The organism is Bryocella sp., assembly GCF_058498515.1.
The window spans coordinates 1-42650 of sequence record NZ_JBMHYI010000035.1; the positions used below are offsets into that span (position 1 = coordinate 1).

The 42650-nt window shown below is 61.7% G+C and carries 29 protein-coding genes; 18 read left to right on the plus strand and 11 right to left on the minus strand.

Annotated elements, in window-relative coordinates; all coding sequences use genetic code 11:
* Positions 1-763: 763 nt before the first annotated feature.
* The gene (locus AC5E6W_RS10140; protein WP_491752175.1) at positions 764-2929 is read left to right on the plus strand and encodes a COG1470 family protein; all 2166 of its coding nucleotides are present in this window, start codon (positions 764-766) and stop codon (positions 2927-2929) included.
* Positions 2930-2993: 64 nt separating this feature from the next.
* Here AC5E6W_RS10140 and efp read toward each other — a convergent pair whose 3' ends face one another.
* Entirely contained in the window at positions 2994-3569 is a 576-nt protein-coding gene (efp, locus tag AC5E6W_RS10145; protein WP_491752176.1) for an elongation factor P, read from the minus strand.
* Between the two features lie 129 nt (positions 3570-3698).
* Here efp and AC5E6W_RS10150 point away from each other — a divergent pair, with 129 nt between their 5' ends.
* On the plus strand, positions 3699-4214 hold the full coding sequence (locus AC5E6W_RS10150) for a DinB family protein (RefSeq protein WP_491752177.1): 516 nt from the start codon (positions 3699-3701) through the stop codon (positions 4212-4214).
* A 69-nt stretch (positions 4215-4283) separates the two neighbouring features.
* Here AC5E6W_RS10150 and AC5E6W_RS10155 read toward each other — a convergent pair whose 3' ends face one another.
* From AC5E6W_RS10155 to hemC, 4 genes are all read right to left on the minus strand, one after another.
* Positions 4284-5177 carry a hypothetical protein gene (locus AC5E6W_RS10155; protein ID WP_491752178.1) on the minus strand — a complete coding sequence of 298 codons (894 nt, stop codon included), beginning with the start codon at positions 5175-5177 and terminating at the stop codon, positions 4284-4286.
* 394 nt (positions 5178-5571) lie between these two features.
* On the minus strand, positions 5572-5772 hold the full coding sequence (locus AC5E6W_RS10160; RefSeq protein WP_491752179.1) for a cold-shock protein: 201 nt from the start codon (positions 5770-5772) through the stop codon (positions 5572-5574).
* Between the two features lie 202 nt (positions 5773-5974).
* Complete coding sequence (locus AC5E6W_RS10165; RefSeq protein WP_491752180.1) at positions 5975-6865, minus strand: LysR family transcriptional regulator; 891 nt, start codon at positions 6863-6865, stop codon at positions 5975-5977.
* Between the two features lie 131 nt (positions 6866-6996).
* Positions 6997-7977, minus strand: coding sequence for a hydroxymethylbilane synthase (hemC, locus tag AC5E6W_RS10170; protein ID WP_491752181.1), 981 nt, complete (start codon positions 7975-7977; stop codon positions 6997-6999).
* A gap of 87 nt (positions 7978-8064) precedes the next feature.
* On the opposite strand from hemC, the gene AC5E6W_RS10175 reads away from it, so the two are divergent.
* Complete coding sequence (locus AC5E6W_RS10175) at positions 8065-8922, plus strand: SCO family protein (RefSeq protein ID WP_491752182.1); 858 nt, start codon at positions 8065-8067, stop codon at positions 8920-8922.
* A gap of 47 nt (positions 8923-8969) precedes the next feature.
* Positions 8970-9680 carry a Rossmann-fold NAD(P)-binding domain-containing protein gene (locus AC5E6W_RS10180; RefSeq protein WP_491752183.1) on the plus strand — a complete coding sequence of 237 codons (711 nt, stop codon included), beginning with the start codon at positions 8970-8972 and terminating at the stop codon, positions 9678-9680.
* A gap of 261 nt (positions 9681-9941) precedes the next feature.
* On the opposite strand, the gene AC5E6W_RS10185 is transcribed toward AC5E6W_RS10180, so the two are convergent.
* The 4 genes from AC5E6W_RS10185 to AC5E6W_RS10200 form a co-directional block, all read right to left on the minus strand.
* The gene (locus AC5E6W_RS10185) at positions 9942-10220 is read right to left on the minus strand and encodes a hypothetical protein (RefSeq protein WP_491752184.1); all 279 of its coding nucleotides are present in this window, start codon (positions 10218-10220) and stop codon (positions 9942-9944) included.
* Between the two features lie 47 nt (positions 10221-10267).
* Positions 10268-11668 carry a glutamyl-tRNA reductase gene (gene hemA, locus AC5E6W_RS10190; RefSeq protein WP_491752185.1) on the minus strand — a complete coding sequence of 467 codons (1401 nt, stop codon included), beginning with the start codon at positions 11666-11668 and terminating at the stop codon, positions 10268-10270.
* 6 nt (positions 11669-11674) lie between these two features.
* Entirely contained in the window at positions 11675-12493 is an 819-nt protein-coding gene (gene ccsA, locus AC5E6W_RS10195; protein ID WP_491752186.1) for a cytochrome c biogenesis protein CcsA, read from the minus strand.
* A 275-nt stretch (positions 12494-12768) separates the two neighbouring features.
* Positions 12769-12993: a hypothetical protein gene (locus tag AC5E6W_RS10200; protein WP_491752187.1), complete on the minus strand. Its 225-nt coding sequence runs from the start codon at positions 12991-12993 to the stop codon at positions 12769-12771.
* Positions 12994-13106: 113 nt separating this feature from the next.
* Here AC5E6W_RS10200 and mutS point away from each other — a divergent pair, with 113 nt between their 5' ends.
* From mutS to AC5E6W_RS10235, 7 genes are all read left to right on the plus strand, one after another.
* Positions 13107-15875 (plus strand): DNA mismatch repair protein MutS, encoded by a 2769-nt coding sequence (mutS, locus tag AC5E6W_RS10205; RefSeq protein ID WP_491752188.1) that lies wholly within the window; start codon positions 13107-13109, stop codon positions 15873-15875.
* Positions 15872-17095: an anhydro-N-acetylmuramic acid kinase gene (locus AC5E6W_RS10210; RefSeq protein ID WP_491752189.1), complete on the plus strand. Its 1224-nt coding sequence runs from the start codon at positions 15872-15874 to the stop codon at positions 17093-17095. Before mutS ends, AC5E6W_RS10210 begins: the two co-directional genes overlap by 4 nt.
* The gene (locus AC5E6W_RS10215) at positions 17092-18627 is read left to right on the plus strand and encodes an ABC transporter substrate-binding protein (protein ID WP_491752190.1); all 1536 of its coding nucleotides are present in this window, start codon (positions 17092-17094) and stop codon (positions 18625-18627) included. Before AC5E6W_RS10210 ends, AC5E6W_RS10215 begins: the two co-directional genes overlap by 4 nt.
* Before the next feature lie 238 nt (positions 18628-18865).
* On the plus strand, positions 18866-22603 hold the full coding sequence (locus tag AC5E6W_RS10220) for an outer membrane beta-barrel protein (protein ID WP_491752191.1): 3738 nt from the start codon (positions 18866-18868) through the stop codon (positions 22601-22603).
* A 421-nt stretch (positions 22604-23024) separates the two neighbouring features.
* A complete protein-coding gene (locus tag AC5E6W_RS10225) occupies positions 23025-24086 on the plus strand; it encodes a type III polyketide synthase (RefSeq protein ID WP_491752192.1) in 1062 nt (353 codons plus the stop codon).
* Positions 24076-24801 carry a methyltransferase domain-containing protein gene (locus AC5E6W_RS10230; protein ID WP_491752193.1) on the plus strand — a complete coding sequence of 242 codons (726 nt, stop codon included), beginning with the start codon at positions 24076-24078 and terminating at the stop codon, positions 24799-24801. Before AC5E6W_RS10225 ends, AC5E6W_RS10230 begins: the two co-directional genes overlap by 11 nt.
* 105 nt (positions 24802-24906) lie before the next feature.
* Positions 24907-25542 (plus strand): DUF2306 domain-containing protein, encoded by a 636-nt coding sequence (locus AC5E6W_RS10235; protein ID WP_491752194.1) that lies wholly within the window; start codon positions 24907-24909, stop codon positions 25540-25542.
* Between the two features lie 60 nt (positions 25543-25602).
* Here the strand turns inward: AC5E6W_RS10235 and AC5E6W_RS10240 are convergent, their stop codons facing one another.
* Positions 25603-26382 carry a hypothetical protein gene (locus AC5E6W_RS10240; protein WP_491752195.1) on the minus strand — a complete coding sequence of 260 codons (780 nt, stop codon included), beginning with the start codon at positions 26380-26382 and terminating at the stop codon, positions 25603-25605.
* Positions 26383-26560: 178 nt separating this feature from the next.
* On the opposite strand from AC5E6W_RS10240, the gene AC5E6W_RS10245 reads away from it, so the two are divergent.
* The 7 genes from AC5E6W_RS10245 (at position 26561) to AC5E6W_RS10275 (ending at position 41492) form a co-directional block, all read left to right on the plus strand.
* Positions 26561-27763 carry an NAD(P)/FAD-dependent oxidoreductase gene (locus tag AC5E6W_RS10245; protein WP_491752196.1) on the plus strand — a complete coding sequence of 401 codons (1203 nt, stop codon included), beginning with the start codon at positions 26561-26563 and terminating at the stop codon, positions 27761-27763.
* 203 nt (positions 27764-27966) lie between these two features.
* Positions 27967-28629 (plus strand): response regulator transcription factor, encoded by a 663-nt coding sequence (locus AC5E6W_RS10250; protein ID WP_491752197.1) that lies wholly within the window; start codon positions 27967-27969, stop codon positions 28627-28629.
* A gap of 41 nt (positions 28630-28670) precedes the next feature.
* Positions 28671-30071, plus strand: coding sequence for an ATP-binding protein (locus tag AC5E6W_RS10255; protein ID WP_491752198.1), 1401 nt, complete (start codon positions 28671-28673; stop codon positions 30069-30071).
* Between the two features lie 321 nt (positions 30072-30392).
* The gene (locus AC5E6W_RS10260; protein WP_491752199.1) at positions 30393-32888 is read left to right on the plus strand and encodes a TonB-dependent receptor; all 2496 of its coding nucleotides are present in this window, start codon (positions 30393-30395) and stop codon (positions 32886-32888) included.
* Positions 32889-32966: 78 nt separating this feature from the next.
* Positions 32967-33716 (plus strand): phosphatase PAP2 family protein, encoded by a 750-nt coding sequence (locus tag AC5E6W_RS10265; protein WP_491752200.1) that lies wholly within the window; start codon positions 32967-32969, stop codon positions 33714-33716.
* A gap of 458 nt (positions 33717-34174) precedes the next feature.
* A complete protein-coding gene (locus tag AC5E6W_RS10270) occupies positions 34175-37855 on the plus strand; it encodes an outer membrane beta-barrel protein (RefSeq protein ID WP_491752201.1) in 3681 nt (1226 codons plus the stop codon).
* 100 nt (positions 37856-37955) lie between these two features.
* Positions 37956-41492: a DUF4450 domain-containing protein gene (locus AC5E6W_RS10275; protein WP_491752202.1), complete on the plus strand. Its 3537-nt coding sequence runs from the start codon at positions 37956-37958 to the stop codon at positions 41490-41492.
* 360 nt (positions 41493-41852) lie between these two features.
* On the opposite strand, the gene AC5E6W_RS10280 is transcribed toward AC5E6W_RS10275, so the two are convergent.
* Entirely contained in the window at positions 41853-42101 is a 249-nt protein-coding gene (locus AC5E6W_RS10280) for a hypothetical protein (RefSeq protein ID WP_491752203.1), read from the minus strand.
* Positions 42102-42650: the final 549 nt, after the last annotated feature.

The window sequence follows — 42650 nt, forward strand, 5'->3', positions numbered from 1 at the left end:
CCTGGGCTTGATTATATCGGGCGTGTCAAGGGCGGCGACGCCGATCAGCTTCAGTGTGGCGATCCTGCGTGGACGGATGAGTCGGGCCTTCAGCTCTCTGGTCTTTGCCGACCTTAACCCAGGGCTTCTCCACCCCAGCGAGCAAAAGCGCTCGCCGGGGACCCCGGTTCGCCCTGGGCTAGTATGGAACGGGCCTTTGGCCCTGAGTTACGTGTGACCGTCGGAAGCTTCGGCCCCCAGCAACCTCTGGCCATCAAGTGCCCATGGCCTTTGAGAACGCGGAAATTCTGACTTAGGTCCCCTAGACGCCCTACACGAAGATCGTTGTAGAACTCGATATGTCGAGGGACAGAAACTTCACTAAGAAGTGCCCGCGGTTTGTTGTCACCCTCCAGAAGGATCCCGGGCCGCTCGCGCTTCTGCCCTTCGTGCCATCGTGCGCTTTTTGAAGTCCAGCTTCCTGCAAAGCTACTGTGTCAACAAACGCCGGATACTGAGCAGAAATGACAACACAATGACATCTACGAGGCGTTTCGAGAACGTGGCGAGGCATCCCAAGGGTTGAGCAGGGCTTGGCGACGGAGTTGAACTCTCCAAGGCGCCTTCTTATTGGAGACGGGGAGCCATCATGTACGCCAAGCGGATAACAGCGCAGAGTAGCTTAACCAGGGAGATTGGATACGACTCAATCGCCGTCGCTTTTCTTGGCAGTCTATGTGTTCTGGCGTCCCTTCTGACCGGATGCAACTCTGGATCAGGCGCGATGGCGACGGGGCCGACGCCCGATTTTTCGCTTGCGGCCTCGCCGGGGACCGCAAGTGTGACAGCGGGGGCAACGACCGGGGCCGTGATCACCGTTGCCGCAACGGCGAGCAATGGTTTCGCCCAGCCGGTGAGTGTAATGGTCACGGGCCTGCCTGCGGGGGTAACGGCGATGCCAGCGACCCTGACGCTCCAGCCCGGCACACCGCAGACGGTCACGCTGACGGCCGCAGCGAGCTCCGCGGCGGGCTCGGCTACCGTGATGCTTACGGGAACCTCGGGAAGCCTGAGTCATAGCGCGACCGTGGCGCTGACGGTAACAGCCGCACCGCCTGCGGATTTCTCCCTGAGCCTGAATCCTGCCACGCTTACGCTGACCACGGGCGCCCTCGGTCAGCAGGTCGCGATCAACGCGACGCCGACCAACGGATTCAGTGGTCCCGTGAGCGTTTCTTTGTCGGGCCTGCCAACCGGGGTTTCGGCGACTCCGTCGACGCTTAGCCTGACGCCCGGAACGCCGCAGTCCATCATGCTGGCGGCTGCGGCGAATACCGTCGTCGGGATGACCAGTGTGACGTTCACCGGCCAGTCGGGTTCGCTCTCGCATACGACCACCCTGGCGCTGAGTGTCATGGCCCCAACGTCCAACGATGCGACAACATATCACTACGACAACTCGCGCAGCGGCTTGAATGCCAGTGAGTTCACACTCGCGCTCAGTAACGTGAAGTCGACGACATTCGGCAAGCTCGCCATGCTGCCCACGGATGGACGGGTAGATGGCGAGCCGCTCTACCTTTCGGCCGTGAACATCGCCGGACAGACTCACAATGTGCTGTATGTGGTGACGGAGCACGGGACTGCCTATGGGTTCGACGCGGACAGCGGAACCGTTCTGTGGTCGACCTCGACGCTGGGAGCGGGCGAGACGCCGAGCGATGATCACGGCTGCAGCCAGATCACGCCGGAGATCGGCATCACGAACACGCCGGTGATCGATCGCAGCAGTGGCCCGAACGGAACGCTGTTCGCCGTGGCGATGTCCAAGGACGGAACGGGCGCTTATCACCAGAGACTCCACGCTCTGGATCTCACGACGGGGAAAGAGATCGCGGGAAGTCCGACGGAAATCACTGGAACCTACCCGGGAACAGGCGAAAACAGCACGAACGGCAATGTCATTTTCGATCCAGGTAAGTATGCGGAGCGGGTCGGGCTGCTCATGTTGAACAAGACGATCTACCTGGGATGGACGTCGCACTGCGACTCCCAACCGTATACCGGGTGGGTGATGGGGTACAGCGAGGTTACGCTGAAGCAGACGCAGATCCTGAACCTGACGCCCAACGGAAGCGAGGGCGCGATCTGGATGTCTGGCGCGGGAATGGCTGCAGATACGGGTGGCAATATCTACCTGCTGGACGCGAACGGAACGCTCGACACGTCACTGGATGCGAACGGCTTTCCCGTCAATCATGACTACGGCAACGCGATCGTGAAGCTCTCGACGACAGGCGGGACGCTGGCCGTGGCAGACTACTTCGAGCCGTATAACACAGTGGCGGAGTCGAATGCGGACATCGATCTTGGGTCAGGAGGAGCGCTTCTGCTGCCCGATCTCACCGACTCCACAGGAACGGTGCGGCACCTTCTGGTGGGAACCGGCAAAGACGGAAATATCTATGTTGGGGATCGCGATTCGCTGGGTAAGTTCGATCCTACCGGTAACACGAAGTTGTACCAGGAGATCCCGGGCGCGCTTCCCAACGGGGCCTGGTCGATGCCAGCGTACTTCAACAACACCGTCTACTACGGCGGGGTTGGAGATGTGCTGAAGGCGTTCACGATCACCAGCGGCAAACTGGGCACCGCACCGTCGAGTACCTCGGCGACGACCTTTGCGTATCCCGGAGCGACGCCGAGCGTGAGTTCGAACGGCACGAAGGGTGGGATCGTATGGGCGTTGGAGAGTGCGACAACTGCGCCCGCAGTGCTGCACGCCTACGATGCCACCAACCTGGCCAACGAACTCTACAACAGCAAACAGGCCCCCAACGGTCGAGACAGCTTCGGGAATGGCAACAAGTTTCTGACACCGATGGTGATCAATGGAAAGGTGTTCGTGGGTACGCCAACTGGAGTCGCCGTCTTCGGCCCGCTGCCATAGAAAGCGAAGACGGCAAAACGGGGCTGCCCCGCTTCGAGTCTCGGAGCGGGGCAGTCTTTTCCCCCTAGACGCGGCCGGCGAACTCTCGGGTCTCGGTGGTGATCTTGATCTTCTCGCCTTCTTTGACAAAGAGCGGAACGCGGATGGTGGCGCCGGTCTCGAGCTTGGCTTCCTTGGTCACGGAGCCCGAGGAGGTATCGCCACGAACGGCAGGTTCGGTGTAGTCGATGACGAGTTCGACGAACTGGGGCAAATCGAGGCCGATGGGGTTGCCGTTGTACTTGTTGATCTGGACGATGGTGCCTTCGAGGAGCATTTCGAGAGCATCGCCCATCATTGCTTCGCTGAGGTTCAAGGTCTCGAAGGTGGACTGGTCGAGGAAGTAGGAGCCATCGCTATCCGAGTAGAGGTAGGAGGCGTCGACGGACTCGAGGTCCGGTTCGTTGAACTTCTCTTCGGCCTTGAAGGTCTTGTCCAGGACAGCGCCGGAGACCATATTGCGCATCTTCACGCGCACGAGGGTCTGTCCGCCGCGCGCGGTGGGGGTGGAGATGTCTTTGTCGAGGCACCGCCAGGGTGCGTTTTCGAACTCGAAGAAGCCCTTCCGCTTCAGGTTAATTGCGTCGATCAGTGCAGCCATGCCAACAGTGTACGCAATCGGTGAGGTGGATGGCCTGCTCGACTTTGATCTCCCGCTGAGGGTACATTCTCTGCGTCGCCAGCATGTCCGAGGGCATCGATAGCCTTGACCCATCTGGCAGGAGGCACAATGAGCGGTATCCCCCCTTGGTTTGAGCGCAGGTTTGAGTTCACCTTTCCCGTGGAGCTGGCTCCAAACCTGTTTGCGCGATTGCGGGGCACTCCTGCGCGGCTCGAAGAGGCGCTACGTGGGGCAACCTCCGAGACGCTCACACGCAAGACTGGCAGCAAGTGGTCGCCGCAGGAGCATGCGGGACATTTGCTGGTGATGGAGCCGTTGTGGCTGGCGCGGGTCGAGGACTATGTGGAGGGTAGCGAGGGGCTGACAGTTGCGGACCTGGCGAATCGGGCGACGCATGAAGGTCAGTTCAACGATCGACGGCTGGAGGATATCCTCAGGGACTTTCGAGCCGCTCGACGCCAGCTACTGGCGCGCGCCGAGCCGCTCGATTCCACGTTTTATGGCAAGGCAATCCCGCACCCGAGATTGAAGACGCCTATGCGGCTTGTGGACCATCTCTACTTCGTCGCGGAGCATGACGATCATCACCTGGCGGAGATTCATGCGCAGCTGACTTCGATCTAACACTGAGTCCGTGGTCAGCCGAAGGCCCTCCGCGCGGAGTATCGCGCGGAGGGCATCCGGATGCAGGTACTACGAGCCAGACAGGTGAGCGACGTTCAGGTTGTCGTTGTTGTCGCCTTTCCAGGCAATGAAGACCTTGGCGTCGTGCGAGCAGAGGCCAAGCGGCTGGGTTGTGGCTTCGTTGGTGATGGTCTGCTTCCCTCCGAAGCTGGTTCCGTTGGTTGAGCTTTCCAGGTTGAGGTAGGGGTTGCCGTCGCCCTTCCAGCCGAGGTACAGCCGGTTGTTGTTGACGGTGAGCGATGGCGACAGCTGGGTAGTGTCTGGCAGGATGGACTTGTCAATGAGGCCGACGATGTCGTTGCCGGTCATCGCCACTCTCGCGACGTTGAGGTTGTCGTTGCCGTCGCCTTTCCAGGAGATGTAAAGCGCATTGTTCATCGTCCCAAGCGATGGAGCCTGCACGCTGGTCTCGGTGGAGATGCACTTGTGGCCGAAGGTCGCGCCGTTGTCAGAGGAGTACATCACGTTGAGATCGGGATTGCCCGCTCCTCTCCAGGCGATGAAGAGGCGGCCGTTGCAGGACGCGATGGCGGGAGTGAACGGACTGGTGTCGGTGAGGGTGACCTTGTTGGTGAGGCCGGTGACGTGATCGCCCGCGACCGAGACCCGTGCGACGTTGAGGTATTCGTTGCCGCCATCGCCTCGCCAGGCGATGAAGAGGGTCTGGTTGTGAACGCAGAGCGATGGCGCGGCGGGACTGGTCTCGGGCGAGATGAGCTTGCCGCCGAAGGTATGGCCATCGTCGAAGGAACACATGACGTTGAGGTTGTCGTTGCCATCGCCCTTCCAGGCGAGGTAGATGATGCCATTGAGCGAGGCAAGCGCCGGCCCGAGTGGGCTGGTGTCTCCGAGGGTGACTTTGCCTTCCAGCGTGGTTTGCGCGGCAGTAGAGATGTTTGGCATGTGCATTCCTTTCCGTGGGTCGCGTAGCGTGAGAGGCATCTGGAGAAGCTCGACGAGATTCGGCCAAGTGCCACGTGATGGAGGAAGGGGAGTGGGAGCCGCAGAGCGCGACTGAGACTCTCGCCGGCGCCGCGCTTGAGAGGAGCGCTGCGCAAGGGATTGCTGCCTTCTGGCTACGCTCGCACCTCTCGAGTGCGCCCAGCCAGATGGCGACGCGGACACTGCGGTGTTCGATTGCGGTGTCCGATAGGAGGAACCTTACGCCCGGCGAAGAGGGTGTGACAGCGGTCACAGAAAAATCTTCAGGGGTTGTCGTTCGGTTTCAGGAAGGTTCACGACACGACAAAAGGCCGGTCCCGAAGGACCGGCCTTTGCTTTGCTGCTGAAGTGAGGCTTAGAGAGCCTGCACGTTCTCGGCCTGGAGACCCTTGGGTCCCTTGACGACCTCGAACTGCACGGCCTGGCCTTCCTGAAGGCTGCGGAAGCCGTTGCTCTGAATTGCCGAGTGATGAACGAATACGTCGGGTCCGGACTGGCGGCTGATGAAGCCGAAGCCCTTCGCGTCGTTAAACCACTTCACTGTTCCCTGTTCCATTGTGCTTGTCCTTGTGCTGCAAAAATTGGATGTTCCGCGAAACGCAACTTGGTGTTGATTGCGTGTAGAGCGTACAGCCAGAACAAGCAAAGAAGACCAGACGTAATCGCACGTCCACTGCGATTGTACACCCGAGCATCAACTCGTCCAGCAAAAAGCCACGCCCCTCGCCGAACTTTTCGCGGGACAAAGACCGTATTGGTCATGCGGGACCAGGGACGTCCTTGGCGGACGAGCGCAGCCAGCGGGTGAAAGCGGCGAGGGGTTTGAAGCTCCCACTGGAGCGGAGGCGGGCGTAGCCGACCTGGCGGAACTGGGGGCGTGGCAGGGGTTGCACGGAGCATCCGACGGCGAAGGCAGCCGCCATCGCGGGGGCGATGGTGATGCCGGCACCGGAGGCGACGAGCGGGAAGATGGTCCCGAAGTGGTTGGATTCGAAGACGGGCGAGGTCTCGGTGCGGGAGCGTTTGCAGGCGGTGAGCATGTCGTCGCGGAAGCAGTGGCCTTCCTTGAGGAGCATGAGACGTTCGGAGGAGAGGTCGAAGGTGCGGACGTTGTCAGGGTCGGCGAGGCGATGGCCCGGTGGGGTAACGAGGACCAGCGGGTCGCGGAGGAGCGCGCTGCAGACGATGCCATCGGAGTGGAGCGGGAGGCTGACGATGATGAGGTCGAGCTCGCCGGTGAGGAGCTCGTCGACGAGGCGCTCGGTGAGGTCCTCGGTGAGGGTGACGTCGATCTCCGGAAACTCGCGCTGGAAAGACGGGAGACGCGGCGCGATGAGGTACGGGAGGATGGTGGGGATGACGCCGACGCGGAGCGGGCCGCGGATGTCGGTTTCGAGCTGGCGGACCTGGGCCTCGGCGCGCTTGGTGCTGGAGAGGATCTCCTGCGCGGCGGGATAGAAGACTGTGCCGGCCTGGGTGAGACGAAGGGTGCGGCCCTGGCGCTCGAAGAGGGTGGCGCCGACAGAGGTTTCGAGCTTGCGGATCTGCTGCGAGAGCGTGGGCTGAGAGACGCCTTGTTTCTCGGCGGCACGGGTGAAGCTGCCGGCTTTGACGATCGCGCAGAAGTAGCGGAGCTGGTGGAGTTCCATAGGCAATTCCTATGGTACGCCGCGGGAATGAGCTATAGATTGTGGGAGCGCGGGTTGAGAAGCAGGTCTCTCCACTGCGCAGGACGATGGAGCCGTCCTGCTTCGGTCGAGATGACAAAGTATGGGTTGGGCTAGATGGTTTGCGAGAGAAGCTCGATGGCACCCAGAGCCGTAAGTTCTTCGGCTACGGCGTGGCCGAGGTCGGCGGCGGCGATGCCTACGGGGGCTTTGCGGAGGACATGGGCTACCTGTTCGCCGTCGGGGGCGGCGACCATGGCGTGGAGATGGTAGTGATCGTCAACGCGATGGCAGAAGGCTCCGAGGGGGAGCTGGCAGCCTCCGCCGAGGGCGGCGAGGACGGTGCGCTCGGCGGCTACGGCGAACTCGGTGGCGGGGTCGTTGAGGGAGCGGACGGCGTCGTAGACAAAGGCGTCGCGTTGGGCGTCGGGGCCGGTGGCAGCTGGATGGGAGACACGGGTTTCGAGGCCGAGGGCGCCCTGGCCGGGGGCGGGGGTGATCTCGTCGACGGAGAAGCGCTGGTGGACGTGCTCGGTGCGGCCGAGGCGATCGAGGCCGGCGGAGGCGAGGACGAGGGCGTCGCACTGTCCTTCGCTCCACTTGCGCAGGCGGGTGTCGATGTTGCCGCGCATGGCGACGAACTGGAGATCGGGGCGCAGGGCGAGCAGCATGGCCTGGCGGCGGGGGCTGGTGGTGCCGATCTTTGCGCCCATGGGGAGCATGTGGAGGCCCCAGTAGGCCTCGCAGATGAAGGCGTCGCGGGCGTCGACGCGGGGCGGGATGGCGGCGAGGGTGAAGCGGGATTCGAGCTCGGTGGGAAGGTCCTTGAGCGAGTGCACGGCGAGGTCAATGCGACCAGCGGCGAGAGCTTCCTCGATCTCCTTGATGAAGATTCCCTTGCCGTCGATGGGGGTGCCGTCGGCGTAGGTTTTGGGAGCGACGAAGTTGGGGTCCTGCATGCGGTCGCCGATGGTGCGGATGACTTCGATCTCGACGGTGTGGCCTTTGTCGCGCAGGAGCCCCGCGATGTGGTTGGCCTGCCAGAGCGCGAGCTCGGAGCCGCGCGAACCAATGCGAATGGTGGGTGTGCTCATCGACTCTAAGAATACGCCGGGAGAGTGGATTTGCTGTGTGCGGGCTCACATCGGGAGGACGCTGGCGGGCAGGACTACGATTGAGGGATGAAGTCTCTTCAGCTGGCTGGGTTTGCGTCCTTGTCTTTGCTCATCACCGCAGTGGCAGTCGCGCAGGGCTACGAGTCGGAGAAGCCGATGGGATCGATGGCGCAGGAGAAGCCCGCGTATCTTGCGAAAGCCGGTCTGGAGCAGCGGCTGGGTCAGCCGTTGCCGCTGCAGGCTACGTATACGGATGAGACAGGGCGCACCGGAGAGCTGGGCTCCTGGCTGGAGCACAAGCCGTTGGTGATGGCCGAGGTGTACTACAAGTGCGCCATGCTGTGTCCGCAGGTGCTGCATGGGCTGGCGACATCCTTGAAACAGACGACGCTGACGGCTGGCAAGGATTATGACGTCCTGGTGCTGAGCATCGACCCGATGGACAAGCCGGAAGATGCGGCGCAGCAGAAGAAGGATTTCCTGGCCGAGGCGGGCTGGAGCCACGATGCGCGGGCAGCCGGGGCGGTGCATTTCCTTACCGGCCCTCCGAGTTCCATTGAGGCGACGTCGAATGCGACGGGATTTCATTTTGTGCGTGTGCCGGGACCGGATGGAAAGTTGAACCAGTTCGCCCACTCCAGTGTGATCCTCTTCGCGACTCCGGAGGGCAAGCTGTCGAAGTACCTGGCGGGCATCGAGTATCAGCCCCGGGATGTGCGGTTGGCGCTGCTGGATGCGGGCGAGAAGAAGATCAGCAACCCCGTGGATCTGCTGATCCTGTACTGCTGCAGCTATAGTCCGTCGGTGGGAGCGTACACGGTGAGTGTGTTGCGAATCCTGGGCCTGGCGGGGATGGTGACCCTCGTGGTGGTGGCAGGGATGATCTTCCTGCTGACGCGGAAGCCAAAGAACGCGACGGCGTAGGGCGATTTGCGCATCGTGCGAGGCCCGGAGGCCATCTCAAGGTCACGATGAATGTGATTTTGTTTGGGGCAAGCGGGATGGTGGGGCAAGGCGTGCTTCGCATGTGCCTCCACGATGCGCGCGTGGAACGCGTGCTGGTGGTGACGCGGCAGGCGATCGATTTGAGCGCCGTCACGGTGGTCACGTCGCCGAAGGTGGAGCAGATTGTGCGGCAGGACTTCCTCGACTGGAGCGATATAGAGGAGCGCTTCGTGGGATTCGACACGTGCTTCTTCTGCCTGGGGATCTCGTCGGTGGGTATGGACGAGGCGCGGTATAGGGCGATCACCTACGACATCACGATGGCGGCAGCACGCATGCTGGAGCGGGTAGGCTCGCTGCGGACCTTCATCTACGTTTCGGGAGCGAGCACGGACGCCAACGGGCGGCAGATGTGGGCTCGAGTGAAGGGCGAGACGGAAAATGCCCTGCTGGCAATGCCCTTCCCGCAGGTCTTCTGCTTTCGGCCGGCGTATATCCAGCCGATGCACGGCGTGCGGTCGAAGACGGCGTGGTACCAGGCGATCTATACGGCGGTGGGCTGGATGTACCCGATGCTAAGAGCGATGGTGCCGAAGTATGTGACCAACAGCGACGAGGTCGGGCTCGCGATGATTGGCGTGGCGGAGCGGGGATTTCCGCGAAGGGTGCTGGAGAACGTGGATCTTCGCGAGGCGGCGGCAACTCAGATACGCTTGCGGACATTCAGCCCGCGATAGAAGACACCAGCGATCAGGATCGTGTCCTCGAGCACCTCGAAGACGATGGTTGCGCTGCGGCGATAGCCAACCCTGCGTAGTCCAGGCCTGAGTCCGTGCAGTTCCTCCCCTATGACGCCCGAAGATCCCAAACCATCGCAAAAGGCACGCAGGGACTCGGTGTACTGCAAGGCAATGCGCGGGTAAGAAGCGTTTGCGATGTAGCGAATATCGAGAGGAACTGCCGCTCCGCGCGTGCAGAGTAGACCACCTTGCGCGGGATCATTCTGAGCGAAGGGCTCGATGATACTCCGCGATCAGTGCTGCGCTTAGCTGCTCCGAAGTGCGCGAGGACATGGGATCGCGCTCGTACTCTTCACAGGCAGGAATGATCTCTTCGCGCAACCAGAGCTCGAAGCTCTCAGGCTCCAGTTCAAGCGCCTCGAGACCCTCGCGGATGACTTCCTCTACGCTGTCGTAGTGGCGCTCCACACGCCGCCGCTCCAGCCGTTCCGCAAGCTCCGAAGAGAGATTGACTGTCGAGAATTCGCTGGCGGCCACTGGTGCGCTCCCTGAACAAAATATTACTCCGTGGCAAATTGTTGCAGCTACTCGCCGCGTTGTTTCTGGGTGGATTTCAAGGCGGCGATCTGGGGGTGGAGGAGCTTCGCGGCGAAGGCCTTCATGGTGGCCTCGATGGTCGCGAGCTGCTCGGGCGAGAGCGGCTGAGCGGCGAGGCGGTGGGTGAGCTTAGCGATCTCCTGCTGGCGCATGGAGTCGGCGTCGGCCAGGAGCTGCTTGATGGCTTCGGCGGCGGGGGCGAGCGAGAGACGTGTGCGCCAGGCTTCGACTTCCTGGGTGACGATGGTCTCGGCGGCCTGGGCTTCGCGGGAGCGATTGGCTTGATTGGCGGCGGCGACTTCCTGGAGATCGTCGATGTCGTACACGAAGCAGCCGTCGATCTGGTTGACTTCGGGAGCGACGTCGCGGGGGACGGCGATGTCGATGAAGAAGACGGGGCGATTCTTGCGGCGCTGCAGGAGGGCCCGGGCCTGCGCGGGCTGGAAGATGGTCGAGCCACCGAGCGCGGCGGCTCCGGTCGATGTCAGGATGATGTCGGCGCGGTGGGATTGCTCGTGAAGCTGATTGAACGGGATGATTCCGGTAGTGATGGTGGGGGTGCGGAGGCCGTCGGCGATCTTCTCGGCGCGAGCCTCGGTGCGGTTGGAGACGAGGAGGGTGTTGGCTCCCTGCTGGATGAGATGGCGGGCGGTGAGTTCGCTCATCTTGCCGGCACCGACCATCAGGATCGTCTTGCCGGCGAGTGAGCCGAAGATGTTGCGGGCGAGGTCCGCGGCGACCGAGGCGATGGAGACGTTGGAGCTGCCAACCTGGGTTTCGGTGCGGACGCGCTTGGCGACGAAGAAGGCTCGCTGCAGGAGCGGATCGAGGACTGAGTTCCCTGCCGGCGCGCCGGCCGTGGCGTCGGCCGAGTGAATCGCGCCGACTTCGCGGGCGACGTTCCAGGCGTGCTTGACCTGGCCGAGGATCTGCGCGTCGCCGACAACCATGGAGTCGAGTGAGCTGGCGACGCGGAAGAGATGGCTGATGGCTTCCTGTTCGCGGCGCTCGTAGACATGAGGGCGGAGCTCGGCGGCATGCACGGAGAAGAACTCGTCGAAGAAGCGCATGAGGCGCTCGGTGGCGTTCTGCTCGGACTCTCCGGTGGGGTCGTGGACGGTGAGGAGCTCGACGCGGTTGCAGGTGGAGACGATCATGGCCTCGCGGACGCCGGGCTGCTCGACGAGACAACGTGTTGCTTCGGCGAGGCGGGAGGTTGGGATCGCGATGCGCTCGCGGACGCCGATGGGAGCGGTCTCGTGATTGACGCCGAGGAGCAAGAGGCGCGACTGCGGAGCAGCAGCTGCAGGTGCAGCGCCGCGAGACGACCTTGCCGTCTCCTGCGTTGTGACCTTCTGCTCCCGGGTTGTGTCTTGTGTCGCCATCATTGGTGATTACGGGGCCTTGAAGCGGTGCACGGTGGAGAGCTGATTGGCTGCCCAGACGGCGAGCACCACGACGAAGACGAAGCTGGAGAGATAAATTGCCCTGCGTCCGCGCAGGCCTGAGTGGCGGCGGATGAAGATCATCAGCATGTAGGCGAGCCACATGGCGATGGAGAGCAGGACCTTGGGATCCTCGAAGAAGCTGGGGCCGATGGTCTGCAGGGCGACGATGGAGCCGATGAGGAGGCCGGCGGTCATGCAGGGCAGGCCGAAGAGGAGCGACTGGATGGCGATCTGCTCGGTGGTCTCGAGCGGCGGAAGCCAGGAACGGCGCGGGCCCCCCGCGCGCTTCTGCTTGAGTCGGCGCTCCTGGATGAGATAGAGCACGTTGGCTATCAGCGAGAGCAGCAGCGCGGCGTAGGCGGCGAGCAGCAGGGCGATGTGCAGGAAGAGCCAGCCGCGATGGATCAGAGGATAGTCGATGGTCTCGGTGCCGGGGCGGAAGGCAGGCACGATGGTGAGCAGCACGGCGAGCGGGAGCAGCACGATGCCGAAGGAGACGGTGCGGTAGCGGAGCGCCAAACCGAGGAACGCGAGGCCGAGGAGCAGGCCGAGCCAGCTAAGGGTTTCGTGGGTGTCGACCGGGAGCGCGCGGTGCGCGGCGTTGAGGGTCTCGACGATGGCGACGAAGTGGAACAGGACTGCGCCGACGGCGCAGGGGAAGGCGAGGTGTCGCCAGCGTGGGCGGTTATAGAGGGCCGCAGGCAGAACCGCGAGGGCGGCCACACCGTAAAGCAGAACCGCGACTCGAAGCCAAAGAAGTGTCATGCCGGTTGAGCGTACCTTGAATCCGCGTGAACCTTCGATCCGCGCACCTTTGAGTATATCGGGGCGCGAAATCCAAGATGTGATGTGCGTTACAGGGGTTTTTGTGCGGAGCCTGAGAGGCAAGACCGGTGAGCTAGGGACTTCTTCAGGTCTCTGAGCTCCGTGAGATCGAACCAAGAGGCTCGCGGGAAGAAAGGCACGGAGGGATGAGGCAGGAGAAGCCCTGTCGGGTCCTTCGGCTCGCTGCGCTCGCTCAGGATGACAACCTTTGCGTGCTAGGCGTTGCGGGTCTTTTCGAGGACCATCTCGCGGAGTTTGTTTTCGATCATGGAGAGAGGAAGGAACGTCGGCTTGCCCGTGACCTCGACGGTGAACTTGCCTTCGGCGTAGGCATAGTTGGCGGTGACGCCCTGGCGGGAGATGGTGCCGGTGGGGCCGGTGGCGTCGACGCCTGCCTCGGTGAGGGCTTTCTGGGTGGCGGCGAACTGGGCATCGGTCATCGGAATCTCAATCATGGGGTCGAGTGTACCGCTTTCAGCTGGATCGATTTCGAGTCCATATGGCCCAGATATGCACGGGGCCAGGCGCGATATCCTTGAGACTGCCAAGCCCGATGACGACCACCACCGACACCAGCCGCGACGCCGGATTGACGCCCGCCATGCGCCAGTACCGCGCGGCCAAGGACGCGTATCCAGATGCGCTGATCTTCTTCCGGATGGGCGACTTCTACGAGCTCTTCTATGAGGATGCGGCGGTGGCGGCGCGCGAGCTGCAGCTGACGCTGACGGCGCGCGACAAGGCGCGGTCGGTGCCGATGTGCGGTGTTCCCTACCATGCGGCTCCGGGGTATCTGCAGCGACTGCTGCGCAAGGGTTTCCGGGTCGCGCTGTGCGACCAGATGGAAGACCCGAAGTTTGCCAAGGGCGTGGTGAAGCGCGAGGTGACTCGGGTGCTGACGCCGGGGACGGCGCTGGACAACACGCTGGAGGCTAGCCAGAGCCAATGGCTGGCGAGCGTGGCGGCGGTGGGGTCGGGCGCGAGCGCGTGCGTGGGTGTGGCGTCGATTGATTTGTCCACCGGGGACTTTCGCGCGACGGAGTTTGCCGGCGGAGCCGCCTGGGCGCTGGCGCTGGATGAGCTGGGGCGGATGCGGCCAGCAGAGGTACTGCGGGCGCAGGGAGCTGGCTTCGGCTCGGGCGCTGGTGCGACGAAGCAGGGCGAACTGGGGAGCGATGGGGCCGCCCGGACTGCGAAGAGTACCGAGGCGGCTGATCTCGGCGCGACCGATACTCCTCTCGAGGATTGGGTCTTCACGGACGAGTATGCGTTGCCGCTGTTGCGGCAGCAGCTCAAGGTGCATTCGCTGGACGGGATGGGGCTGACGGGGCATACCGCGGCGGGAGTTGCAGCCGGGGCGATTACGCATTACCTGCGCGCGACCAAGCAAGGCGCGCTGGAACACCTGGACACGCTGAGGTTCTACTCCCGGCTGGACTGCCTGGAGATGGATGCGGTGACGGTGCGGCACCTGGAGCTAGTCGATCCCTTGCTGTCGAGCGATGGGGCCCAGACGACGTTGTTCTGGACGATGGATGCGTGCTGCACGCCGATGGGAAAGCGGCTGCTGCGGGCTCAGCTGGTGCGACCGATGCAGGAACGAGCGGCGATCGATGCGCGACTCGATGCAGTCGGCGAGGCCGCTGCGGACATTCGTAGGCGCGAGGCGCTGCGGCGGTCGATGGACGGTGTGCTGGATCTCGAGCGGCTACTCGGGCGGGTCGCGCTGGACTCGGCTGGCCCGCGCGAGGTGGTGGCGCTGGGCAACACGCTGGCGAAGCTGCCGGGGGTGCGTGCGGCGACGACATTGCTGGTGAGCGCTCGGTGGACGGAGCTGGCGCAGGGGCTCGATCCGCTGGAGGACTTGAGCGGGCGCATTGCAGCGACGCTGGTGGAAGAGCCGCCGGTCACGTTCAACGATGGTGGAGCGATTCGCGGGGGCGTGGATGCGGAACTCGATGAACTGCGCGAGCTTTCGACGAATGGAAGGCAGAAGCTGGCCGCGATCGAGGAGCGGGAGCGCGAGCGGACGGGAATAGGGTCGCTGAAGGTGCGGTTCAACTCGGTGTTCGGGTACTACATCGAGATCACGAAGGCCAACGCGAAGGCGGTGCCGACGGACTACGAGCGCAAGCAGACGCTGGTGAACGCGGAACGCTATACGACGCCGGAGCTGAAGGAGCTGGAGCAGAAGATCCTCACCGCGCAGGAGCGGTCGGTGGAGATCGAGCGCAGGATCTTTGCGGAACTACGGCGCGACCTGCTGGCGAACGCGGGACGGGTTCGGGAGAGCGCGCGGAGAGTTGCGGAGATCGACCTGCTGGCTTGCTTCTCTCACCTAGCGGCGCTACGCGGATGGGTGCGGCCGACGTTGGAGGAGACGCCGGTGCTGGAGGTGATCCATGGACGGCACCCGGTGGTGGAGCGGCATCTGGAGGAGTCGGGTGCGGGGCGGTTTGTGCCGAACTCGGTGTATCTGTGTGCGCATGATTCTGCTTCCACCCATGACGATGGAGCTGTCATGGATGGGGCACCCGGTCCGTTGCCTCAGCATCCGTCGCTGGCGTTGATTACCGGGCCGAACATGGGTGGTAAGAGCACGTATCTCCGGCAGGCGGCGCTGCTGGTGATCCTGGCGCAGTGTGGGAGCTTTGTCCCGGCGGAGCGGATGCGGCTGGGGTTGGTGGACCGGGTGTACACGCGCATTGGGGCGAGCGATAACCTAGCGCGGGGCCGATCGACGTTCATGGTGGAGATGACGGAGACGGCGGCGATTTTGAATACAGCGACGGCGCGGTCCCTGGTGCTGCTGGACGAGATGGGGCGTGGCACAGCGACCTATGACGGCCTGTCTCTGGCATGGGCCACGGTGGAGCATCTGCACAATACGGTGGGGGCACGGACGCTGTTCGCGACGCATTATCACGAGCTGACGCTGCTGGCCGACCGGCTGGAGCGGATGGAGAACCTGCGCGTGGTGATCAAGGAGAACGCGGGCGGGATCGTGTTCCTGCACACGGTGGAGCGCGGGGCGGCGAGCAAGAGCTATGGCATCGAGGTGGCTCGGCTGGCGGGGCTACCGTCAGCTGTCATCACGCGGGCGCGCGAGGTGTTGAAGCTGCATGAGCGGGCGGAGTCACAGCAGGTGCGCGAGGCTGCGCCGACGGCGGAGCGGACGCCATCGCTGCAGATGACGATGTTTACGCCGCTCTCGCAGAAGATTGTGGATCGGCTCGAAGAGATTGACGTGGATGGGCTGACGCCCCGCGATGCGCTGAGCCTGCTTGCGGAGTTGCAGCGAGAGCTGAAGGGTGGAGCATGAAGCGTAATTTCTGGCCTGTGCCGACGAAGCCGCGCGCGATGACGGTGGCGGGGGTGATGAGTGGGACGTCGGCGGATGGCGTGGATGTGGCGATCTGCCGGGTGCGGCCGAAACGAGATTCGACTCCGACGCTGAAGGTGCTGGCGCATCGGGGATTTGCGTATCCGAAGAAGCTGCGTGAGGCGGTGCTGGCGGCTGGCGGAGCGCAACATCCGAACTCGAGCAGTGTGCCGGAGCTGGCGCGGTTGAGCTGGCGACTGGGGTCGTTCTATGCGGAGTGCGTGGAGAAGACGGCGACGGATGCAGGGCTGGAGCTCGACCTGGTGTCGATGCATGGGCAAACGATCTATCACCAGGCGGTTGCGGAGAAGTACCTGGGCGAGGCGGTGCGGTGTACGTGGCAGATCGGTGAGCCATCGCTGGTGGCAGAGCGGCTGCGGGTTCCGGTGGTGAGCGATCTGCGTCCTGCGGATATGGCTGCGAGTGGGCAAGGTGCGCCGCTGGTGCCGATGTTCGACTTCTGCGTGCTGCGGCATGCGACGCGGAATCGGATTCTGCTGAACCTGGGTGGCATTGCGAACCTGACGGCGATTTCTGCGGGCGGGGCGCTGGATGATGTGCTGGCGTTCGATACGGGGCCGGCGAGCATGGTGATCGACCAACTGATACAGGGGTTGTATGGCAAGTCCTACGATCGCAACGGCGCGGTTGCGCGGCGCGGTCGATTGCTGGAGGATGTTGTCGACCAGTTGGCCGCGGAACCTTATTTCCTGGCAGCGCCGCCAAAGAGCTGCGGACGTGAGGAGTTTGGCGAGAGGTTTGCGGAGCGGCTGCGAGCTCTTTGCGAGAAGAAGGGCGCGGGGCCTGAGGATGTCGTGGCGACAGCGACTGCAATAACGGTGCGAACGGTGATCGATGCCTATGTGAACTGGTGTTGGCCGCACCTGGGTCAGCATGCGCCTGCAGCGAAGGCAACCGAGCTGATTGTGGCCGGCGGCGGCTCGCGCAATCGTACGCTGATCGACGGACTGAGATCGCACTTGGAACCGCTAGGGGTCTCGGTGCGGACGATCGATGACTTTGGAATTGCAAGTGAAGCGAAAGAGGCTGCAGCGTTTGCTCTGTTGGGCTGGTTCACGTGGCATGGCCTTCCCGGCAACGTGCCCTCGGCTACCGGCGCCTCGCGGGCCGTCGTGCTGGGTAGAGTGACGCTGGTATGAAGCTGGCGTCTGCGTGGTGCGCGGCGATGGCTGCAGCGTCGCTGCTGCTGGTATGCGGGTGTCAATCGCGCCCGCGGGATGCTGGCACGCTGCATATGATCATCGAGAGCTCGCCGAACAACCTGGATGTACGGCAGGGTACGGATGCGCAGTCGGAGCGGGTTGGCGGCCTGATCTATGAGGGGCTGGCGAAGAAGGATGACCACTTCAACCTCGTGCCATGGCTGGCGACCGCGTGGGAGCGGCCCGACCCGCAGACCTGGGTGTTCCATCTACGGCCGGGCGTGCGCTTCCATGATGGCAAGGCGCTGACGGCCGAGGATGTCGCGTGGACGATCGAGAGCATGACCAACGGCGCTCTGGTGACAGCGAAGGGTGGGGCGTTCCGGAACATCGACAAGGTAAGCGTGCCTGCACCGCTGACGGTAACCGTGCACACGAAGGCTCCGGACAATGGGCTGTTGTTCAATATGAGCGATGGCCTGTTCGGGATAGTGGAGAAGGGCGCGGGGCGCGACGAGGGACTGCATCCGGTGGGGACGGGGCCGTTCGAGTTCGTGAGCCAACTGCAGGACAAGGAAGTCGTGCTGCAGCGCAATGCGAGCTACTGGGGTGGAGCTCCGCACATCGAGCGGGTGCGCTTCGAGGTGATTCCGGACACGATCACGGCGGCACTGGAGATGAAGAAGGGCTCGGCGGATATTGAGTCGAATGTGCTCTCGGAAGACATGGTGCATGCCCTGACGGGGCTGGCGAACCTGCGGGTCGAAGGCGCGACCGGAGCGGCGGTGATCTATGCGAACTTCAATACGGCTGACCCGGTGCTGCACGATCCGCGGGTGCGGCAGGCGATTGCTTGCGCGATCGACCGCGATGCGTTAATCCGCACGTTGTGGCGAGGGCATGCGGTTGCTGCAGAAACGCTGCTACCAATCGGGTCGTGGGCAGCGGCGGACGTGGCGACTCTCGAGCATTATCCGCATGATGTAGCGCGGGCGGTGAAGCTGCTGGATGAGGCTGGATTGGAGCCGGATGCGAGTGGCATACGGCTGCGGTTCACGATCAAGACGTCGACCGATGAGACGGTGAGGCTGGAGGCGCAGGCGATCCAGCAGCAGCTTCGGGCGGCGGGGATCGAGATGAAGATTCGCTCAGCGGAGTTTGGGACCTTCTACTCGGACATCACGCATGGAGCGTTCCAGATGTACATCCTGAAGTGGATTGGCGTGAACGAAGATCCAGACATCTTCCGCTATGCGTATGCGTCGACGAGCTTCCCGCCGAAGGGAGCGAACCGCGGCAAGTATGCGAATGCGCGCGTCGATACATTGCTGAGCGCGGCGGCTACGGAGACGGATCAGGATATGCGACGTCAGGAGTACGTCGAGGTGCAGGAGATCCTGGCGCACGACCTGCCGAGCATTCCGTTGTTCTACCCGAACAACGAGGTGGTGCACTCGACGCGGGTGAGCGGGATTGTGCTGAATCCGGGTGGGACATTCGACTTTTTGCGGACGGCGGAACTGCGCTAGAGGAGCCCGTTTCTCGATCAAGCGCTCTCCAGGACGCAACCTGTATGAGCGCCCGATTGCGCTGTTTGACAACAATACATTGCTAAGAGAATAATTGTGAGCCGTACGACGACGGTTCTATTCATCGTTTTGACGGACTTCAGGATGGAAAGCCTCGCTAATGAAGGCCTCCTGTTTTCGTTTTCTTTCCATTGTTCCCTCTGATTGATTTGAGGCCTACAGCACGAGGAGTATTTCCATGACTTTTTTGCGGACCCGCTGGGCAGCGCTTGCGCTGGCTACAGCAGTCGCTTTACCTTCCCTCCATGCGCGCGCGCAGGAGTTCCGCGGTACGCTTAGCGGCGCCGTAACCGATCCCACCGGCGCTTCGATTCCGGGCGCCACCGTCGTCGTGAAGGAGACCCACACCGGGACGACGAACCAAACCAAGACCGATTCGCAGGGTCAGTTCGTGGTTCCCTTCCTTCTCCCCGGCGACTATTCGGTCACCGTGTCGATGGACGGATTCTCGACGGTGAACCGCGGCAACATCACGCTGCAGTCGCAGGAGCACCCGATCATCGACGTGCAGCTTCCCGTCGGGGACACGACTCAGACCGTGACCGTTTCCTCCGCACCGCCTCTGATCGACCAAGCGAACGCAAGCGTTGGCCAGGTCATCTCGACAGAGTCGGTTGCTGACCTGCCGCTGAATGGCCGCACGCCGACAACGCTGACCGAGCTTTCTGAAGGCGTGATCACAACGGCGGCTCCCCAGATTGTGCATCCGTTCGACAACGGCGCGGGAAACTCCTGGTCGATTGGTGGAACACCCAATCAGGTCAGCGAAGTTCTGCTGGATGGATCGCCGGACCTGACGCTGCTGGGTGCACTGGCCTATGCGCCGACGCAGGATTCCGTGCAGGAAGTCTCGATTCACCCCTTCGACACCGATGCCAGCTTTGGCCATACCATCGGCGGCGTCATCAACCAGATCACGAAGTCCGGCGCCAACCAGTTTCACGGCACGGCATATGAGTTCTACCAGACCGCCGGACTGGACGCGAATTCCTACTTCAATAAGCGTGCAAACCCGATCGTGTCGCGGCCCAACGCGCACTATCAGCAATACGGTGGCACCTTCGGCGGCCCTGTCCTTATTCCCCATGTCATCAATGGCAAGGACAAGCTCTTCTTCTTCTTCGCCTATGAAGGCTTGCGCGACTCGACTCCGGCCTCGACCACGCTCACAGTTCCTACCATGGCGGAGCGTAGCGGCGACTTTTCGCAGACGCTCGCTGCCGGATGTCCTACCGGCTTCAACAACAACCCTGCTACTGCCGCCGCGATGTGCAATGCCGACCCTGCCATCAGCCAGCCCATACCCTACGTGGACCCCAACCAGCTTTTCAATCCATTCACCGCAACCCTCAACTCCAAGGGCCTGATCGTCCGCCAGCCTATCCTGAACAACCAGCTCAATACCGTCCAGGCCGTCAATTCAGTGGCTGCGGCCTACTTCAATCTGTATCCCGCTCCGAACAACACGACCGGCGCCACGGCGAATGGTCTCGGCAACTACATCAGCCCCGCACCTTCTGTCGATACGTACTCCAACGAGTTTGGGCGGCTGGACTATAACCTCGGCTCGCGGGACCACATCTTCTTCGACTTCCGGCACAACATCCGCACGCAGGTAAAGAACAACTACTTCGGCAACAACACCACCGGCACGACACTGCAGCGCGAGAACTTTGGCTCAACGCTCGACAACGTCCTCACCATCAACTCGACGACGATCCTCGATACGCGCGTCAACTGGACCTACTTCGGCGAGACCCACGGCACGCCCGCGCAGGCCTATAGTGCAGCCACCGTCGGCCTTCCGTCCTACCTCGCCAGCAACAGCGCGCGGCAACAGCTGCCCTGCATCAACTACACCACCTCGTCCACGGTCGGCACCTGCAGCGCCAGCACCTCCACATTTGCGGAGCTTGGCGACAACACGTCCGCGCTCGATCCGACGACCAGCTACCAGTTCTTTACGGACATCGTGAAGATCGTCGGCCGCCACACGCTGAAGATTGGCTTTGATGGCCGCCAGTACCGCCTCTCCATCGAGAACTTCGCTAACGCCGCAGGCAGCTTTGGCTTTGGCGGCAACGAATTCGTCAACGGAGGCTCCGGCTTCACTGGCGCTGCCTCTACTGTCAACTTTGGCGGAGATCTGGCCAACCTGTACTTCGGTCTGCCGACGGCGGGACAGTTCGATATTCCCGCCCGCGCCGACTACCACTCGTACTACACCGGCTCGTTCCTCCAGGACGACTGGCGTGTCAGCGACAAACTTACCGTCAATGTTGGCCTGCGTTTCGACATCGATACCCCCTTCCGCGAGAAGCTGGGCCATACGGTGAACGGCTTCAACCCGACCGCAACGAACTCAGCCTCCGCCGCGGGCTCTGCCGCCTTCAAGCCGCAGACCGCAACCAACGACGGCGTCACGGCATCGGTCGCAAGCATCAACACCCTGGGTGGTCTGACCTTCCCGAATACCCCCAACGGCGCGCCGTACAACACCAACGCCGGCTTCTTCTCACCGCGCATCGGCTTCTCCTATAGCGCCAATGCGAAGACCGTGGTCCGCGGCGGTTTCGGCATCTTCGTTCAGCCTGAGACGCTTGCTTCCCTCGCTGCCACTGGCACTTACTCCTCCAATGCCATCAGCAACCAGGAGGGCTTCAGCGCAACAACCTCCTACATCGCTTCGAACAACAGCTTCCTGAGCCCGATCTCGGCCAACGCTCTCTCCAACCCCTTCCCCGGCGGAGCATTCTCCCAGCCGGCAGGATCGTCCCTTGGAGCCAGCACCTTCCTCGGCCAGACCATCAGCTTTCTGGCGCCCAACCAGCATGACCCGTATTCCGAACGCTGGGACCTTGGCATGCAGCAGTCGGTTACCAACAGCACGCTCGTTGAGTTCCTCTACGTTGGCAATCACAGCCTGCACCTGCCCATCGCCACCCAGAACCTGAATGCGACGGAGCGCCAGTACCTCACCACGAACCCCTATCTCAATGAGGGACTTGTGCAGGACTACGGGACCAAAGTCGCCAATCCCTTCGCCGGCCAGGTCGCTCCGCTGGGGACCTCGTCCACGCTCAGCCTGAGCAGCCTGCTCGTCCCTTACCCGCAGTTCAGCAGCGTCAATATCCAGAACCAGACCATCGGCCAGTCCTACTACCACTCCGCCATCGCCCACATCGAGCAGCGCACAAAGCATGGTCTGACCCTTACGGCGAACTTCAGCTTCTCGAAGCTGACGGAAGCTGACACCTTCCTCAACGACGAAGACAGCACACCGACCCACCGCATCTCACCCTTCGATCACACCTATCACTTCACTACCGGGGGAACCTACGAGCTTCCCTTCGGCCGGGGCAAGATGTTCGACTTCGGTGGAAGCCACCTCATGGACGAGATCCTTGGCGGCTTCGTTGTGAACGGCATTTATCAGTTCCAGACCGGTGCGCCGATCGAGTTCTCCGCCGACATTCCGCTGGCGCCGGGTGCGACTCTGGCCAGCATCACCAACCAGACCCGCAACACGTCACCGACAACCTCCAATAAACCGGCGCTTAACACGGCGGCCTTCGTCACAGGCACTTCCACCTCCTGCCCGACCTCCGGCGCGTGCGATGGAACGCAGTTCATCAACGGCCAGTACGTGTTCCACTACCGCACGTTGCCGCAGACGCTCTCCACGGTTCGCTCCGACGGCTTCAACAATCTCGATGCGTCGCTGCTGAAGGACTTCCACTTCACCGAGAAGACCTATCTCCAGCTTCGCTTCGAGACGTTCAATACCCTCAACCACGCCGTCTTCGCCGCGCCTAACGTTTCGAGCGCAACCGCTTCCAACTTCGGCTACATTACCGCGGTCGCCGCCAACAGTCAGCCCCGCCAGATCCAGCTCGGCGGACGGTTCGTTTTCTAGATCCGGCTCCATCCAACGAGAGAGGGCGTCCTAAACGGACGCCCTTTTCTCTTTCGTAGCATGAGGGGCGAGGAGCACAGCGCGTACTTGGCAGGGATATAGTGCGAGACGTCCCACCGTTCACCTTGCATCTGACTGTGTGAGGGCTCGGATGATCAACGACCTTTGGTACAAAGATGCAGTGATTGACTGTGTCTCGGTATCGCCCAGGCGAGCGCAGATTCGCGGCCGCTGGTGAAGGCGATGAAGGACACCAAGCCGAGACCGGCCACAGCACAGTGGGGGCAGTTCCTGCGCAATCACGATGAGCTGGACCCGCCTCGCGGTGCGGCTGTCGCCGGATGACCATTTCTTCATCGTTATCTTTTCCAAGATGCACAGTCCACATATCGTCCCATAATCAGACTGGGGACTATTGCGTATGACTACGGCCTACCTGAATCGCATCGCCACCGCCGTGCCCGAGCACGACGTACATGACGCTTTCGTTATCTTTGCCGAACAAATGCTCTCCGATCCGCGGCTGCGTGCTGTGTTCCGCCGCATGGTGAGCCGCGCCGATATCGCGCACCGTTATTCGTTCCTCGATCCGTATAAAGGCTCCGGCAACTTTTCGTCGCATGATGCCGCGGAGTTTTATCAGACGGGCAACTTCCCCGACACATCGCGGCGCATGGAGTTGTTTGAACAGACCGCTCCTGTGCTGATGAGGAAGGCCGTGGACCGGCTTGCGCTCAGCGAGGAGGAGCGCACCGGTATTACGCATGTGCTCGTGACCTGCTGCACGGGGCTCTACGCGCCAGGGCTGGACTTCGAGATCGTCGACCACCTTGGGCTCTCGCCAGATGTGGAGCGCACGATGGTCGGATTCATGGGCTGCTACGCCGCGATCAATGCGCTGAAGCTGGCGCGGCACATTGTGCGCTCAGACCCGAAGGCTGGCGTGCTGATGCTCAACCTGGAGCTGTGCACCCTGCATTTTCAGGAGACACAGGATCTGGAACAGATACTTTCCTTCCTGGTCTTTGCCGATGGCGCAGCGGCAAGCCTGATCACGGCGCGCGAGCAGGGCTTCGCGCTGGACAGCTTCAAAGCGGTGATGGTGCCTGAGACGAGGGGGCTCATCACGTGGAAGGTTCGTGGGCTGGGCTTCGACATGTTGCTGTCTGGGCAGGTCCCGGCAGAGCTGGGCCGAGCTCTGCATCAAGGAGGGTTAATGGCGGAACTCGATGACGTCGACCTGTGGGCGGTGCATCCCGGCGGCCGTTCGATTCTGGATGCGGTGGAGAAGGGGTTGGATTTGCCACCAGATGCGCTGGCGGCGTCGCGCGAGGTGTTGTCTCGCTTCGGCAACATGTCGTCGGCGACGGTGATGTTTGTGTTGGAACGAATCATGCAGGAGGCGCAACCCGGGCAGCGCGGATGTGCGATGTCGTTCGGACCTGGGCTGACAGCGGAGACGATGCGGTTCCATGTCGCCTAGTCCGGGGATCGACTTCAGTCGGCGCGTCTCTCCTCGTGAGTTGCCGGAGCTCATGGATGGGGATTGCGGCTATGAGGATTTCCGCGCGTGCCTGGGCAGTCTGGAGCAGGTCAACCGGTGGTTGCGGGGATATCGGCCGACGCTGGCCTGGCTCGAGCGACTACCTCGTGGGCTGGGTCATCCGGTGCATATCCTCGATGTGGGCAGTGGCGGGGGGGATCTGCTGCGCCGAATTGCAGGCTGGACACAACGGCGCGGTGTTGGGGTGAAGCTCACAGGGATCGACTTGAATCCTTATGCGGCGCGTGCGGCAGCGGAGGCAACTCCGAAGGAGCTTGGAATTACCTGGGTGACCGGAGATGCCCTGGCGTACCGGCCAGAGAGGCCCGTGGATATCATCGTCAGCTCGCTGATGGCACATCATCTGGAGAACGAGGCGATCGTGGCACTGCTGCAGTGGATGGAAGCTACCGCGCGAATGGGTTGGTTTATCAATGATCTGGAGCGATCGGAGAGAGCGAGCCGGGCGTTTCAGTGGGCAGCGGGGGTAGCGCGGTGGCACCGCTTTGTGCAGCATGACGGGCCTGTGTCCTTCCGGCGCGCCTTTCGGAAGGAAGACTGGGCACAGTTGCTGGCAACAGCGCAGATCCCGCCCGAGAGTGTGACGGTGGAACCCTGGAGGCCAGGACGGTTGTGCGTGGGGCGATGGAAATGACGTTGGCGACTCTGAAGCGTCGCGCTGGACGAAGAGATATTTTGCGGTCGGCCCCGTCCCCCGTATCGCCCACCCCATCACGTCTAATTATTTGAGAGGCGAAACGTGCCAACTTCTATTCTGTCAGTGCCCAGTTCCACCGGATCCAAATTCAAGACTGTTCTCTGGGCCGCGCTTGGCCTCACGGTGCTCTTCGTCTTCATTACGTCGGAAGTCCTCCTCGTCACTGACTATCCGATGTACCACGCCTACCGTCTGCAGGTCATCGCGGATCGCCATCTCCTCATCCCGCATACGCTCGCCGGAACACTCGCTCTGTTGATCGGGCCGATCAATTTCTCCTCGCGGATCCGCCAGCGTCACCTCAAGCTCCATCGCATCCTGGGCCGCGTCTACGTCCTCTCCGTGTTTGTTGGTTCCTTCACGGGGATCGCTCTGGCGGCCGGCCGCCCGGGGTTACCCGGAACCTCCATGCAAGCGGCCGCCTGGATGGTGTGCACCACTGCCGCCTTTCTCACCGCACGCAACCGCCACATCGTCCAGCACCGCCAATGGATGGCGCGATCCTACGCTGTGACCTTTACCTTCGTCTCCAGCCGCGTGCTCAACCTGTGGCCACGCTACTGGAGCCATCTCGGGGATTCGCTCTCGGCCGTCGGCGTGATTGCTTTCACGCTCGCCTCGCTGCTCCTCGTCGACCTTGGAATCGGCTGGCGAGAGCTCACGACTCGGAATAGTTGATGGTCGGTTCTGCGTTCGTCCGTTTCTGTCGCTCTCGAGACGTCGTTCTGCAGCCCCGTGCTATTTTCCGAAGCTCGTCCCCTCAAGTTCCGAGTTGATCACGGGCCCGTAGCCACCTAATTGTCCCGCGATCCTTACGACCGCGGGCTCCTCACCCTCCTGAACCCAGACGAACACATCTTTTGGCTGAAGGCCGATGAGCCGCGCGATTACACCCACGATGCCGCCGAGTTCCGGATGGATACGAAACACCGTCGCCTTCAGGCTCTGCTCTCCCGTGTGAAACGGCTGCTCGCCCTCCGGCGTGATGAGGAGTTGAATCAATCGGCCGCCGCCGACGGGCGCCAGCATTCCCACCCGAAATGCCTTCGTATTCGCTGGCACATTGAGCAGCAGCGTTCCAACAAAGCCATTCGCCATGTCATCCGGTAGAGCCACGTGTTCGCTCTCCGTATGGACCTTGCCGTTCTTGTCCGTTGTGCGGGTGGTCGCTATCCCCGTGGCGGCTTCTACGGCAAAGTCGACAGGTTTCGCAAAGAAGGGCCCTTTCTCAACATGATGATTGCGCAGTAGACGAAACGTGCCGTGCTGCCGGTACGTCGTCGTTTCATCATCAATCGACCCATCCGCAAATCGATAGGTCAGACGCATTGTCACCTCGTCGCCTTCCACGACCTGCGAGAACTCGCCTCTGGCGACGATGTTTCCAGCCTCAGAACGCGCCACCATGAACCGATGCATCGGGCGTTGGATATGTTCCACTGGAATTGGTTCTGCGGACGAGTGGAGGCACAGCGTAATCGCCCCCAAAGCGCCTATCAGGAAATGGTTCTGCCTCATCAAATACCTCGTACCTCGGTCTGGCAGGTTAGACGCCTGCCGCCGCCTCGGGGAACCTAGCATATTCTCGCCGCAACTCGCACACACCGTGCCGACAGCCCTTACCGTAGCCAAGATGACGTTTTGTACAGAATCACTTTTCAAACTGTTTTTGACCCGTCTATCAGATTGAATACAGATGGAAATCCAGCTACGAATTGATGGGACTTCCGGTGAAACCAGGAGCAACGATTTGCAAGACGAAGTTCTCATCCTCGGCGGTGGAGTGGCGGGTTGTGCCGCTTCGATCGCGCTCGCTCGAAAGGGACGGAGCGTCACGCTGATTGAACGCGAGCCGACACCCCGCCATAAGGTCTGCGGAGAGTTCCTAAGCGGCGAGGCCCTTGAGGATCTGCACGCACTTGGCATCGACGTGGTCTCACTTGGCGCGGTGCCCATCAGGTACGTCCGCCTCGCAGCCGCCAAGCGTGCAGCAGAGGCCCCGTTGCCGTTTCCTGCAGCCTCGCTCACCCGGAAGACGCTTGATACGGCGCTCATTGCCGCCGCCATTGCCGCAGGGGTCCGGGTAGAGCGCGGCCGAAGTGTACAGGCGCTGAGCCGCACGACCTCCAATGTCTGGCAAGCTACGCTCGATGACGGCACTCTCCGTGAAGCCCCAACGGTCTTCCTCGCCACGGGCAAGCACGATCTTCGCGGCCATAGCCGGCCGAAGGACCCAGAGCAGTGGGTCGCCTTCAAGATGTACTTTCGCCTGACTTCCGCGCAGGCCGATGAACTGAAGGGCGCCTCCGAGCTGATGCTCTATCCCGGAGGCTATGGTGGGATTCAGCCGGTGGAAGACGGTATTGCAAATCTCTGCTGCGTGGTGCAACAGCGGTATCTGGCCCAGGGGACTAATCGCTGGGAGAACTTCCTCGCGAAGATGCAGCAGGATTGTCCTCACCTTGCGATGAGGCTCGCCGGTGCGGAGCCGCTGCTCGCCAAGCCAATCGCCATCACGCACATCCCTTATGGCTATATCCGCCGCACGAGCGAGGATGGACTCTACTGCATCGGCGATCAGGCAGCCGTTATCCCCTCATTCACTGGCGATGGGATCTCCATCGCGCTGCATACGGCGCGATGTGCCGTTGCGGCCCATCTCGCAGCGGTACCGGCACCGGCCTTCCAAGCTGAACTGCGCTCGGCGCTGCTGGCTCAGATGCGTCTTGCTGAGTTCGCGGCCGATGGTTTGAACAACTCATTTGCACGGGCAGTATTGCCGTTCTGCTTGAGGGTCTGGCCCGGGGTGATGCGCGTGACGGCCAGACTGACGCGCGTCGCCCAGCACGCCAGTGTCGCCCCCCATGCGGGCGTCGTTCCGCCGGCGATAGCCAGTTGAATTGCTGACGTGCGCGCCCAGTAGCGTACCTGCCCGCTCAATCGAACTCCGCCTACACGCATGCGCGGAGAGGCGCTGAAGCAGTCTGCTTGGGCACGCTCGCGTCGACCCAGGAGTCCGAGCCCATAGAAGGCGGGTCCCGAACTTCATCGTGCCGTAACATACTGCGGCATAGATTTGACCCTACGATGCGTGTACTCGTGGTGGAGGACGATGCCAGGATCGCCGGGTTACTTGAGCGGGGGCTGAGCCAAAATGGCCATCAGGTCTCGGTAGCGGGTGATGGCCTCATCGCGGTGGATGGATTGTTAAGCGGGGACTTCGACGCGGCGCTGCTTGATGTTCTTCTGCCTGGCATTGACGGTCTAACGGTACTGGAGCGTGTTCGAGAGCGCCGCTGCAAGACGCCGATCATGATGCTGACGGCAGTCGATTCGGTGCCGAAGATAGTGAACGCATTTGACCTGGGTGCAGACGATTACCTGGTGAAGCCTTTTCACCTCGATATTCTGCTGGCGCGACTGGGTGCGATCTCCCGCCGCCGGAAGGCGCCCGAATCCGCTGCGCTGTGCGCTGGTGACCTTGTCATGGACACGAGCCGCCGAGCCGTCACTCGCGCCGGGCAGGTGATCCACCTCACCCGCAAGCAATTCGATCTGCTGGAGGCGATGCTGCGGCGACATGACCTGGTGACGACGCGCGAGGATCTCATCGAAGCGGGATGGGGACACCTGGCGGACATCAAGGACAACACACTGGATGTCTATGTCCACGGCCTACGGTCGAAGCTGGAGAGCAGCAGTGGCACAGCGCAGACGATGATCCGCACGATTCATGGCGTCGGCTACATGCTGACAACAAGGTGAGGACCCGGATGTTGCGCCCCCTGGCAATTCGTACGAAGCTAATGCTGCTGTACCTTGTTGTCATCGCGACAGCATTGAGCCTATTCAGCGTGTTCAGCTATGCAGCGCTGCGTTACGCTTTGCTGCGGATGAAGACCGACACGCTTCATGCCAGGGAAGAGCGACTGCTCTCCTACCTGCGACAGAACGAGGCTAACGATCCCCAGCGTTCCCTGGAATCGATCCTGAAGGACTATGGGACGATTGCGCACGAGGGCAATCTCATCCAGTTCCGCGACGAACGCGGCACGATGCTGTATCCCTCTCCCGGATCTGCAGCGGCGAACCTGCTTCCTCCTCCCGCGCCGTGCGCAGGTTCGTCCATCCGCGACGCTGTCGTGGGCGGACAGCCGGCAGCCATCTATTGCGATCACCTCACGCTGCAAGGGCGTCCTGTCGTTCTTTATATCGGCGGCTCCCTCGAAGATCTGGAGCACGTGCTGCAGCTCTATCTGCGATCTTTGTTCCTGCTCTTCCCTGGCGTCTTGCTCATTGCAGCCGTGGGAGGACACTTCCTCAGCCGGCGCGCTCTGCTTCCGGTCGATCGCATGACCAAGGCGGCAGTGAGTATGGGGATCGGCAATCTATCGGCCCGCTTGCCGCTGCCTGCGGCGCGAGACGAGCTGTTTGCGTTGGCGACAGCATGGAATCAGTTGCTGGGCCGGCTGCAGGCTGCAGTGTCGAGGCTCACAGACTTCTCCGCCGATGCCTCACATGACCTTCGCACCTCCATCACGGTGATCCTGGCAACAGCACAGCTCAGCCTGCGTGGCCATCGTGACGACGAGGAGTATCGCGAAGATCTGCAGCGCATCGCCCAGGAGTGCCAAACAGCGACGACGTTGCTCGATGCTCTCCTTTCCTTAGCGCGGAATGAGACGTTCCTGCACGAGGTCCAGTTCACGCAAGTGAACCTCACCGAGCTCGTGCTCTCGGGCTGCAGGCGTGTCGAAGATCTCGCGGAGTCCAGCGGCGTCATGCTCGACTGGAGGATCCCGAGCGAAGAGCTTTGGGTGCCTGGCGACGAGGTGCTGTTGCAACGCCTGCTGGGCATCCTGCTCGACAACGCCATCAAGTACACGCCGGAGTATGGGCAGATCCTCGTCGAGGTGACGCCTTCGCCGCAGGGGCTGTCGATGAGCGTTCGCGACACGGGCATCGGCATCTCCGAGGAGGCGCGCCAGCGAATCTTCGAGCGCTTCTATCAAGGCAATCTGCGCGATAGAAAACACCACGCTGGCAATGGCCTGGGCCTGTCGATCGCGCGATGGATCGCGGAGGCGCATCGCGCAGAGCTCACCGTGGAGAGCGAACCGCTCCGTGGCTCGCACTTCCAGGTCCGCTTTGCGGCTACAGATCCTGCGCGCCCCATGGGGGTCGAGCCAGCCGTCATGCACCACTAAGTCCCGGCTAAGTCGCGGCAGGTGATATATCGCCGAGCGGCGCACACGCACTCACCTTAAAACTTCCTTACGGATTTCAGTGGTTTTCAGACCCGCGAGCCTCTCCTCAGACGGCAGCTCGGATATGAACGCTACGTCATTCAGGGGAGCGCTACTGCTGCTTTTCTCCGCGAATTGAGTCACTTGCATTCTTTGCGCGAAGAGCAGTAAGCATTGAGCTGGTCCCCTCCCTGTGGCTCACGCTCATCTCGTCACAGATTGTTCACGTCCGCTGGCTACGGTCGATCCATCACGGATCAGTCGATCGCCAGGAGGCTCATCATGAGGCGTTTTCCCGCCGTACTATCTTGTGTCATCGCCGCATTGTTCGGCATTTGCTTTCTTGTTCCACTCCAGGTCTTCGCGCAGCAGACCGGATCACTGAGCGGTTCGGTCGCGGACCCGACGGGCGGAGCGCTGCCTAAGGCGACTGTGGTGTTGCACGGCGCCGGCAGTTCCTTCAGTAAGCAGACCACAGCCGATGCGCAGGGCCATTTCAGCTTCGACGGCCTTCTGCCCGGCAGCTATCGCGTAGAGGGTTCGGCGCAGGGCTTCTCGAATAGCGTGCGGAATGTGACCGTCGCAGAGGGCGCATCGAGCAGTGTCTCTCTGCAGCTTTCCGTAGGCGACGTCTCGCAGCAGGTGACCGTCTCCGCGGCGGACTCGGCCTCGATTGCTGCTGAACTCTCTCCTATCCAGGCTCCGCTCGATGCGACGTCGCCGCGCTCAGAGTTCAGCTCCGACTACATCCAGCAGTTCACGTCGCCGATGTCAGACTGGGCCAACATCGTGCAGATGGCGCCCGGCACCTTCAGCAACAGCCCCAATGGTCTTGGTCTCGGACAGACAAAGGTATTCTTCCGCGGCTTCGCGGACGGTAACTACGACGTGACGTGGGATGGTATCCCCTTCAACGACACGAACAGTCCCACGCACCACTCCTGGGCGTTCTTTCCCGAGCAATGGATGGGCGGCATCGACTTCGATCGCAGCCCTGGAACGGCCTCCACCGTGGGACCGACACCGTTCGGCGGCTCCATCAACCTGCTCTCGCGAGAGATACCGAGCGCGCAGGCGGTCCATGTAACCGCCGCCTTTGGTTCTTTCAACACTCAGCTCTACGACGCACAATATGATTCGGGCCCGCTCTTCGGCAACAGTAAGGCGGATATGTCGCTCGATGTGAATGGCATGCGCTCGGATGGATTTCAAACCTTCAACTATCAGCAGCGCATCGCGGGCGACATGAAGCTGCAGTACAAGTTCTCCGACAGCCTCAAACTGACTGGCTACAGTGGTTGGGTGATACTGGATAACAACACACCCAATACGACCACGCCCACTCGCACGCAGGTACAGACGCTGGGCTATAACTTCCTGCTGAATAACGATCCGACCAGCCCGTACTACTATGGCTATAACGGCTATCACCTGCCGACGAATTTTTCCTACCTGGGCCTCGTGGATGAGCTCGGCCATGGATGGAAGCTGGATTTCAAGCCATATAACTACAGCTACAAGAACCACCAGTGGTATTACACCGGCACAGGCACCGTAAACGCAGCCTGCGCCACCAGCTTCGCCTGCACCGGCGATCAACTCAACGGCTATCACAAGTACGGCGAGGTCGGATCGATCAGCCAAACCTCCCGCTTTGGAGTCTTCAACGCAGGCCTCTGGTACGAGTGGGCTTCGACGAATCGGTATCTCTATCCCACGAACCCGTTCACGCGCAGTTTTGCCAGCCTTCCCAACTATCGCGAGTACTTCGTCACGAACTCCTACCAGCCTTACGTGGAGTACTCCTATCGCGCCATCCCTCGCCTGACGCTCACCGGCGGTTTCAAATATGCCTATTACACGCAGGACTTCAATCAGTATGCGGATAACGGCAAGACGATCGGCACTCCCAAGAACGGCGCGCCCTTTGTCTACAGCCACGCTGGCTATGGATCGTCGCTACCCTCGGCCGAAGCCAACTATCGCATTCGCTCGGACTGGTCGGCGTATGCGCAGTTTTCGCAAGGCAGTGTGATACCGCCGAGCAGCGTCTTCGACGTGGCGACGCAGGCGGTAGAGACGCTGCCAAAGCCGGCACGCACGACGGCCTATCAGGTGGGTACGGTCGTCAAGCTCAAGCGCATCATGTTCGATGGTGACTTCTACCGCATCAAGTTCCAGAACGCCTACACAAGCTCAACAGACACCGCAACCGGAGCGACGCTCTATTTCCTCAATCCCGACTCCATCAGCATCGGTGGAGAACTAGAGACCAACGTAGCAATCACACGCAGGCTGAGCGTCTATGCGAACGGCAGTATTGGCCAGGCTCAGTACACGGGTTCCGGGGTTCCTACGGGACTCTGGGTGGCCAACACCCCGAAGTACACTGAGGGCACCGGACTCACCTATCAGCAGCGCAACCTCGATCTAGGCATCTTCGAGAAGGTCGTCGGCCCGATGTGGCAAGACAACAAAACGTTCCACAACCAGGCGCTCGTGAACCCGTACAGCACGACGAACATGTTCCTCAACTACACCGTTCGCAATGGCTCGCACTTCGATGGCACGAAGATCGGCGTCAGCTTCAACAACCTCTTCGACACCAAGAATATTGTCGGGCTGACCCCCGGCAACACGGCAGTGCCGATTGTGCTCAATGGCCTGAAGTCGACCTATCTCGCTAACACCGCGCCGGCCGGCAACGATCTTCTGAGCCTTACCCCAGGGCGCAGCGTGATGGTCTCCATCACCTTCGGACTGCAGCAGAAGCGTTGATCCTTCAACTCGCTTTGGCGAACTGGCGAAGCTGACACAAACTAACCTCATCTCAACCTCAGGAACAGGAACGAGCGAATGCGACACACTCCCACGTTGATTCTTTGTCTCTCGGCAACGTTGTGCTCAGGCTCCACGGCACAGCAGCCCTCGAATGCCCCTTCGTCCATGGCAGCACCGCGCGTCCGGGCGGCTTACTACATCGATCCCACTGTTCTCAACGTGGTCAGCCTGCTTCCGCCACCTCCGGCCGTGGGATCTCCTGCTTACGCCGCAGACCTCGCCGAGTTGCACCGCATCGAGTCGTCGCGCACTCCCGAGCAGACGGCGAAAGCTAAGGCTGATGAAGATGAGGAAGACATGTTCGTCTATAAGACGGTGCTCGGGCCGGCCTTCCGCGCGGACGCTCTGCCCATCACCGCTGCCCTGGGCGAGCACGTAAAGAACGAACAGGGCGTCGTGGGTAGCCAACTCAAGGCGACGTTCGCGAGCCCTCGTCCTTACCAGAGCGACCCCACCCTGCACCCCGTATGCGAGAAGACCACCGTGCCTAACTCGTATCCTAGCGGGCACGGGCTTACGGGCTATCTCGAAGCCTTCACCCTCATCCAGCTTGTACCTGAGAAGCGCGAGGCGATCCTCGCTCGCGCCGACGACTATGCGTACCAGCGCATGGTATGCGGCGTTCACTTTCGGGGCGACATCGAAGCCAGCCGCAAGACCGCCTATGTGGTCTTCGGATACATGATGGCAACCCCACGTTTCCAACACGACCTGGACGCCGCAAGAGCCGAGCTTCGCCCGGCTCTTGGGCTGTCATCGCGCTAGGGGCTAGACCACCACGCCGCATTCGATTCACCACCGAGAAAGGGATCGGGGCGTGGCCACGGATGGATCCCTCTGGGCGCCATTGGCTGTCAAGGACAGTTTAGAAACCTCGAAGCGGTGATCAGGCCCTTTGAACCCACGTTCTGCCAGTCGACGGGCGAACGAGGCCTACGCGAGCGACCTGGTCGGAGTGACTGGGCTTGGGCGGAGTGACTGGGCTTGGGCGGAGTAGCGCAGCCGCTGTGTCGCTCATGAAGCCTGTGGAGCTGGTTCCACAAAGCGGAATTTCGTATCTGCGCCGCTGATTTCAGTAAGCGCTGCCTGTTGCGATTCGGTTCCTGAAGAAGGCTGGGCAGCGCGATCTATTTCACCCGTGAAACACATTATCTATTGACAAATATTGTCTCGACTTCATAGGATTCGCCTCGACTTTGACCCTTGAAAGCAGGCGACCGCCTATGAAATTTCACCCCACTGCCATCCTGACTCGCTGCGCCCGTTCGATCGCTCTTTCGTTTTGTCTTCTGGGCCTTCTGTGGGCCGGCACGGCCATGGCCCAGATCACCGGCCAGGGAGCTGTATCAGGCACCGTTACCGATCCCACGGGAGCAGCGATTCCCGGAGCGCAGGTCGACGTGACCAACGTGGCCACCAATGTGCTGATCTCCCGCACCGCGACCAGCAGCGGCTACTACACGGTGTCTCCACTACCTCCCGGGGAGTACGTGGTGACGGTGAGGGCGGCCGGCTTCGAGGTGCTGAAGCAGGAACACATCATCGTCAATGCAATCGCCGTGACCACGGTGAACCCGGTGCTGAAGGTAGGAGCTGCCTCCGAGACGGTGGACGTGACCACAGCGCCCCCCGCGCTGCAGACCGCCAACGCAACGCTGGGCGGCGTCATCGAAAACCGCGTGTACTCGGAGCTGCCAATCACAATGGGCGGCGGAACGCCACGCGACCCGACGGCGTTTGCGTCACTGCAGAACGGCGTGCAGAGCGGCGGCCGATCCGGCGACTTCAACGGCAGCAACGGCAACGAGAACGAGATGTACATCGAAGGCGTTCCGATGACGACCGTCGACTCGCAAGGCGACAACCGCAAGCTCAACCAGAATCTCTCGATCGAAGCCGTCGAGCAGACGCAGGTGCAGACCTCCGGGGCGGGCGCGCAGTACCAGGGCGTGGGCTCCGAGAACTTCTCCATCAAGCAGGGCACCAACAAGTTCCACGGCAACGTCTACTTCTTCCTGAAGAACAACATCTTTGACTCCTGGAGCTTCTTCGCGAAGGCCGCGACGGTGCCTACGGCGACGGGCGGCACGATGCCTGCCTCGAAAGCTCCTGACCACCAGACTGAGCTCTCGGCTTCGGTCGGTGGCCCTATCCTGCACAACAAGTTGTTCTTCTTCGCCAACTACGACAAATATCACTACTCAACGGTCTCCAACCCCAAGTACCAGTCAATTCCGACGCTGGCAGAGCGAGCCGGCGACTTCACCGCTTTCCCTTACACGATCTACGATCCGACGACAGAGGCGGCATGCACGGCGGGCAATGGCGGGATTCCATGCGCCAATCAGTTCATGGGGCTGAAGAACGGTGTGCTGACGCCGAACGTGATCCCGTCGAACGAGCTGTCGCAGACGTTCCTCACGCTGCAGAAGAATTTGCCTACTCCCATCAATACCAACCTCACGAACAACTATCTCTACGGCTACCCGACCAACGACAGTGTGTGGGGATTTACTGGCCGCCTGGACTACACCCTCAGTCCGAAGCACGCGATCGCGCTGATCTCGACCAGCGGCGTGAAGCACATTGGGCCGTATGACCTCGGCTCAACGACGGTACTGCCGTATCCCTACACCAACGGCACGCTTGTGACGGAGTTGACGACGACGGACATCGTCAAGCACACGTGGACGATTTCGCAAACCATGGTCAACCAGCTGCGCTACGGTTTGACGCGCTTCTGGGCTCCGATCAAGAACGCCACGACCGGTGACCCGACCTTCAGCACTTCGGGGCTAGGCATTGGCAACACGCCCGCCGGCCAGGCCAGCACGACGGCTCCCGCTGTCAGCTTCTCGGGCGGCGTCGACGGCACCACCGGTTTCTCGGCTCCCAGCGGCAGTCATGAAGCTGTAAACACCTACACCATTGCCGACGACTTCACCTGGGCCAAGGGCCACCACAACTTCACTTTCGGCGGCGACTTCCAGTGGCTGGAGTTCAACCAGTCGATCGCGGACAGCCCCTCCACGCCGATGTCTTTCACGATGTCGAACCTGAGTACGGCGGGCTTCACCAAGGGCGTTATCAACCCCGCGTCAGGCGCGTCGTACGCCAGCTACCTGATCGGCGCTGTTAGTTCGACCTCCATCTACTCGCAGAATTTCTCGACGCTAGGAGCGCGTTTCAAGGCGTTCTCGCCGTATGTGCAGGATGACTGGAAGATCACGCACAACCTGACGGCAAACCTCGGCCTGCGGTGGGATCTCTACACGCCATACAAAGAGGTGCACGATCGCTGGTCGACGATGAGCCCCTCGCTGATCAATTCGGCGACGGGAACGCCGGGCGCAATCGAGTTCATCGGCAACGGCTCAGGCACGTGCAACTGTTCCACGCCAGTGCACACGCACATGACCAACATCGGACCCCGCCTCGGTTTGGCGTACCAGTACACGCCGAAGGACGTGGTGCGAGCTTCCTACTCGATCATGTTCACGCACAATGGCGGCGTGGGTGGATCGAGTACGGGCAACTATAACGGCACCGGACAGGTGGGCATCACCGGAAGCGCGGCCTTCGCCAGCAGTGTGCAGGGTGAGCAGCCGGCGTTCTACCTGAACCAAGCCTTAGGGAACACGTCGCTCCCGGCGTATAGCGCAGTGCCGACGTTTGCTTCCACAGCCAATGCGGGCAACTACATCAACAGCAGCGGCGCAGCCGTCACAGCGAACTCGGTGAGCTTTGCCGATCCATACCTTTCCGGACGTCCGCCCTACACCGAGAGCTTCAACTTCGGCCTGCAGCACGCGTTCACCAACAAGCTGACGTTGAGCGCGGACTATGTCGGCAATCAGTCGCACTTCCTGAACGCCGGCCTGCGTGGACCGCAAAACAATGAGCTGAACGCGATGTACGAAGTCCTCGGACCGCTGCTTGCCGACACGCCCTCTGGCTCCAGCGGCGGCAAGACGTACCTGCAGCAGGCGCAGGCGATTCTCAGCGGCATCGGTCTTCCCTATGCCACCTACGGCGGCCCGTCCGCCACCATCGGTCAGATGTTGAAGCCGTATCCGCAGTACTCTGGGGTTTCGGACTCGTGGGGCGACACCGGCAACGCCAACTACAACGCGCTGCAGCTCACGCTGAAGCAGCTTGACTGGCATGGCCTCTCCGGCACCTTGAATTACACCTTCGCGAAGACGATTGATGACCTAGCGATCCGCAGCCGCTACCCGATTCCGAACAACGTGATCGATGGAGGCGTGGGAACTGCCAAGGCGTATCGCCTGGACCGCACCACCAGCACCACGGATATCCCCAACAACCTGCACATCTATGGCGTGTATGCGCTGCCGATCGGCGGGAAGAACCAGTGGGGAGGACAGCACTTCGTGACGCGCACACTGTTAGGGGGATGGGCAGTTTCATTCATTTACACCAAGACGTCGGGCGCGCCGCTTTCGATTTCGGGTGTGAATTGCAAGACGCCGGATAGCTGCTTCCCGGATCTTGCCCCGAGATACACGGGCTCACCGCGCATCAATGGCTCTTACGGCAAGAATCAGACGGTGGCTACCCTGTCCTCGGTGCACTACCTGGACGCAGCAGCGTTCGTTGCGACGCCAGGCAACGGCGGCTATAACTTTGGCAATGCTCCACGCACGGCGCCCTACAAGCTCTTCAACCTCGGCACTTACGACCTGGACATGGGCCTCAAGCGTAGCTTTCCGATCTGGCGTGAGGTGAAGTTTACGTTCCAGGCGGACTCCTTCAATCTGACAAATCACGTGCAGTTCGGCGGTCTGGGAACGGCGCTCTCATCCACCACAGGCTTCGGTGTGCTCACCTCACAGAACAATGGAGCACGCTCCTTCCAGTTCGCCGGCAAGATCAACTTCTAACCCCTACACTGCTACAAGACGCGACAGCCGGGGCTCGCTGCAGAAGGGGATCCCGGCTGCGCTGCTTTCGCGGAGCCACTACAAAGAGATTGAGGTACAGGTGAACGAACGTTGGACGCGAAGGCAGTTTGTGGGCTCAGGGGCCGCGGCAAGTTTGCTGCGCGGAGCTTCGCCCGCGGCGGCATGGGCACAGGATGCATCCGCAAAGGCTCCACAGAAACCGCAGTCGCAAGCGTCATCGCCGGAGATCACCTCGGGACATCTTCAGCCGCTGCTCGAGAGCAATGTCGCGCGCCCTATGCGTTATCGGCCTATCCCTGGCGGATATGAGATTGAGAACGGAAGTGAATTCTTCAACCGGCCGCTGTATGGGCCTAACATTCCTTTCCGCGCAGATGGCGGTGACCACCCTGAGTTCTCGCTTTACCTTCCGGGCCATGGCGGCAATCTTCGTCTCGGCATCGAGACGAGGGGACACGCGACATGGCTACACGCGTGCGAGCGCGTCATCGCGCGCTATGTCGAGGGCAGGCTGGAGTACGAGGTCTATGACCCGTCGCTCGTCAGCGGACAGATCCTCGTGCAAGCGCTGACGCTCGGGGCTGCGCTGTGGATCCGCGTGGAGGGCGTGGCGTTGCCTGTGGACGCCTTCCTGCTGTTCGCCTTCGGAGGCGTGAGTGGGCGCAAGGGCAAACGCAATGGGGACATTGGCTGCGAAGATCAGCCGGTCAGCGAGTTCTTCCACCTGCGCCCGCAGGAGTGTTCCGGAAATCAGTGGACGATCGATGGCCCGAATTCAGCGGAGGTTCAGGCGAAAGCGATGAGGCTTCGCGTCGGCACGACGGCGGCTGCGGAGCTACGGCTGGGCGATGCGGCCGCATGGGACAGCGGCTGCGGTGCACTCTGGTCGAGCGCCTCATCGGCCCCTGCCGTTCCGGTACTGCTTGGGCGGATGAGTCTCGGCACAGAGCCCGTGCACCTTGCGATCACGGCCCTCGAAGGCACACGCCTTCCTGCGGCCACGGGTGGAGCGGCGGCGCACTCGACGACCGCTGTCGATACTCAGGCGTTTGCATCACGGCGGGCGGAGCTCGCAGCGATTGCGAACAGCGTGCAATGGACCACGCCCGACGCATACCTGAACAGCACTGGACAGGCGCTCAACCTCGCCGCGGACGCGATATGGGATGAGGAGCTCGGCTGCGTGATGCACGGCGCGGTGGCGTGGCGCATGCCGCTTGCCGGCTGGCGCGGCCCCTACTCGCTCGATGTGCTTGGGCGCCACGATCGCATGCGCCGTCACCTTCGCCATTGGATCGCACGCCAGAATCGCGATGCGGTAACGAACGGTTCGAGTGGAGATCCCTCGACGACTGGCTTCGTGGGCATCGCGAGCGCCACCGGTGCGCCCGATACGGGCAGTCATGGCGCTCGTACGGAGAACCTGCTGCACTCCGCCGGCGACCTGAGCCACAACCACTACGACATGAACCTCGTCTTCTTCGATGCTCTGCTTCGGCATTTGCGCTGGACCGGGGATGTCGACTTCGCTCGCGAGGCGTGGCCTGCGCTGGAGTTGCATGCCACCTGGGAGCGTCGCCTGTTTCGCCGCGAGTATGGCAGTGCGCAACAGAGTGCTCCCCTGTATGAGGCTTACGCGGCCATCTGGGCCAGCGACAACCTGCAGTACAACGGCGGTGGTGCGACGCATAGCTCGGCCTACAACGTGTATCTCAATCGTGCGATGGCGGAGCTGGCGGTGGTCCTCGGCAAGCCGAAAGAAGTTGCTGATGCGTATCGGGTCGAGGCCGACGCCGTCGTGCGTGCGATGCGTGAGCATCTATGGATGCCCGAGCGTGGAGCCTTCGCCGAGAGTCGCGACTGGCTCGCGGAGAGGCAGCTTGCGGAGTCGCCCGCAGTATGGACGATGTATCAGGCGCTCGACAGCGAGATACCCAGCGAGCGCGATGCATGGCAGCTAGCTGCCGAACAGTTGCATCGGTTGCGCAAAGTTCCCATTCGCAGCGCTGGAGTTCCTGTCGATGCCGGATGGCAGATCGCCTGCTCGGACTGGATGCCGTATGTGTGGTCGCTTACCTTGCTGGTGATGGCCGAGAATCTCGGCACGGCCTTGGGCTTTTATCAGGCAGGCATGGCCGACGAAGGCTATGCTCTACTGCGCGGCACCCTGGTCGATGCTGGCTTCCGCAGCCTCTGCCCAGGCAACTTTCCTATGTCGTTGCAGCTCGATCCGCATCGGCAGGAGTCGCAACGTGACTTCGGCGATCCCATCGGTTGTGCTTCCCGCGTGCTGGTGGAAGGCATGTGGGGTGTACGGCCTGATCTTCTACGGGGCCGCCTGACACTGCGGCCGCAGTTGCCGCGCACATGGACCAAAGCCTCGTTGAAGCATCCCGATCTGCACATCGAGTTCCAGCGGGAGAACTCGCGCGAAAGCTGGCATATCGTCTCGCGGTTCTCGCGGCCCGCCGTCCTATCGTTATTCTTGCCTGCACGTGGCATCGCATCCGCGCACGTGCTCCTCGACGGTCACGAGATAGAGACCAGATTCGCCGCTGGTTCTGTGGGATCACCGCGGCTTGAGCTGCGCGATTTTCCGCCAGCTATGGAGTGGAAGATCGAGATCGAGTGGCGTGGGGCTGCGCCGCTTGTGCCGTCTTCCGAGGCCATTCGCTGCAACGTCGGCACGGCTCCTCTATGGCCGCATGGTGCGATGATCGATAACATTGACGACCCCCAGGGTTGTCTCTCTGCAGGCCATGCCGCAAAGGTGGACCGACACATGGTGTTCCTGGAGCAGCGCGAAGCCGCGTACTCGTGGTGGCTTCCAGTCGAGCTCAATATCATCGCACCACAGCGACAGCCTCTGCGGCTAACACGTGGCGGAGCGTTCGAACCCGTGCTGCTCGATTCCCTGCTGACCGGTCAGGTGCGCGAGATCCTCACACGCGATACCACATCACCTCGCCCCGGCCTATGCTCGCTTAATCTCCCTACTGGCCTGTTGGGTGGATGGGCGGACTTCGATGCGAAGGCTGAGATCTCCGATGCGGGCCTGCGTAGCGCGGGGGGAGCGGTTCGCCTGCCGGGCGGGCTTGCCTTCCTCACACCCGCGGCGACGGACGCACCTAACTGCTGTTTCCTCTCTCACTGGTCGATAGACAAGCCGCAGGCGACGCTTGAGCTGCATGGCCGTGCGCAACGATTGCATCTACTGCTCGCTGGAACGACGTTTCCGCAGGCGACGGGTTCGCCACACGCCGAAGTCAGCATTGCATACGGTGATGGCAAGGTTCAGCACGCGCAGCTGACGAATCCTTCCACGTGGTGGCCAGTGGAACAGGACTATCTCGTCGACGACTATCTCTTCCGCATGCGTCCCTCTGCGGACTTGCGGGTCTCCGTGCCTTGGCGACTGGACCTTGCGACGGGGAATGCGAGGCCGACGGACAGCCTCTCGCAACCAGGCAGGCCAGGCGCGAAGGTCCATGGAGGATCGGCCTTTGTCGTCTCCATCGAGATAGACGCCACGAGTGAGCTTCGCTCCATTTCCCTGCACACGAGGCTCTACGGCGTCGTGTTGGGCTGGCTCGGACTGACGATCGAACGTGCCTGATGCGCTCGTCAGCGAGCGCCCGCCGTCCCTCCTCATGCCGGGGTCTGCCGCAGCTGCTGTCGTGGTGGTACTGGGTAAGACGCACGAGATTGAGCTGACTTACCCGGCTTGATTTCTGCCAGCGGCTGCATTGGACAAGGAGCGTCTTTGGGATGGGACAAGAACTATCTGCCAGAGTAGTTGGTAATACCCGCTTCGACAGATCGAAGTGGATGTGGCCAAGAAAGGTGAGAGGCCGTTACTATCGCGGCCTCTCACGACTTGGGTCTCTCCAGTTTTCGCATAAATAGCCAATCGTCAGCAGCAATTGGCGATGCGTCAGACCGTTCGCGCACAAGATTCTTCGTGTCCCCAAGTTCTTTACTTCCCAGCGGTCGCCTTCTTAGCCGCCCACCGGCGCTTCTGGGCCTCGGCGATTCGCTTGCTCCCTCCCGCCGACATCTTTCTTGGCTTGCGCTCTGGAATCGCCTTCGAAACCAGGTTCTTGCTGCCCTTCGGACGGCCACGCTTTGGCGTATCCGTACCCGACAACACGACCAAGGAAGCGCGTGCTGACTGCAACCTCGCGATCTCGGCATCAATCTCGGCGAGCAAATTCTTTACGTCCATCTATCCTCCATGGTCGCGCCCAATTTCGGCTGACTCTTTCCGATGCTATGACGGATTAGCTCCCAGCGGCGAGCCCTTCACCTATAAATTAGTATCTGCGCAGATGCGATAAACACCATCACGTCCATTCTCGGTTACAGAGCGGTCGCGCCGCCCTTACAGTGGGGCTGCGGAGGCACTGATCATTTGGCATGCTTATTTTGGGACGTTCTGGAAGAGGGACGAAAGATATCTGAAATGAACCTTATGCTTAGGTCGGCCACGAAAAGCTCGAAGTCCACATTTGGGGCCTGTCTTCTTTCGGCATAGCACTTGGAACTACCGAGTCCCTACCTCCTGGAGATGATCCAAGAGCAAGCAAGGAATTTCTGCTCATTTTGACCCGCTTGCCGAGGCGCAGGTTGCCAACCCTCGCGATATCAGGTCCTATTGACAAGAATCACACGCAAATCACGAAGGTTATTCCCCGTGGGACCACAGGTAATCGCGTCTCCCAGCTGCGCCAATAGCGGGTAAGTGTTGAACGCCTCAAGCGCGTCATCGGCGTCC

Bases quoted from the DNA above. Each gene is read 5' to 3' on its own strand.
- AC5E6W_RS10140 (WP_491752175.1), top strand. From the start codon at position 764: ATGGCGACGGGGCCGACGCCCGATTTTTCGCTTGCGGCCTCGCCGGGG.
- efp (WP_491752176.1), bottom strand. From the start codon at position 3,569: ATGGCTGCACTGATCGACGCAATTAACCTGAAGCGGAAGGGCTTCTTC.
- AC5E6W_RS10150 (WP_491752177.1), top strand. From the start codon at position 3,699: ATGAGCGGTATCCCCCCTTGGTTTGAGCGCAGGTTTGAGTTCACCTTT.
- AC5E6W_RS10155 (WP_491752178.1), bottom strand. From the start codon at position 5,177: ATGCCAAACATCTCTACTGCCGCGCAAACCACGCTGGAAGGCAAAGTC.
- AC5E6W_RS10160 (WP_491752179.1), bottom strand. From the start codon at position 5,772: ATGGAACAGGGAACAGTGAAGTGGTTTAACGACGCGAAGGGCTTCGGC.
- AC5E6W_RS10165 (WP_491752180.1), bottom strand. From the start codon at position 6,865: ATGGAACTCCACCAGCTCCGCTACTTCTGCGCGATCGTCAAAGCCGGC.
- hemC (WP_491752181.1), bottom strand. From the start codon at position 7,977: ATGAGCACACCCACCATTCGCATTGGTTCGCGCGGCTCCGAGCTCGCG.
- AC5E6W_RS10175 (WP_491752182.1), top strand. From the start codon at position 8,065: ATGAAGTCTCTTCAGCTGGCTGGGTTTGCGTCCTTGTCTTTGCTCATC.
- AC5E6W_RS10180 (WP_491752183.1), top strand. From the start codon at position 8,970: ATGAATGTGATTTTGTTTGGGGCAAGCGGGATGGTGGGGCAAGGCGTG.
- hemA (WP_491752185.1), bottom strand. From the start codon at position 11,668: ATGATGGCGACACAAGACACAACCCGGGAGCAGAAGGTCACAACGCAG.
- ccsA (WP_491752186.1), bottom strand. From the start codon at position 12,493: ATGACACTTCTTTGGCTTCGAGTCGCGGTTCTGCTTTACGGTGTGGCC.
- AC5E6W_RS10200 (WP_491752187.1), bottom strand. From the start codon at position 12,993: ATGACCGATGCCCAGTTCGCCGCCACCCAGAAAGCCCTCACCGAGGCA.
- mutS (WP_491752188.1), top strand. From the start codon at position 13,107: ATGACGACCACCACCGACACCAGCCGCGACGCCGGATTGACGCCCGCC.
- AC5E6W_RS10210 (WP_491752189.1), top strand. From the start codon at position 15,872: ATGAAGCGTAATTTCTGGCCTGTGCCGACGAAGCCGCGCGCGATGACG.
- AC5E6W_RS10215 (WP_491752190.1), top strand. From the start codon at position 17,092: ATGAAGCTGGCGTCTGCGTGGTGCGCGGCGATGGCTGCAGCGTCGCTG.
- AC5E6W_RS10220 (WP_491752191.1), top strand. From the start codon at position 18,866: ATGACTTTTTTGCGGACCCGCTGGGCAGCGCTTGCGCTGGCTACAGCA.
- AC5E6W_RS10225 (WP_491752192.1), top strand. From the start codon at position 23,025: ATGACTACGGCCTACCTGAATCGCATCGCCACCGCCGTGCCCGAGCAC.
- AC5E6W_RS10230 (WP_491752193.1), top strand. From the start codon at position 24,076: ATGTCGCCTAGTCCGGGGATCGACTTCAGTCGGCGCGTCTCTCCTCGT.
- AC5E6W_RS10240 (WP_491752195.1), bottom strand. From the start codon at position 26,382: ATGAGGCAGAACCATTTCCTGATAGGCGCTTTGGGGGCGATTACGCTG.
- AC5E6W_RS10245 (WP_491752196.1), top strand. From the start codon at position 26,561: ATGGAAATCCAGCTACGAATTGATGGGACTTCCGGTGAAACCAGGAGC.
- AC5E6W_RS10255 (WP_491752198.1), top strand. From the start codon at position 28,671: ATGCTGCTGTACCTTGTTGTCATCGCGACAGCATTGAGCCTATTCAGC.
- AC5E6W_RS10260 (WP_491752199.1), top strand. From the start codon at position 30,393: ATGAGGCGTTTTCCCGCCGTACTATCTTGTGTCATCGCCGCATTGTTC.
- AC5E6W_RS10265 (WP_491752200.1), top strand. From the start codon at position 32,967: ATGCGACACACTCCCACGTTGATTCTTTGTCTCTCGGCAACGTTGTGC.
- AC5E6W_RS10270 (WP_491752201.1), top strand. From the start codon at position 34,175: ATGAAATTTCACCCCACTGCCATCCTGACTCGCTGCGCCCGTTCGATC.
- AC5E6W_RS10280 (WP_491752203.1), bottom strand. From the start codon at position 42,101: ATGGACGTAAAGAATTTGCTCGCCGAGATTGATGCCGAGATCGCGAGG.